Genomic DNA, 57,671 nt, shown 5'->3' with positions numbered 1-57,671 from the left:
CATACCAACTAATTCCTCTATCACCAACCCTGCAAGCGCGTTACCATAGTTGGAATAAGCAATCAAAGCGCCTGGTTGATAAACTTGCCTTGGCAAATAGTTCTCTAAATGAGTCGCCAAGCTTTGCCTTTGATCAGGCGCTAACGTCGAATCAGCATAAAACTTATCTTCGAACCCCGCCGTATGAGTTAACAACTGGCGCATGGTTACTGGCCAGCGAAGCTGTTCAAGTATTTTAGTATTTCCAAAATACTCATCAATCGGCTGGTCTAATTTAAGCTTTCCATTAACTGCAAGCTGACTAGCGGCAATCCCTGCAAAAATCTTAGACACAGAAGCAATGCGAAAACGTGTTTGTTCAGCGCTTACCATCATATTATCTTTGACGTTACTGATGCCAAACCCAGCCAAGTAACTCGGTTGCCCTTCTTGATACCAAGTAACCACACCGCCTGGCACTTCATGTTGATTTTCTTCAATATACGTATCGAGAAATTTAGATACTTGCTCTGGTTCAACGGCCTGTTCAATTTGTTGTGCATTTAACGAAGTGATCGTTAAAGTGCATGCCGCCAACGTACAAGCGGAAAAAAAATGACGAAGGAAATTTTTCATCGCATTCACCCTCTCTGAGATTACAAGTTGTTTACTTTATGGCGCCAGTGTATCTTGGGTCTTAACAGGTGGGTTTGAAATTTGGGTCAAGTGCTCAAATTAGCGCTGAACTGCGCTTTTAAGCCCAAAAAACTGATAAAATTACCCGATGAAAAATATTCCCTTATTTATTGTCCTGCTTGTTGGTTTACTAAAAATAAGTATCGCCCAAGCAATTGAACCACCCAAATCTTCTGGGGTTCGAATCATTTCTGCAAGTTATACCCTAGACACGGGTCAAACACTTTCGCAGCTTGAAACAGCTCATTGGCAAGCGCGAAAAAGTTGGTTACTCCCTGAAGAACAAAAAAACGTTTGGCTCAAAATGACATTTGTTCTAGAGCAGCCTCAAAGTAACGGGTTATTTATCAGTACGTTGTCTAGTCAAGAAGTCTATTGGGATAGTGTTTTTATTGGCCGCTCGGGTAAAATTGGTTTTAGCGCACAAGAAGAAATTCCGGGTTTAATAGATACAGCCTACCGCATACCAGATCAACTGCTCACCCTAGGCCAGCATCAACTCATCATTCGCCTGAGCCGTCATCATTTACCAAGCTTAGGTAGTCATAACGTCATTGATGTCGCTATAGCACCTCACGATATTATCCAACAGCAACAAATGCTCAAAGCCTATTTGCCCTTTTTCGCATTAGGCGCGCTTATCGTGGTTGCTATTTTCTTTTTTAGCTTAAGTATCTCTATAACAAATAATCACAGTTACCTTGCCTTTGCTGTGCTTTGTTTGTTGGTAGCCGCGCTATTATTGGTAGAGTCGTGGCGGCCATTGTGGAGTTACCCATACGATTGGCATTTAACCAGACTGCTCATCGTCGCTTTACTGACAATTGCCATCAGTACGGTACTTCCTTTTGTGATGTTAAAAGAGTTTGAGGTAGACAATATAGGTAGAAAAATCACCGTGTGCTTAGTGTTTTATTTTACGATTGTTTTCACCATTCCAAGTTTTGACTTAAGTGCATTTATCATTGTTACCACAGCACTTTGCTTTTCCTTATTTATTATCATCACTGCCTGCCATAAGCAAAAAACTAAAGCGACATTTTTAATATCGAGCATCTCGCTGTGTTTACTGTGCGCATTCCTCTTACCTGATTTTTTAGAATCCTGGTTCTTCCTATTATTTGGCGTGGTGATGGTGGCAACGTTACACCGTTTAGCCAATACCATGCGAGCTATCAAACAAAGTGCGCACCAAAAAGAACTGGTTAATGAACAGCTAAAACTAGAGTTAGTAAAAGCGCATATTCAGCCTCACTTTTTAATGAATACCTTAACCTCATTAGCTGAGTGGATAGAAGAAGCTCCTCAAGTTGCCCAAGAGTTAATAGAAGCGTTAGCGGATGAATTTAGACTATTAATCACTATCGTTGATAAAGACGCTATTTCCCTTGAAGAAGAGCTAAAGCTTTGCAAACTGCACGCTAAAGTAATGTCACTACGTCAAGATAAAAGCATTAACCTTGTTATTAAAAATACGCAATCGCAATTAACCATCCCCCCTGGGATCATTCACACACTAATCGAAAATGCTATTAGTCACACCCAAATGCTTGAGGCTGAGACGTTAAGCATCACCATCGATATTTCAGAGAAACATAACCAGATTGCGATTAATGTTATCGCGCCATTAGCAAGCAATAAAAATCAAAACGTCATCGGACTAGGGACGGGTAAACGCTACATTGAAGCGCGCTTACAACAGGCTTACAAAAACAATTATTCCCTTGAGGAATGGTCTGAAAACCACCTTTGGCATAGTAAAATTGAGATCAAGGGAGTTGCATAAATGAATGTGCTCATTGTTGAAGACGAAGTAATGGTGGCCAAACGCCTGCAACGATTAACTAAAGCAATACTTGGTGAAAAGCTTCACCATATCAAGCATATCAATAACCTTGATGATGCTGAATCCTATATCGATGAGCACCCTATCGATGTACTGCTTCTCGATCTAAATTTAAACGCGCAAGATGGCTTTACCCTATTACAACAAGCGGTCGCTGAAAGCTTTCAAACGATTATTGTCTCAGCCAATATTGATAAGGCGATTACTGCGTTTGAATATGGCGTTATTGATTTTGTTGCCAAACCCTTTAATCAATCACGTTTATCGAAAGCGTTTGCACGATTAGCCGAGCATACCAGCGCTTCAACGACTAAATTCCTATCAATAAAAAAACAACAGCGTGTAGAAGTCATTTCATTGCAAGATATTGAATATATTCAGGGTGCGGGTAATTACAGTGAACTCGTTATGCTTGACGGTTCAATCCACCTACATGAGAAAAACCTCGACAAATTATCACAACTATTACCAAGTAATTTTGTCCGTATTCATAAATCCTATATTGCTAACTTAAGCCATTACCGCCATTTACAAAACTATCCAGGTTCTAAATACGAGCTAGCACTCCTTTCTATGACACCACTCCCCGTCAGTCGAACCAAAGTAAAGGCGCTGAGAGCTAAGATAGACCAGTTATAATGCTCAGTTTTTAAACAACATTTGACCCCAATCAAGATAATCTCAAATATCTCAGATTGTGTAACATCATTTTAACCTTTTGCTGTTAGAGTTACGCTTGTGACTTACCCAACAACATAAAAAAGGATATTGATGTTACTTTTTTAAACCAAAGCAGTGTTTTAATAACGCTCTCTCTCGCTGATAATTAGCTAAAACTTAACCACATTACTTGAACAGTCTACTGCTCGGGTCAGCTTAGTTTTGGTCAAATTTTAGTGACACGCGTGAACTAGCAAAAATTTGGCTTTATCGAGTTTCAAAAACCGCCTTTATGTTGAATAGGGAAGCATCACTATCAATACCCATATTTTGATGAAACGTTATCTGACTGAGCTCGCTCGCAAGCCTTAGCAGATAACCATAAAACACAGTTCAAATGGAGATAGACATGGTTTTAAAATTCAACTCAACACTGAGCGCTGCATGCCTCACATTGACCGCTTTTTTACCGTTAACCGTTAATGCATTTATACAAGACGATGATTTTGGTAGTCAGGTTATTAAATCGCAAGCGGCGTATATGGCGAAAAATAATCAGTTTTTACAACTAAACCCGAATATCAGTGAAATTGAATATCGCACTTTTGACATCAAAAAGATTAAGCTCAATAAAGCGAAAATCAAATTTAAGCTACCCACTGGCGAACAACTTGAATTTACTAAAACCCAATTAGCGTCAACCAAGAACAGCGGGGTATTGTGGCAGGGGGTTAGTCAATCTGGAAGCGAATTAACCTTTACCTTGAACAATGAAAGCCTTCATGGGGTTATTTTGCATCAAGGTGATATTTACAACATTACGAAGATTAGTGACAAACACTACGCCGTTTATAAAACCAATCAAGAGGCATTGCCAGCTCAAGAAGAGCCTGACTATATTGGTGAGCCTGACCCATCTGTTGAATCTTTAGATTTCTCAGGCGCTCAAACAACAACTGAAACCACACCAAGCAGCGCAAACTCAGGTCATGCCCAAATCAAGATGCTTGCGGTCTATGGCCCTGAAGTAAGGGATATGATGGGCGGTGACAGCAATTTAAAATCTCGCCTTGATATCATGGTAAATCAAATCACCACAGCATTTAAAAATAATGGTGTCGATAGCCAAGTGTCGGTAGAACTTGTTTCCGCAAGCTTTATTGATTACCAAGAGGGCTCTGGCCACAGCAGTATTATTAGCGATATCAAAGGAATGACAGAAGTTGACAACCTTCGCGATTATTATCAAGCGGATGTTGTTGCCATTATGGTTGCGAATAGCCAATATTGTGGCATGGCAAACAGAATTGCCGCTGAAAAAGACTCTTCTTATTTCACCATCTACGCCAGCTGTTTAAAGTACACCTTTCCACATGAATTAGGGCACTTACTTGGCATGCGTCACAACCCTGAGCAAGATAGTCGTGGAACTTTTAGCCACGGTTACTTAGACAAGGTAAATAAGTTTAGAACCATCATGTCATACAACGACAATGGTTGTTGTGATCGTATTCCTTATTTTTCGACACCAGAGCAGTACCACGAAGGTAATGTCATAGGCTCTGCTGATAAGCACGACAACAAGCGTCAGCTACTTAGTTATGCCCCAAAAATGGCCGACTTTTATGTTGATGCAGGCGGTGGCAATTTAGAAGCGCCAGTGGCTAACGCTTATACCTTAGGTTGCTACGGGCTAAACGGCATCAGTTGGACGCAAGTTTTTGGTGATACTAACGAAATGACAACATATAACCTCTACCGTGGAACCAGTATGTCAATGGACAATAAATGGTTAGTAACTTCAACATACTACACCACTGAATATGTCAATATAAATGACGAAAATGACGCCCCTTACTTTGCTGTAGAAGCTTGTAATAGCAATGGTTGTTCAGCGCTTTCTCGTTACGTTAAAGCAGAATATTTATATAACTGTCAGTAACGTTACCATCAATAATGAGCCCACATTACTGATGGTGACCAATAAAGGCGGTTAAACCGCCTTTATTGATTAAAATCTCATCCGCACTTTCGCAAACAGCTGATGGTCATCTGGATGGTTAAACTGCTGGTTAAAGATATCATGATTTGACCATTGCTGATCTTCAGTCTGCGTTTGATAGAATCCACCGTTACGCACATAAACCAAGTAAACATCGGATAAGGGAGCAAAACGGTAGCGATAACGTAACTGCATTGCCAATTGGCTTTGTTTAAAGCCTAATTGGTCAGCAGCAGTTCTCTCAAAATTGTCTCCTTGTTGATACACTTTGCCATTAAAAGCATTCACACCAAACCATTGGCTTTTTAGACTTAATTCTTGGTTATCAGCCAGCAACCACAAGACATTGATACTGTATTGCGCAAATTCTCGTTGATAACGCGTTAATTGTCCATCGCTATTACCTATTAACCAATCATCACTGCGTAGTTGATAATAACTCGTTGCTAACTGCAATTGATCTGAGATTGAATAATCTAACGCAAGTTGATAACTATTCCCCCAACCAGAAACGCCTTCTTCAAGTCGATGAAACTCTAGCTGGTAATGCAGCTTACCTGCATAAGGACTATTATAAATCAAACCAAAGTCATATTGAGAGGGCATCATCAAGCTACCATGACCACGAGTGATCAGATCATCAATGCCTGAAGTTTTCACAGCAACGCGGCCTGTCCACGAGGAACTGGCTTGCGTCGTTGCCACCAGCTCAAGTGCATACTGATCCACTAAGTTTTCACCGGCACCATTTTGCGCCAGTTTACCATCGACTATTACTTCGTAATCTCGAATTGCACTGCCTTCGTCATCAGGTAGGATTAACATTTGACTATTAATCGAGAGCTGCTTTAAATCATTTCGCGCCAGATAGCCCATATCATTTAAATTCAGCGAGTCATCAAGCCAGGTTAAACTGAACTTACTGTCCCAAAAACGTGAGTGGATAATACGGGTATTTACAACGCCGCCATAGCCTTTTTCAGTTGTTAATTCTTTGCTATTTGATGACAGCAACTTACCATCTAAGGTGATGTTGTCGAACCAATAACCAAAGTCAACCGCCGAGGTTAGTGCCTGCCTATCAAGCACTGGCCGTTCAACCCAGTTAATGATCTGACCCAAGTAACCGCTATCGCCTTTAACCAACCAACGGCCGCTGACAAAGTGTTTACCTTGGTCGAGTCCTTGATCTTCTTCTTTTACCGCCATAACACCAAAGTCAGCTAACTGATTAGTGCTTAAATACTTAGCAGCCAGTAAAATATCGCTCGGTTGTCGATTGAGCTGATCAGCACCATCTGGGCTAGCACCAATACGACGAGTATTGAGTAACTCAATTCCTTCATCTTTCACATCAAACAAGCTTTGGTTTTCAGTGAAAAATGCTCGACGATCACTATAGAGTGTTTCAACCGCTGAAAAGTTAGCGACAAGCTCATCGCTTTCTGCTTGGCCAAAATCAGGATTAATCGCTACAGTTAACTGTTGATCTTGAGTGGGCTTCCAGATCACATCAACTCCCACTCGATGCGTGTTCTCTCCTTGGTTTATATCTCGCGCAAACGAAGCATAAGGAAACCAATCAAAGGTGCCTCCCGTTGGCTTATCAGTTAACACAGGTCGCAATGCTTGCATAAAATTTGCTTTGCTAGGCGATGTATCTGGAAAAGCGTATTGCTCGCCATTGGCAATATGGTAGCGACTAAAAAACAATTTAACCTGATCAGCATCGTTACCTTCAGCGCTTGAGTAAGGGGCTATTGCCCATGGAATGAATACTTCGGCATACCAGTTTTCTTCATCTTCACTGACACTGAAATCCCAAGCACCTTCCCAGTCATCATCATATTGATTGCCACGCGTATAAACACCGTCCATGCTGCCACCGCCTAAGGTGACAACAAAATCATAAATGGTATCGCCTTGCCCGGAAAAATCGATAGCAATAGAATTAAAGTCTGCTGAAGTGTGTTGATCCTTGCCACTATACTTACGCGATCTATTTTGTTTATCTTGCTGATTTACAAAAGCAAAATACAAGCCGTTGTCATCCGTGATAAATTTAACCTGAGTCGCCACGCTAGGTTTTGCGCCTGTATCAGGGGAGGTTTGCACGAACTGGTCAAATACTTGTGCCGTTTGCCATTCTTGCTCATTCAGTTGACCGTCTAAAACGATATCCGCAACAGCGGTATTGGCTGTCAACGCCATCAAAAAGGCTAAATTATGAATATTTTTCATTACATCTTCTATTCAAATAAAAAGAAGTACGATTATATTTGATTGCTTTATCGCTAAACTAATGAAAAAATCACACCAAACATGAATTAAATTCATATTTAATATGTATAAAAATTTACCTTCGTTAAAATCGCTATTAGCGTTTTCAGTGGCCACTAAAAGTGAAAATTTCAGTCAAGCGGCTGACAATTTATTTATTACCCAAAGTGCCGTCAGTCATCAAATAAAAAACTTAGAAAAAGCGCTTGGTTTTGAGCTTTTTTACCGAGAGGGCAAACAATTAAAACTCACTGCTAATGGCAATAAGTTGGCACAAGTGGTCAATCAATCGCTCTCAAACATTGAAACAACGATAGAAGAAATTACCGGCCAAACTAACCATATTGTGCATTTTGGCGTGAGCAGTAGCTTTGCTATCCACCGATTAGTACCACGACTAGGTGAACTGCTTGAGCAATTACCCATGCTGGATATTCGCCTTAAAATGATCAGCTGTCATGATCCGCTCACAGAGCTGGATCTTGATATTATTTTACATGACAACCCCATTAGCCATGTTGCCTATCAATGTCAGCAAATCAAGCAAGAGCGCTACTTTCCTGTGGCAAATGCAACACTAGCCCAACAACTAGGCACAACGCCAATTGAACACTGGCCGGATCACACCAAATTAATTGATATTCAAGGCTTTAATACATGGCAGGAATGGTATCAGTTAGCCAACGTGGTAACTGAACCGCTCAACGTTCAGTACTTTAGTCACAATATTTTAGTGATGAAGTCTATTTTAGCCGGTCATGGTATTGCGTTAATGGGAGAAGCATTAATTAAAGATGAGCTTGAACGAGGCGAACTAATAAAGTTAAGCGCTCAAGCGATGACATTTGATGATGAAGGTTTTTATTTTAGTTGCCATAAACGCCGTGAAAAAGATGCCAATATTCGTAAGATCCATCAATGGCTTATTGGCTTAATCAACTAGCCGATCTTTAGGCGCTCCAAGATCGCACTTTTTGCACTTAAGCAACATACCGAGCTTTTCTGAGCGCCCTTTTTCGGTAATCACCCATGGACGATTAATAAAAGGCGGCTGATGACGAACATGTTGGTTATGACCACACGCTAGCTCGGCGACCCAATGTTGCTCTTCATCTAAATGATAACCGGTAATGGCTTGCTGCATAGCAGTGTCTTTTACTCCAAATCGGAACTGAGGCGCAAATATCGATTCAATATCAGGCAGCATTATAGCCCTCAATATTCGTTATACCAATTCCATCCATGCCAATAATTAGCATAAACAAGCTTGAAAACACCAAAACTGAAGGGGTAGCGTAACCTACCGAACAAAAGCAGCGCTTTAACTGCTAAATGATTGATTTAGTTATTTTTGATGATAAGCTACGCCGCCAATTATTAAACCAATAATAACCACAATGCCTCTCATCAATAAAGGATTTACGTTTAGATGTTACCAATGAAAACAACGCAACTTATTAAAATAATGACCCTGGCCTGCACGACATTTTTAGGGACAATATCAACGACGTTTGCCGATGAAATCGATGATTACCTCGTCGATATCATGAAAAAGAAAAATATCCCTGGCCTGCAACTCGCCATTGTTAAAGATAATAAAATTATCAAAACCGGTGCGTATGGCTTATCCAATATTCAAGATCAAGTCGCGGTAAAAGAGCATACCCCTTTCCCTATTTTTTCAATGACTAAAGCCTTTACTGGCGTTGCGATTATGCAACTTGCCGAACAAGGCAAACTAAGCCCTTCGGATAAAATATCAACACATTTAGACGGCTTGCCAGAAGCGTGGCAAGAAGTAACGATTCGACAACTGCTTAGCCATACTTCAGGCATACCTAAAATATTAAACGGCAATGGCGTTGACCTAATTGCCAATGGCCAACCAGACCCTGCATGGCAAGAAGTACAAACACTGCCAATGCGCTTTGAAACTAACACCCGTTTTGAGTACAACCAAACCGGATATATTCTATTGGGTAAAATTATTGATAAACTCTCGGGGCAACCGTTTGTTGACTATATCCAGCAAAACCAGTTAGCCAAAGTTGACATGCCAATAACCTTGGCTGCGGGTTTTGGTCACACTTCAGGGATAGTGCCCAATCAGGCTCGTCCATACGTTTGCTGTATTCAAGGGCAATTACAGACCTTACAAATTATCTTTGACCCTTTCTTTAGAACCGCTGCAGGCATGAGTGCCACGGCAACAGAGCTAGCTAAATACACCATTGCCCTTCAACAAGAAAAACTGCTTGATAGCAAACACCTAAAAGAGCTTTGGACGCCGACTCGATTAAAAAATGGTGAAACCGCTGGCTTTAGTCAATTAGAAAATGGCTATGCCCTTGGCTGGCAAACCATTTTACGAGAACAACACCCTGCCGTAAGTGCCAGTGGTGGCGATTCAAATTCTACGGTGATCTATCCTGAAGATAATTTAGCCATCGTTGTATTAACCAATAAACTAGGTAGCTTACCGATTTTCTTTATTGATGAAATTGCTGGTTTTTACTTTCCTGAAATGAAAGCTGAAAATGGTTGGGGGTTATCGAAAGACTTATTCAAACTTTTCAAAGACATGGAAGCTCATGGCTTTGACCAAGCAATTACCTTGGCTGAGAAAATGAAATCAACGGCGAAGTTTGATGTCCAAGAAATTAACCTTTGGGGTTATCAGTACCTCAATAAAAAAGCATTCGCCAAAGCTATCGAGATCTTTAAGTTAAATGTGCATTTATTTCCTGACAATGCCAATGCCTACGATAGTTTGGGCGAGGCCTATGCCATGTTTGGCGATCGCGAAAAAGCTATCGCAAACTATCAAAAAGTGCTCGAACTTTTACCGAACAACAAAAATGCCCTCAAGCAGATTGCCTTGTTGAAACAACAAAAGTAACCTTGTAGGTAAAGCTGCATCGCTAAGATAATAAAAACGCCACTTGATTTGATCATGTGGCGTTTTTTCTTTTTCTATCTTGGCGACAATATTATTGTCATGAGTGGCAATTACCTCATCAAGTAAGCTATCTCAAAAGGTGCTAACTGCACACAATGTTGCTGCCCTTCTACACTAAGCTGGCAGTTATCAAAACCATGGCTAGATAACAACGTTAGTTGACTCTCGTCTATCAAGTGTTCAATGGATTGTGCTGAAAAATTGGCAACAACCCACAGCATTTGCCCTTGATATTCACGCTTGAACACCAATTTCGTGTCAGTGCTTTCAATAAAGTCGATATCGCCATAACGTAAACACGGTTGGTCTTTGCGCCAATGCATAAAGGTGCGATAAGCCTGCAATACGGAGTTAGTATCGTCTTCTTGTGCTTCAACACTGTTGGCAAGATGCTGTTCACTCACCGGCAACCAGGTATTTTCAGCCTGAGAAAAACCGCCATGGTTAGATAATGATGACCACGGCATCGGAGTGCGACAACCATCACGGCCTTTAAACGTTGGCCAAAACGTGATGCCGTATGGGTCTTGTAAATCTTCAAACGCGATATCGGCTTCAGTTAAACCAAGCTCTTCCCCCTGGTAACTACAAATACTGCCGCGCAGTGACGCGAGTAGCGCATTAAACAACTTACTTTGCGCCTGACGATGTTCTTCACTTGCCCAACGTGAGGCAACACGGGTGACATCATGATTACCAATCGCCCAACATGGCCAGCCATCGGCCAACTTGCCTTCTAACGCTTCAACCGTTTCGCGAATATAGTGTGGGCTACCGTCTGGGGTTAGCAGCTCAAAGCTATAAGCCATGTGCAACCGCTTGTTACCTTGCGTGTACTCTGCCATGGTTTGCAGTGAATCTTCCGACGATATTTCCCCTAAGGTGACAACATTAGGATATTTATCCATCAATTGACGGATATCTTCCATAAATGCAATATTTTCAGGCTGGGTATTATTGTAATAGTGGTACTGAAACGCATACGGGTTATCTTCACTAAAGCCACGGCCTTTGCGGTCTTGTGGTGCTTTGGCTGGGTTATCGCGAAGCTGCTTATCGTGAAAACAAAAGTTAATCGCATCTAACCTAAAACCATCAACGCCAAGTTTTAACCAAAACTCGACATTATCAAGCACAGCCGCTCTTACTTCAGGATTATGAAAATTTAAATCTGGTTGCGAAGTCAGAAAGTTATGCAAATAATACTGCTGACGACGAGGCTCCCATTGCCATGCACAACCACCAAAAATTGATAACCAGTTGTTCGGTGGCGTGCCGTCTTCGTTGGCATCAGCCCACACATACCAATCTGCTTTCGCGTTGGTTCTATTTTCTCGACTTTCGATAAACCAAGGGTGTTGATCAGAAGTATGGCTCAGCACTTGGTCAATAATCACTTTAATATCAAGCGCTTTGGCTTGACTCATTAACGCTGAAAAATCAGCCATATCTCCAAACATCGGATCGACTTGACGATAATCACTGATATCGTAGCCAAAATCTTTCATTGGTGACTTAAAGAAAGGAGAAATCCAAACCGCGTCAGCGCCTAAGCCTTTAACATAAGGAAGTTTAGTGATAATCCCGTTAAGATCACCAATGCCATCATTATTGGCATCCATAAAGCTTCGAGGATATATTTGATAGATGACGGCGCCGCGCCACCAAGGTTGATTTTCCATACACGTCCAATCTATTTTATCATTATCGCACTCTTGAGAGCTCAAGCCGCGACGCGACCATAACAAAGAATACTTTTTAAGACTGGCTTAAGCATAAGTAGCGCCTAGTATTAGTGCAATGATCCTGCATACGTATGCATGAAATATGGCGGCTAATAACGTTATGCATACGTATGTAAGTTTTATACTTGTGATGATGTTCTTTGTACTATCAATCATCATAACGACGTTAAACACTAAGGTAAGGTATACACGTGATAATTAAAAACCTCATCAGCGTAGGCATAATCACCTTTAGCGCATTGAGCATGCTCGGTTGCCAAGTTCAAGAATCAAAACAAACTAACACAAGCGACTTAACGGTTAAAAAGGTAATCGCCACTGACTTAATGCCTTATCATCAGCGCCCTATTGAAGATGAAGTGTTTTATTTTGTCTTACCTGATCGCTTCTCCAACGGCGACACCGCGAATGATATGGGTGATAAAAACATCCCAATCTCCTATGGAGGTTTTGATCCTACTAATGAAATGGCTTTTCATGGTGGCGATTTGCTCGGCTTAAAAGATAAACTGCCTTACTTATCACAATTGGGTATCACCAGTATTTGGCTAACCCCAATTTTAAGAAACCAAGCTGTGCAAGGCGATATCTCAGGTTACCACGGTTACTGGGTGCTAGATTTCACCGAAATCGACCCACACATTGGCAGCAACGCAGATCTAAAAGTCCTTATCGACCAAGCTCATCAACACAATATTAAAATATTTTTTGACATTATCACCAACCACACTGCCGATGTGATCAAATACAAGGAGTGCCATGGTGAAGATGGCAGTGGTTGGTCAGAAAGTGGCGAAGCGTGCCCATATATTTCACTGAGTGAGATGGCGCGAGGTAAAAAATATTCGACGGTCATTCAAGCGGGTAATGAAGCACTGAAAACCCCCGCTTGGTTAAATGACCCAGTACATTATCATAACCAAGGTGATTCTACTTTTAGTGGCGAAAACTCACTTAATGGCGATTTTTTTGGCTTAGATGACCTCAACACCGAATCACAAGACGTTGTCGACGGTATGATTGCTATCTACAAAAACATCATCACTGAGTTTAAGCCTGATGGCTTTCGGATCGATACGGTAAAACACGTCAATATTGAATTTTGGCAGCAGTTCATTCCTGCACTTGATGCGCATGCTAAAGCGCAAGGGATTAAAAACTTCTTTATGTTTGGTGAAGTCTATAGTGGTGATCCGGTTGAACTGAGCCGCTTTACTAGCGAAGGCACACTGCCTTCGGTACTCGATTTTGGCCTGCAATCAGCACTCTATCAAACCTTAATTGAGCAAAAACCGACACACGTATTTGACCAACTGTTTGCTCAAGATGCCCTTTATAAAAACGCTAATCAACTGCTTAACTTTACTGGCAATCACGATATGGGACGCTTTGCTTACCTGTTAAGTATACAACAGCGTTTCAGTGATCAAGAGATTGCCAAGCGCTTTAAGCTTGCTACTGCAATCAGTTACTTTGTTCGTGGCGTACCCGTTATCTATTACGGTGATGAACAAGGGTTTATCGGCACGGGCGATAATCATAATGCCCGTCAGGACATGATGCCGTCAAAGGTTAAGCACCACAACCAACAAAAATTATTGTTGTCGACCGCTAGTACCAGCGAGGATAACTTCGATACAACACACCCGTTATTTCACTATATATCAACGCTTTCATCGCTCTACCATCAACACAGCACCTTAAGACATGGTGCGCAAAAACTGATACACAGCAATGACCAAGAGGGCTTAATGGTAATCGAGCGTCAAGATACTAAAGGTCGTTATTTAATCGCCTTTAATACGTCAACAAAACCGCAATCAACACCATTGCAACTTACTGGCAATTATCAACTGCTTTATCAGAGCGCAAATCACGCCTTACCAACGCTTGCCCCCGAAGCCACATTAGCGTTATCTGGGTTATCGTTTGCCATCTACCAACAAAATAACTAAATACGCTTTTATCGCGCAAAAATGCTTTCAAAAAACCAGCAGCTATGCTGGTTTTTTAGTTTATCGTGCTCATGATTTTCTACGCCACTGCGCTCTTTTCTCTAAGTAAAAAAAAACTTTAAAGACACTGTTTATCCATACAGAAACCGACTAATTCTCGTTTTTGACAAAAAATAGAGAAAAAATCTCGCTTTCTCCGTGAAAAGCGAGATTTGTAAATACTATGTTATTGATTTCATGTAAAAGAGCTGGTAGCGTTCGGATTAATCAAAACAAGGAAGAGAAGAATTCTCACCGTTATTAACGAGAATAATTCCTCCTAATAAGCTGTTAGCTTCCAATTTTGCTGTATGGGAGACCTTAAACCATAGGAGAGTAAAATGAGTAAAGAAGTTATTGAGCAACCCGATTTTTCCACTTTTCATGACCCAGAGACAATTACAACCATTGTAAGTAGTCATGATCAGGGTTGGGATTCTGTATTTGGTGTACAGCAATTCCCAAACCGTATGGAAAGGAAAGTTATTCCTGTAAATAAAGGTTTTTACAAGCAAAGTGTGCTTGTGTCAGTTGAGCCAAATACAAAGGTTGCTAAGCATAGTCACCATGAGCCAACCTTCAGACTAATTCTGGAGGGGGCCGCCATAATCAATGGTGTTGAGTATAAGGTAGGTGATTGGATGGTCGTGCCTAAAGATTTTCCATATGACATGGAGACAATTTCTGGGTATCGCGCTCTTGTCGAATATGGTGCTAAGTGCGGTTCCCCGCAAATTTCTGCGGTAACAGAGCTGTAAGCTAACAAGGCTATCAATCGGACAGCTTGGGCTCCGCTTTTTTGCAACTGGCTTCGCCATTTTAGTTGCAAAACGCTCCACCCAAGCTGCCGATTATAGCGGCGTTATATTTTTAATGAGGTTATATGAAACATTACATATTATTGATTGCGTTTGCTACTTCTGGTTGCGCAGTTCCGTATAAGCAACCATTGCAAACAGAGCCTCACGCAACAATAGAAGTTGTTCATAAAACCACTTCATTTCCTTCATCAACAACTGTAAACGTTTTTAGCGATAGTTTGTGTAGGAAAGAAGGGCATTTAGGGAGATTAGCTTCATTAGGAAAAGCTTATGATTTAGATGAAAAACCTGTAACCTCTTTGATAAAGCCAGAGAGTAAAGTTTATTTGGCGTTTGATGGTTGGACCCAAGAAAGTGCTGGGTATTTTGAAGATGGAAGGTTTGTAAGTCATATAAACAAAACCTGTGTAAACTTAATCAGTTTTACGCCACAAAAAGGTGATAAGTATACAGCATACCAACTTGTTACAAATAGAAATCAATGTGAGGTGGTACTCATAAAAGAAAGCAGTGGGAAAAGCCCAGAAAATCTTGAATATTTACAAGCTGTTAAGTCTTGCTCAGCCTATTGTGCTTTAAATGACGACAACAAAAAATGTCCGCCAGAATAACGCCGAATTATCCATTAAAAATAATTCAAATAAAAACATTCAAGTTTAAAAAATATAACAAGCGCATTAAGTAGCGGGACACGTAAAGCTTACTCGGTTCCGCTTCGCTACACATTTTAGTAAGCATTACTTAGCCCCTTATGCGGGCGTTATTTTAGCTAATAGTTTTATGCTCAGAAATGAGACGTTGGAAGTTTTAATTACCGCGATGGAGGCCGCATGTATAAATTTATTTTCGTTGTATGCTTAGTAGTAACATCATTTACTGTTCAAGCAACCAAATTGATTAATGATGAACGAATCATGGATCAAGAAGACTGCTTTTCTTGGGTTTTTTCTGACTATAGTTCATGGCGTAATGCTGGTAATAAAAGTGATGAGCAGAAACTTCAGTTCGATAAATTGTTTGGAAAAGATAAATTTACCCTTTATAAAAAAAACCTATCGTGTCGAACGTTTAAATACGAAGTCGACGGCAACGTTGTACATGGTTATGTAATTAAACCCACAAGCTCAAAAACGAGACTTCCTGTGCTTGTCTATAATCGTGGAGGAAATGGCAATTTTGGCAAAGTTTATTTTCCTAATATGTTTCTTAATCTATTTCCAATAGCTAATGAAGGGTTCGTTATTATTGGGAGTAACTACAGAGGAACGTTCACAAAAAATACTCTTCTCGATGAGTTTGGTGGTAAAGATGTAAACGACGTCACCGCGTTATTAGATTTTATTCCAAACATTCACGCTGCAGATGCGCAACGAATTGGTATGTTTGGCTCAAGCAGAGGTGGTATGCAAACTCATCTCGCTTTAAAGAAAACGAGTAAAGTGAAGGCAATAGCAACAATTGCAGGAGCCAGTGATTTGTTAAAAGAGCTAGAGTTTCGCCCGTTTATGGAAAAAGTTTATAAGAGACAAATTCCTAATTATGAGAAAAATAAACGAGCAGAGTTAGCAAAGCGTTCAGTTTTAATGTGGGTTGATGAATTATCACCAAAGGTTCCTATTTTACTTTTGCATGGGACAGATGATAAACAGGTATCCGTTAATAATTCTATTGAATTAGCTGATGCGCTTTCAAAAAATAATATCCCGCACAAGCTTGTTCTTTACCCTGAAGATGGACATGCTTTACACTTAAATAAAGATAAAGCAAATAAAGAGCTCGTTAATTGGTTTAGAAAGTATTTATAAAAAACTTTTTATCCGTTGTTAATGAGCAAAACTCGAAATGATTGGCTTGGATTATTGCTTTATCAAATTTTGCCAGCCAATACTCTCCCACAAAACAAGAGAGTTTAAAGTTTGGCTCTATCAATACCCTATAAAGGAAAAGGAATGATTATGAAAAAACTAATGATAGTGTTATCACTGTGTATTTCTACTTTTGTCTGGGCTAATGAATCTATGGGATCAATTGCCGCACAAGAGTGGCTTAAAATTGTTGATGCTGGCAGGTACGCGGAAAGTTGGGAAAAGTCTGATTCATTCTTAAAATCACAACTTACACAAACTAAATGGGATGTAGCGCTTAAAGGTGTTCGTACTCCATTGGGTCAGGTTAAGTCGCGCTCTAAACTGGGGGCAAAAGAGTATACATCACTTCCAGGTGTTCCTGATGGTGAATATTTAGTGATTCAATATCAAACTGAATTTCAAAATGGAAAGTCAGCAACTGAAACATTAACCCTGAGTAAAAATAGTGGGAATTGGCTTGCAGTGGGTTATTTTATTAAATAAGTTTTAGCATTTACAGTAAATAAATAATATCAAACATAAAAAGGGATATTTTATGAAAGAGATAATTATTACACGAACGTTGACCATTCCCATTAACCAAGCCTTTGATTTATTCTCGCGTCAACTTAATAGCTGGTGGCCTAAAGAGTACACTTGGTCTAAAGATAAGCTAGATCGGATAACGATCGAGTCTTTTGTAGGCGGTCGGTGCACTGAATATGGTCCTCATGGTTTTCAAGTAGATTGGGGGCGAGTTCTAGCATGGTATCCTCCAAAGCATTTGTCGTTTAGCTGGCAAATAAGCCCAAGGCGTGAGCCTATTCCTGATCCTGATAAGGCTAGTGTTGTTGACATCAAGTTTTCTAAGATAACTGAATCGTTAACTCAAATAGAACTAATCCACCGCAACTTCCTTAACCATGGCAAGGGGGCAGAAGACTATCTTGAAGCATTAGGTTCAAAGTATGGTTGGCCACTAATATTAAATGCCTACGAAAATGCTGTTGATTTATAACAGAAAAGCTACATAGCCCTCTGTTATTTTGATTTGAACAATAAGCGTAGATAAAACCCTGCTATCCTGCTAATTATATCGCCCTACTCTCTTGAAGGTATTTGTGAAACAAAGGTCTATCGTTCACTTATTTGACATATCACCTGCCATTCATCTGCCGTTACTGGCTGAACGGAAAGCCTTCCTTGTTTGACTAAAACCATATCTGATAACGCTGGATGATTTTTGATGTCAGCAAGACTCACCACTTTTTTAAACTTTTCGACAAAGCTAACCCCAAGACAAAACCAACGCGGATTATCCATCGATGACTTTGAATCAAAGTATTTACTCTCAGGGTTAAACTGGCTTGGATCTGGGTAAGCCGATTTAACCACTTTACCAATACCGGCAACGCCAACTAATTTGCAGCTGCTATGGTAAATAAATACCTGATCCCCCGCTTTAATTTGATCTCGAATAATATTTCTCGCTTGATAATTACGAATACCATCCCATGGTTCATATTCAGTTTGAATGTTCTGTAAATCATCAATACTAAATTCATCTGGTTCGGTTTTTAACAGCCAATAAGCCAAAATTATTCTCCAAGCTACAATACAATATATAAGGTAGTTATATTTATAAAAAAACAAAGACCGCTAACCTAGACTTCCTCAATACGATGGTTAAAAAGCAAATTAGTTTAGCGACAGTAGACAGTAGTTTACTGAACATAATAAATGATTTTTTGTTCACTCAGCCACCTCTCTTTAGCATATTCTTTACAAAGCTAACTTTGTTAATATTATGTTATTGAGATAGAATGAAAGAGCTGATAATGTACAGGCTAATAAAATAAGGAAGTAAGTATTTAAGCTATTAGTAAGAACAACTAAAACTCTGTACTTATTAATACCAATCAGGAGAGTAAAATTGACAAGGATCTGTTTAGTACTTTTTTATGTCAACATGGTTTCAAGTATAGCCTTAGCTGAAGTAAGCCTTGATGATTTACGCAGTATAGGTGACTTAGTTAAAAATGAGCAATATGAATTAGCGCTCCAAAAACATCTGTGGTTTCATGAAGAATCTAAATCATCTTCTGGTATGGGTGGTGTTAGGTTATCTTATGCTATTAATGACTGGACGGCACTAGGCGAAAAATATCCACCGGCAGTGATTGAGCTAAAAAAAATTAGAGATAATCACAAGTACAAATTATCCTCTGGTAAAGGAACCTTCAATGATTTTCACGAATTATCATCAATTAATCGAGAGTTAGGCGAAGAAATTCAAACGATAACGCTTTTTGCTAAATTAAGTGAAGATCACCCTCAACAAGCAAGCGATTTTTATCACGTTGTTGATGATTTATTGATTAACTATCAAGAATTCGAACTTGTTGATAGGTATATGGAAGATCCTATTTTTAAATATGAAACGTTACGGCATTCGCGAGAGCAATCATTAAGTTACGCGAGAAAACATCCAAACAAAAACACCCCCTTAGCGCTGGAATATCATGACACTCGCTTTGTCAATGAAACCATAAAGTTAATCAATGTGCTTATTGTACTTAACAAAGCGTCTGAGGCGAGAGAAATTCATCAAAGAGCCACCTCTTACTTTAAAAGCAAAAAGTTAGAGAACCTCGTCATTCCAAAGTCTTGACTACACCCTTAAATGAGCAAATATATTTATCCAAAAAAATAATATCTGGTTATTGCTGCTAGCTGTCGTTTTTAAGCTTCTAGCAAAAAATGAAACGTTGTCACGCAATGCAGCACAACCAACTAAGGCATAAAATATAAACTAAAAATCACATCGCTAAGCGTTAATAATCTATTAAGGCATTTTTCAAAGAGGTCTCGTATGAAAGAAGTAAATCAAGCAGATATTTTGCTAAAAATAGCACAAAATGAAAGATTAGATGAAATCAAAAAACAACTGACAAGCCTTAAAACTCGACCTTTCAACTTGATAATTCATCACCTTTCATTGCTTGCTCTAGCATTTTTCTTTATGTTTTATATTTCGCCTTCTAATGACGATTTAAGCTTTTTTTGCATGGTTTTATTCGTCTTTGCTGCAACAAGTGCAGTATATTATGAAAGTAATCGCGCCAACAAACGTATCGATTTACTCATTAAGTTACTAAAGGTAGAAGGATCAGAAACGAAATAGAGGCAAGAATTGGCTAACAAACATAATTAGTAAGGTGCTGCAATTAGGAATCAAAGGGTCAGAGTAAAGAAATCCGAGCAAATAGAAGAATTGATTTAATTGTTAAGTTACTAAAGGTAAAATAAAACAAGTAGGTTTAAGCAACACAAATTGCATCTTGCATGCACATCACGCTTTTATGTAACTATGACTCCCTTCAAAGGGGCGTTGAGCGATAAGGAGTATCCTATTGGAGTTCGCTAGTTTTTCTATCGAGTTATTATCGATTTTATTTTTTGTTGCCGTATTTGCTGGCCTACTCGATACCTTAGCTGGTGGTGGTGGATTAATTTCAATACCTGCGCTAATGCTAAGTGGCGTGCCTCCCTTAGCCGCTCTTGGCACAAACAAGTTACAAGGCAGTGTCGGCACAGCAACAGCAAGCTACATGATGTTTAGACGTCAAAGAGTCAGTTGGTCGGGTGTTAAATACCTGATGCTATCGGCGTTTATAGGTGCAGTGGTAGGCACCATATGCTTGCAGTTTATCAACACTGACGTTTTATCATTTGTTATTCCTGTGGTGTTGTTATTCATCGCTGTTTATTTTCTTTTATCACCAATGCCCGCTTTAACAGAACAGACTCCTAAACTTTCCAATAAAAAATACCAGAATATCGTCGTCCCATGCATCGGATTTTATGACGGAATGTTTGGCCCAGGAACGGGGTCTTTTTTTGCCTTATCTGGTGTTTCATGTCGTGGACAAGATTTGATAACGTCAACCGCAACCGCGAAGCCGTTAAACTTTTCTACTAATATCGCGTCTTTAATCGTGTTTTTAATGGCTGGGCATATTGTTTGGGTGATCGGCTTATTAATGATGCTTGGCCAAATGTTAGGGGCATGGTTAGGTGCTCATTGTTTGTTTAAAATAAACCCTGTGTATCTAAGAGGGATTGTTGTTTTTACCTGTTGTAGCATGCTAATAAAATACGCCAATTCAATGGGCTGGGTAAGCTTATTCTAACAGCGCTTGGGGCAGGTTGAGGGTCAAATTGAGGGTCAGGCAAGTACTCATTGGCTGTATTATTAAACCGTTATCTAGGATAAATACTGTCACCTTTGTTCTGCTTGCTAAATTGCTCGAAGCACTTTAGCAAAGCGCTATAATCGAACTTTTTCAGTTAAGTGCATGGTAATTCTTTTTCACTCACTTTAATTCGTGTTAGGTTAGACTTACTCAGTCGATTTACTTACTAATCTCATCAAAGCTAAAATGAAACCAAATAAAAAGCTCGCAATGGCGCGCTCAGCCTTTACCGAAATCATGTCCATCGTTATCGGTGTTTTAATTGCCTTAGCGGTCAATGAATGGAATGAAAATAGAGTTCATAGTAACCGAGCGAATGAAGCGATTAAAAATATCATCAAAGAAATAGAATCAAATCATAAGTTACTCAGCCTAATTAATACCAATAACCAAGCGACAATCGAATTGCTTAAAGATGAAAAAAAAGCTGGTAAGAGTTTAGGCGATAGACAATTTGTGCCAGGATTACAAATTCAAGATACGGCATGGAAAACCACACAATCAACCGGTGTTTCTGAACATATTAATTATTCTACCCTTTATCAGATATCCAATATTTATTCGCTGCAAGAAATATATAAAAAGCTCGGCTATCAGCTGGTTCAAAATATTTCAACGAATCGAGTGTTAGTAGCAGCGCTCAGTCAAGATAACGCGGCTTCCTTTAACAATAAGTTGCTGTTAACGGATATGGAGTTGATTTTTCAAGTAGAACAAGCCCTTTTAGAAAGCTATAACAAGTTAATAAAGCAGCATAAATCAAAAGCATCTGCTTAATTAAACACCTCCTTAGCCACTTTCATTTACGGAGTATTGATGAAAGAACTTTTACAACAATTAGATTTCATTCGTGAATTAGATAAATTAAAAGCAGTTTATCGTCGCGCCTTGATAAAAACCGATAAAAACCGATTTGAAAATAGCGCTGAACATAGCTGGCATATCGCACTTACAGCACATGTTTTAGCACCTTATGCTGAAGAGTGTATCGATATTTCTAGGGTGACAGTGATGTTGTTAATTCATGATATCGTTGAAATTGATGCCGGTGATACCTTTGCTTTTGAACAACAAGCAATACTTTCAAAACAATCCGATGCTGAACGGCTAGCAGCAAAGCGCATTTTTGGGTTACTACCAGACTCTCAGCGTCAACAGTTTATGAGTTTATGGCTAGAATTCGAACAAGCAGAAACAGCAGATGCTCGATTCGCTAAAGCCATGGATCGTGTTTTACCATTGATTCAAAACATTCAAAACAACGGTGGCAGCTGGTCTCAGCACAAAGTCTATAAACAACAAGTCATTAATCGTAATCAGTATCTTGAAAAGTCAGCGCCTAAGCTCTGGGAGTTTGCTTTGACGCAAATTGAATATGCCACTGAACAAGGATGGTTACTCACTGACTAATATCCTCGGCATGATTGTGCACAAAAAGTGCGACTAAAAGGCAATAGGCGTTATCTCACTGTATCATCAACGGACATTATGCTATTGTCATTTTATCATTGTTTAAAACTTAGCCAGCCGGTTAAATGACTTAACATTTAAAACCTTAAAACTTAACCTTTGCATCGCCGCAAAAGGAAGTTATCAACACTCGGGTTATGGTTGGGCCATCAGCACATAAGGAATATGATGACAGTTGAACAAACGGCTCATAAAAACGCTTATTGGATTATTAAAGTTTACCCTTTTGCGGTATTAGCAATTGCTATAGCGCTAAACTTCTTGTTCGGTATCGCGCCGATTGAAGTATCTATCCCAACCAAAGAGCTACTCGCCCTGATAGCATTTTCAGCAATAATTTTGGTAGTCAATCACTCATGGATAATGACAGTTACGGAGTTAGTTCGTAATCGCTACAAAATATTTGCCTCACCCGAAGAGTGGATTTCAAATAACTGTAAAAAAGCAGATGTCACTGAAAAAGGTAGTTTTGAAGTGGAAAGGTGCCTTAATACTCACAGAAATACCACTGAGAATACGCTCTATTACATTGTGCTTTTACTTGTTTTTGCTTTAGTCACACCTAGTGCATTAGCCGCCTGGGCATGGATCACAGTTTTCCCGCTATCACGCTTAGGTTACACTTATTGTTATTTTAACGGTAAGGATACGGCTCGCGGTATATTCATGTCGTTAACGTTGTTATCGGTTTATGGCATGGCAAGTTATTTAGCGATGAGCTTTATGCTGGCATGAAAACTTGGGCGTGTTATCGAATTAGACAATCACTATGACATTATCTTTCAACACCGCAAGGTTAACAGTAACCGAGATTACCAGCGATATAACGTTTTCAAAACGAGCGATATTACTGACCCAAGTACCCAATATTTTAACACCTGCCGTTGTCGAAAACTTACCCCCTTATTTTCACGATATTCACTCAAGTGAAATGGCGAGTCGTTGGCTTGAACGCATGTTGTCTGAAAGCCGGTTGCTCATAGTGCAGTTAACAAACGACGAAATTATTGGCTTTATCTTCGCTTATGTTGAAAACAATAACGAGGTACATATCGGTTACTTGTTGGCACAACCTCATTGGGGTAAAGGCTTAGCCAGTGAAATGCTGCAAGGGTTTATCGCGCAGGTTAAGCAATCCACGCCTTGGCAGAAACTAATTGGCGGTGTTGACCGCAGCAATAAAACATCTGCTCACTTATTAAAAAAACTCGGTTTTGTCGAACGCGCAAGCGATGAAAACGCGGTTGTCTTTTTTGAGTTACCTTTGATCACTCACTTAACTTCTGAGTAATCAAACTAAGCACCATGATAGAAACTTTAGTCTGTGAGGGAATAAACGCAAACAAAGCAATACAACGGGTTAATTAAATAACGCTAATCGCTGATAGCACCCTGTTTGCATTTACAGTTATGTGCAGATGCACTTTTATCGCAAACATGCATTGATAAAGGCTTGATGACTAGGCACCTTATCTGCGGTTTTGGTCATGATTTGTTTGATGCTGTTAAGCATATCATCGAGCTCCGCTTTAGTTAATTGATCGGCTGTTCGATGATAATCTTCAGGAATAAGTCCTTGACCAATAAACACTTGTTGCCAAGCAATCTTGGTAAATAGTTCATCATTTTCTCTAAACACTAACCCCGATGACTTAAACAACGCCATCTTATGGCTCAGCGAATCAGGCACTTCGAGACGCTGACAGTCGCGCCAAAATTTACTGTCATCTCGCTGATTGAGCTTATAGTGCAAGATAATAAAATCTCGAATACGTTCATACTCAAGCTTGGACTGACGATTAAACTCATTAATCATTGCCGCATCAATACCTTGGTGTGGAAACATCTTGACCAAGCGCACAATACCACTTTGGATCATATGAATACTGGTGGACTCAAGCGGCTCTAAAAAGCCACTCGCAAGCCCTATTGAAACAACATTTTTATGCCACTGCTTAATGCGTCGTCCGGTTTTAAATTTGATCACGCGCGGCTCATCTAGCGCGTTGCCATCAATACTGTTTAACAGCAACTGTTTTGCTTGGTCATCACTCATGTACTTTGACGAATAAACCATACCGTTGCCTGTGCGATGTTGCAAAGGTATGCGCCATTGCCAACCAGATTGATGAGCGATTGATTTAGTGTAAGGCATGAGTGGCTCGGTAGCCGAACTTGGCACCGCTACAGCGCTATCTGCGGGTAACCAATGAGACCAATCTTCATAACCTGTGTTTAACGACTGCTCAATCAATAAACCTTTCATGCCCGAGCAATCGATAAATAGCTGTCCGTCAACCGTGGTACCATCTTCCAAAATTAACGACTTGATATCGCCTGTTTGCTGACACTGGATTACCTCAGCAACCTTACCTTCAGTGCGTTTGACACCGCGATCAATGCAATAATCAGCGAGAAACTTGGCGTAAAGCCCCGCATCAAAGTGATAAGCATGGGCCAAACCATTTAAATTCAAGCCAGGAATTTTATCGATTAAAGCAAAGGCATTGCGTTTTGCGGTTTGATAGTTGAGTGAAAAGTCCCAAAAATCGTAATCTAGGCCAGCTTGCTGTGCTTTGACCCAAAAGTGACTAAAATCACACAACGGAAAGCTCTTACCGATATCACCAAAGGCATGCATATAGCTATGATTATTCTTACCCCAATTTTCAAATTCTATACCCAATTTGATGGTCGCTTTAGTGGCTTGAATAAAGGCTTTAGTGTCAACCCCCAACTCTTGATTAAAATGGATTATTGGTGGAATTGTCGCTTCACCGACACCAATGGTGCCTATTTGATCCGATTCAACCAGCTCAATATCAAGTTTACTTCCAAAGGTTTTGACTAATAGTGCTGCTGACATCCAACCTGCAGTGCCACCACCGAGTATTACCACTTTGTTCACTTTATTTTTCATCATGCCCTTTCACAACGTAAAATGCCTCAATAACCGAAATTATTGAGGCATGATTTAACTTCTACGATACGCTAACGTCATTAAAACTTGTAGGTAAAGCCTGCTTGATAGCTACGACCATAATCAAAATGTTGGTCTGTCGCATATTCAGCATCGTCAAACTTAGTTTGGAATGCTTCGTTCGTTAAGTTTTGCCCCTGTACATATAGGTATAGGTTATCATTGACGTCATAACCAACTTGCGCATCCACTAAGGTTTCACCAACACCGAAACGTTGCTCTGTGGTTAAACCAATCGTTGAGTAGATTGACGCCGTGAAGTCAGAGCGCTTACGCATTGATGTACGGAATTGAAAACCATCTTTTTCATAGTAAGCGGTCACTGTAGAAACACGCTCAGACAACCCCGGTAAAGTATAGTCATCACCGTTGAAGTCTTTCATGTCTTGCTTAACCATAGTGTGGCTAGCAAAGATACCAAAGCCTTCTAGGCTCTCATCAATCATCTTGAATGGGAACGATAACGATAATTCAACCCCTTTCAAGTTACCTTGGCCGCCATTTTCTTTTGCAGACACCGTGGCAGTTTTTTCATTAAAACCGTCGATATTGTCCGCTACAGGGTGAGTGGCTATCGATGCATCATCAAGTGGTAGCTCGGCTTCATAAACACTATCAAAATTCCAGTTTTTAATTTTTTTGTAGAAAAGAGCAACTGAGAAATAGCCTTCATCAGAGAAGTAATTCTCATAGCTTAAATCGAAGCCATCTGCTTCACGTGCTTCAAGTTGATAGTTACCACCTTTTGCTGTCCAATAATTCCCATTTGCATCAGTATCGTTAGGATTACCACTCCAACTTGTTGGCCCTACTTCGAGACCACCTTTCATATCATCCATCGTTGGACGAGCAATGGTTTTTGCAAAACCAAAGCGCAGAATTTCATCGTCACTTAAATCAACAATTAAGTTCAAACTTGGTAAAACATCTGAATAAGAGTGAGAGAAGTCTAACTGGGTGTTGATGCCACCCCAGCCAAACGTATCACCGATAGAGCTTTGCTCAGTTTTGATATAACGCAGACCGACGTTACCACGAACAGGGAAACCGCCAACTTCAGTTAAGATATTACCTTGAATAAAGGCAGCTGAAACTTGCTCACTCACCTGGAAAGCATCATTGATCTTACCCCAAGAGTAAGTCACATCCGTTTCACTGTAGATTTGACCGCTCGACAATAATGCTTCTTGGTCAAAAATAAGTGTATTACCTAAGTTTGCGTGCGATAAATCAACTGAGCCTAAAATATACTCAGGTGCAAGCGCTGCAACATTCGTTCCTGGGATCATCGCTTCAGGTAAAATGTCAGTTTTTGAATAGCTGATGGTTTTTTGCTTATCACGCTCACGATAGGCAATACCAAATTCAACTGAATCAAAAATATCGTTCTCTAATGCTTGTTTAGCTGCCAATTTAAACGATTTAATTTCATCTTCTACTTTTGGATTTGAGCGTTCACCTGCTAAGCCCCATCCCATAATGTCACCAAGGCCAACAACGCTGGCATCACCATAATCAAGTGATGTATCAAAGGTGCCACCTGAGCCATCTTTATTAACATTGTAAGTAACTTCACTGCCTGCGAATGACGAAGCGCCAGCAAAGGTTGCGTGTTGGTATAAGTCGCGCTCAACTTCAGAAGAGCTAGCATCAAACTCAATGGTTAAATCATTATTCACACGGTATTCAAGGTTAAGACCTAAGTTAAGTAAGTCGGCTGTCCGGTGTTCTTGGTTGTTTTTAATGTAAAAAGGGAAGTTATGATAGGTCGCGCTCGTTACAAAACCATTTTCAACACTGTTGATGCTGTATTCACAATCTGGGAATTTACCTTCATCGTCACATTGATTAAAACCAAATTCAATTGCGCCAATGTAACGTTTGTCACTAAAATCAACATACAATGAATCAACCGTTACGGTTAAATCATCGTTTGGCGCGTATTCAACCACTGCCATGACAGAATCTCGTTCTAATACAGAAGAGCGGCCTTTAATATTGACACCTTTCATACCATTATAGGTATTGCCTTCACCGTCACTTAATTCATAAAGAAACGGGTCTTGATGACGACCAAATTGCTTTTCTTGACCAGGAGATTCCATTGAGTTAACCGCAAGTGCAAAACCTAGCGTATCATTGGCAAATTGATCAATATAAGAAAAATTTAAACGGTGACCTTTATTGTCATAACCGTCAACAACGGCGTCATGACCATTAAGCTCAAGTTGACCATTAGCAACAAAAACTCGCTCACCTTTTGACAATGGGCTGATGGTTTCCATGTCAATCACACCCGCGATACCTTCACCAGACATTGACGCATTAGGCGTTTTATAAACACTGACACCACTCATGATTTCGGACGGGTAGATATCAAACTCAACGCCTCGACCATCACCGATAGAAACTTGCTCACGACCATTTAATGTTGTCGTTGATTCATTTTCACCAAAACCACGAATACTAATAATACTTGCGCGACCTTCTAGGCGCTGGGCAGCAAGTCCTGAAATACGTGAAAGAGAGTCTGCAATTGATGAATCAGGTAACTTACCAATATCTTCTGCGCTGATGGCATCAACAACATTTGAAGAGAAACGTTTAGTGTTAATTGATTTGATCAGGCTACCACGCAGGCCTTTTACTTCTATTACTTCAACTTCTTCTTTAGCTTTATTCACAGCCTCTTTTTCAATCTCTGTTTGCTCTTGATAAGCTAGAGATGAGGCGCTTACAGCCATTAGACCTGACGATAATAATGCCAGTGTTACCTTACTCGGTTTAAAATTAACCATTTGTGCATTCTCCCCTACAGTCCTTGTATTCATTTTAGTTTTGCAGCTGTTCCAGTCGCTGTTGTAATCGCTTGTTTTCGTAATGTGTGTAATATTTGTATCCACAACGAGGTGGACTGCATTAAATATAGAGAGGTCGGTCACTGAAAAATACTTTATGCATACGTATTCAATCTATGCATTGCCATGCATACGTATTCAAAAAACGGACAATTGCCGCTCTCTTTCTCTACAACATTTTCTGAAAAGCCCTATACTCTACGAGTTTACTCTATATTTAACGGGTCGGTGAAAACGCGGGCGCATTAAAAGTTGTCGTAGTGGCTATATTCTTGAATACGTATGCAAAATTTCCATTGACCTTCTTATTCACGCCCTTGCCACGTAAATTAAATACAAATCAAATCGTTTAGGACATTTCGATGCGTACCCTACTCGCTTATTTATTATTGACATTAACCACCCTGACCGCTTTTGCGACTCATGTCGCCGTCAGTGATAAACCAAGCAGCAATTCACTGTCGATAAACCAAGCCGGTGCTCATTGGGTAACCCCCAGTGCGCTTCTGGTTGCAGCTAATGTGGTTGACCACCCTCAAAGCCTTATTTCGCAATCATTAAATCTTCAGGGTACATGGCAAATTGACCAGCGTTTTCCATTAAGGCAATGTCAAACACCAACGACAATAACTGAGCGTTTTCCACATCTTGCTGGCTTTAGTTGTTTTGCTATTGAAAGTGATTTAGCGACAATCAAAGCCCTTATCAAGCAGCCGCTAGCGGTTATCAATCAACACGGTCAGGGGACCACTGTTCAAAAGGCTGCGCTTATCGATGATATTTATACCTCGGGTAACAACGATGCCAATGAAGCGAAGAACCTTGGTGCTCAACTCACCACACAAGGCGTGAATTTTAAGCTTTGGGCGCCGACGGCTTTATCGGTAAAAGTACTGTTGTTTGACAACAACAAACAACCAATCACACCACATCAACTCGCGTTAGTTCTTGACGATAAAACAGGTATTTGGTCAAGAGCGACCAAACGGGATTTTAGTGGATATTATTACCAGTATCAGTTAACCCTTTACCACCCAAGCACTCACAAAATTGAAACCACCACCACCACCGACCCTTACTCTTTAAGTTTATCAACTAACAGTGAGTACTCACAAATTGTTGATTTAACGTCGAGCAACACCATGCCAAAAGGTTGGCTAACACAACGTGACAATCCAGTTTCAGCGCCAGAAGACAACATATTTTATGAAACCCACATTCGTGATTTTAGTGCGCTTGATAGCAGTATTAAAGATACCAGCGTTCGCGGTAAATATCTGGCATTTAGCCAAACGGACAGTGATGGGGTTAAGCATTTGCAATCCCTCAAGCAAGCGGGGATCAATAGCATTCATTTACTCCCTGCCTTTGATATCGGCACGATTAATGAAGACAGTAACACTGTTGTCGATCTCTTTGATAACCTAAAAACGATATGCGACAAAACACAGCTCGAACAAGTCTGTGCCATCAACAGTGAACAAAGCCTATATGACTACATTAAGTCACTACCTCCAACCAGTACTGATCAGCAAGCACTTATTTCAGCGCTGCGAGGTTTAGATAACTATAACTGGGGTTATGACCCGTTTCACTATACCGTGCCAGAAGGTAGTTACGCCAAAGACCCTGAGGGTATAGCGCGTATTATCGAGTTTCGCACCATGGTGCAAACGCTTCACAATATGGGCTTTCGAGTGATCATGGATGTGGTTTATAACCATACCCATCAAGCAGGCCTGATGCCAACCGCGGTACTCGATAAAATTGTCCCTAATTACTATCATCGTTTAGACCCAATCACCGGCAAAATTGCCCAATCTACCTGTTGTGATAATACCGCGACAGAGCGAGCCATGATGGAAAAGCTGATGATAGATTCTCTCGTGGTTTGGGCCAAACATTATCGCATTGATGGTTTTCGCTTTGATTTAATGGGCCACCAACCCAAAGCCGCTATGCTCAACGCTCGTCAGGCGGTGTGGGAAGTAGACCCGGATAATTACTTTTACGGTGAAGGTTGGAACTTTGGCGAAGTAGCCAACAACCATCGTTTTATTCAGGCAAGTCAACTAGAGCTCGCTGGCACAGAAATAGGCACCTTTACTGACAGATTGCGTGATGCGGTAAGAGGTGGTGCTTTTAATGCTCAAGGTGATGACATTCGTAAAAGCCAAGGCATTGCCAATGGTCTTGCGACATTCCCTAATGAGTTGAGTGATAATAATGATAAAGCCCGCTATCTTGAGTTAGCCGACCTACTCCGTATTGGTTTAACAGGTAACTTAGCTAATTACCCACTGTTAACCGCACAAGGTGAGGTTAAACAAGGTAAAGCGCTGAGCTATGGAGGACAGCCGAGTGGCTACGCATTAGATCCAGCAGATACCATCAACTATGTATCAAAGCATGATAACCAAACGCTTTGGGATAACAATCAGTATCGTATCGCTTATCAGTTAACCACCGAACAACGCGTTCGTATGCAATTGCTTGCATTAGCTTACCCACTATTTTCACAAGGGATCCCTTTTATCCATATGGGCAGCGAACTGCTGCGCTCGAAAGGTTTTTTACGTGATTCTTACGATTACGGTGATTGGTTTAACGGTGTTGATTTTAGTTTGCAATCAAACAACTACACCACTGGATTACCACCAGCAGAAAAAGATCAACAAAATTGGTCAACCATCAAAAACATACTAATGAACAATAATGGCAGAGATATCCCAAAACCCAATGATATTGCTTTTAGTCGAGATGTTTTTCTTGATTTTGTTACGCTTCGGATGAGCGAACCTTTATTTAGGCTTAACCACGGCGATGACATTATCAAGCAAGTGAAGTTTCACAATACCGGTCAAGAGCAAACGTTGGGTTTAATCGCGATGAGTATCTCCCCAAAAGATAACGAAATCCCATCATTACTGGTGCTATTTAATCATAGCGGCGAAGCAAAGACCCTATCATTTAAGCATGCCGCTCAGTATCAGTTACATCCGATTTTACAACGAGGTGCTGATGACATCGTTAAAACGACCCAAATACAGGCTGAAGATATCACGGTGCCAGCGCTAACCGTTGCGGTGCTCAATCGTAAGCAGATGAATTAGCTTGTCTCTCATCGTGGCGAGTTAATGATAAAAGTTGGCTCGCTTTAGTTAAAGCATATGCTGAATACGTATGCAGCTAGCTGTAATTTACCTTAACTACTTTTATGCTGTGTTCATCAATAAACCCTCAGGAATGATAATGAATAAAAAACTGCTGGTTATTACAACACTATTATTTGCAACTCACTTGTCTGTGGTGCAAGCCAAAACCGTCCAAGTCAGCTCTCCTGATAAACGCATTACCGTGATTATCAGTGATGATAATGCCCCAAGCTATCAAATCCGTTTCAATGAGCAAGCGGCACTTGAATCTTCTCGCTTAGGACTGCGTTTTCAAAAGTCAGCCGAGTTAGGAGATGGCTTTACCATCGACACCACCAAAGCTAACAATCACGACAGTACTTGGCAATTACCTTGGGGCGAACGCAAGAATGTGCGCGATCACCACAATGAATTATTGGTTAACTTTACTGCTGAACGCGAATTATCAAACCAATTTAGTGTCCGTTTTCGTGTATTTAATGATGGTGTTGGTTTTCGCTACGAAGTGCCAAGCCAACCTGGACTCGATGGTGATATTGCCATCACCGATGAATTAACTGAATTCAACCCACCTAAAGCCGAGCAAGCAACAGCTTGGTGGATACCAGCGCGCGGTTGGAATCGTTATGAGTATATTTACGAAACCACAAAACTCTCAGACATTAGTCATGTTCATACCCCGCTAACCTTTAAACTCGACACGGGTACACATTTAAGTATTCACGAAGCGGCGCTGGTTGATTATGCAGGAATGACCTTATTAAAAGGTCGCCATAACAAACTAAAAGCTGATTTAACGCCTTGGTACGACGGTATTTTAGTGAGAAAAAAGGCTGACTTCACCACCCCATGGCGCACCATTCAAGTCAGTAAAGATGCGGCTGGCTTACTCAACTCAAACCTCATTTTAAACTTAAATGAACCAAGCAAAATAGAAGACACCTCTTGGATAGAGCCTGGTAAATATGTCGGAATTTGGTGGGGTATGCATATCGGTGAAAATACTTGGGGTAGCGGTGAAACCCACGGCGCAACGACAGCAGAAACTAAACGCTATATGGACTTTGCCGCAAAATATGGTTTTGATGGCGTACTCGTTGAAGGTTGGAATATTGGCTGGGATGGTGAATGGTACGATAATGGCGATGTCTTTAACTTTACTAAAGCCTACGATGATTTTGATATAAAAGCTGTCACTGAGCATGGGCTCGCCAAAGGCGTTCGTTTAATTGGTCATCATGAAACCTCAGGCAACGTCACCAATTATCGTAATCAAATGGAAGATGCGTTTGCCCTGTACCAACAACATGGTGTCCGTCAGGTAAAAACCGGTTATGTCGCCGACGGTGGAAAAATTAAACGCATTGATGAGCATGGCATCGCTCGCTATGAATGGCACGACGGTCAATTTATGTCGAATGAATATCTCGATAACGTCAAACTAGCCGCCAAATATCAAATCAGTATCAACACGCACGAGCCAATTAAAGATACGGGGTTAAGAAGAACTTACCCTAACTGGATCACCCGCGAAGGGGCGCGTGGCCAAGAATATAATGCCTGGGGCTCTCCACCAAACCCACCTTCACACGCTGCGATTTTACCTTACACGCGGATGTTATCAGGCCCAATGGATTTTACCCCGGGTACCTTTGATATGGCCTTCAAAGGTTTAGGCGCCGACAGTGACCGCCCACAAACGACGTTAGCAAAACAGTTAGCGCTTTATGTGGTAATTTACAGTCCAATTCAAATGGCTTCTGATTTGCCACGAAACTATGAAGCTAATTTACCGGCGTTTCAGTTTATTCGTGATGTACCAACCGACTGGCAAGAAAGCCTAGCCCTGGCTGGTGAAGTAGGTGAATACGTGGTATTTGCTCGTCAAGAAAGAGATGGCAGCGACTGGTATTTAGGGGCATTAACCAATGAAGACGCTCGCACACAAACCGTGAAACTGGACTTTCTTGATAAAAACAAACGTTACCAAGCACAAATTTATCGTGATGGCGACAGCGCTAACTGGGTTGATAACCCTTATGAACTGGTGATTGAAACCAAAGCGGTAACGGCAAAAGATACCCTAACCTTCAAGATGGCCACCAGTGGTGGTACCGCTATCCGTTTTAAAGCGCTAGACTAAGATCAGGGTTACTTTATGACAACATCAACGATGACAGCTCGACAAAGCAAACCGAATCTAAGTTTTTGGCAAATTTGGAATATGTGTTTTGGCTTTATTGGTATCCAGTTTGGTTTTGCTTTGCAAAATGCCAATGTCAGCCGAATCTTTCAAACCTTAGGCGCTGACTACGGTAATATGGCGATCTTATGGGTTGCGGCACCTATCACTGGGCTGATTGTGCAACCGATTATCGGTTACATGAGCGATAAGACATGGGGACGTTTGGGTCGTCGTCGCCCTTATTTTTTAATTGGCGCCGTCATCGCCAGTCTATCCTTATTCATCATGCCAAACTCACCTACCCTTTGGTTCGCGGCAGGCATGTTATGGATAATGGATGCGTCAATCAATGTCTCGATGGAGCCGTTTCGTGCTTTTGTCGGTGATATGTTACCGAAAAAGCAACGAGCTACCGGCTATGCAATGCAAAGCTTTTTTATCGGTGTGGCATCGGTCGTCGCCTCGTCACTCCCTTGGATCATGACCAACTGGCTCGATATTAGTAACACTGCCGAAGCTGGCCAACTTCCGAATTCAGTCAAATTTGCTTTTTACGCTGGTGGCGCGGTCTTTTTGTTGGCGGTATTGTGGACGATACTGTCTACAAAGGAATACTCGCCTGAGCAACTTGCCGCCTTTGAGCTCGCCGAGCAAGATGAAGAAAGCACAGAAGAATTAACCGCTTCTATGCCAAACTATTTACGCTACGGTATTGTCGCTTTGGTGACTGGCTTAGTGAGTACCGCAGTGGTTTATCAGTTTATTGATAGCCTTGATAAAAGCTTATTTATCTTAACGGTTGGCATTACCGCATTTGGCGTATGTATGTTTATTGCCCATTGGTTAGCAGCCAATAATCGCATTGATAACGGTTTTTCTCACATCTTTGCCGATTTATTTGCCATGCCACAAACGATGAAACAACTCTCGTTAGTGCAGTTCTTCTCATGGTTTCCATTTTTTGCCATGTGGACTTATACCACAGCCGCGATAACCGAATACCACTATCAAACGTCGGACGTAACCTCTGCCGCCTATAACCAAGGCGCTGATTGGGTTGGCGTGTTGTTTTCCACTTACAACCTAACTGCGGTATTTGCGGCTATTTGCATTCCTTTAGTGGTTAAATATTTTAATTTGCGCATCGCTCATATGCTCAACTTGCTTCTCGGTGGCTTGGGATTTGTTTCCTTTTTTGTGATCAGCGATCCCACTTTTTTGATCATCTCGATGATAGGAATTGGCTTTGCTTGGGCTTCGATTTTATCGGTACCTTATGCGATTTTAGCAAATGCATTGCCAGCAAAGAAAATGGGCCTATATATGGGCATTTTCAACTTTTTCATTGTATTACCGCAGATACTGGCGGCGAGTATTTTAGGGGTGTTAATTACCAAAGTGTTTGGTAATCAACCCATTTATGCCCTGGTCCTCGGCGGTATTAGTATGATTTTTGCGGGCATTTTAACCCTGCGGGTTAAAGACGGTTACTAAATTTTTATCCATAAATTTGCTTAAGGTTTCTTGCCTTGTTGTCAGAAACCTTAAAGCGTTATATTTACCGCTTACCATTTAATCTATTGAATCGCTTGCTCACTTCATGCATAGTCAGTGTTCATCACCGCATCAGTTTTGGATAAACACCTTTAAGGATGATTATGAAATTTTCAGCCCTTTTGATCACCATCGTGATCAGTTTGCACGCTATGGCATTCTCAGCTCATGCAACTACAGAAAATCATTACCAAGTTAAATCGCTGCAAATAACCACGTTATCAACCATGGTCGCCAATAGAGGCATTGGCGAATGGGGTTATTCAGCGTTGGTGGAAGTTGATGGTCGTAAAATTCTATTCGATACCGGTCGAATTGACGATACCGTGTTGAAAAACGCCGAAACCTTAGACATTGATTTATCACAAGTTGATGATGTGATTTTAAGCCACAATCACAGCGACCATACGGGTGGCTTAATTACACTGCGAGCGGCGGTAAAAGACAAGCGACAACAAGCGCTCAGTAATGTGCATGTCGGTGAAGGCATATTTTTACCTCGTGTCGGTCGAGATAACCGCATGTTGGCGATGAAAAATCAGCTTAGCAAAGATGGCGTAACCTTCAAAAGTTATCAAGAGATGACCGAAATCTATCCTGGCGTTTGGCTAACTGGCAATGTACCGCGTGTTCATCCTGAAAAGAACTGGAGTGGCAATGGTAAAATCGCCGCTGAATCGGGTCACATTGAAGATAATATTCCTGAAGACATGTCACTGGTAATTAATACGGAACAAGGCTTGGTGTTAATTTCAGGTTGTGGCCATGCCGGTATTATCAATACTATCGAACATATCACCAACCACTTTGAATCAAGTCAGGTCACTACCGCCATCGGTGGTTTTCACTTAATGTTTGCCGATGATAAGCATCTTCAATGGACGGCAAATAAACTCAAACTGTTTGGTTTAAATCAAATGATGGGCGCCCATTGCACCGGTATCGACGCCCTTTATACCCTTAGACACTTATTAAACTCAGATCGAAAACATATGGTAGTTGGCACCATTGGCGATAGCTTTAGTTTAAGCGAGGGGGTTAAACCCGGTGCTATCGCGCGCTAAGCTTAATCCTTATTTTTAGTGGCTCATATCTGACCTTACTTACAGTTTTGCTGATTAGATATAGATATCATCTGACAGGCTGAGAAGAATAACGGTCGTTCGATTCCTATTTTTTATAGAAATAGTTCAAAGAGTTTCTTTTAATGCTATGTATATAAAAACAATTATAAGTGATTTTTCTAATTAATTGAGAAAATAGCTCGCTATGTAAATTTATAAAATTCTTGTTTTCCACAAATCATAGAAATAATTGGCATAAATATTAAATAGTTAGATAATAGCTTTTTTACATAGCGAGCCATATAAATTCTCGTTTTCTACAAATAAAAGAAGCATTGTCATTTAAGTTTTATATTGCTAACGTACTGTAATTAAATAATAAAAGTTGGTGTTGTTTTTCAGATTTACTCATTTTTAAATTTGGACTTATCGGGAATTCACACTAATAAGCTGTTAGTTGTTTCGATAGTTTGGAGTAAACAAAAAGTATGGATGTTAATCAGATAGAGGTTTTAATTGACTCAATAAATGCTGACTTGCCTTTTACACCTCCATTTCAATATAAAAAATTTGATGAAGCACCTTTTCCTTTAACATTCTCTGAAAATGTAGATTATTTGGGTGATTGGTCTGCTCATTGTTTGCAGCCTTATTCAAAAATTGAGTGGTTTTGTGTTCGTCCACAATACCAAAAAAGTGTTGGTCGGTTAGTCCCTGCAAAAGTGATTTCTTGTGAAGTTGAATTTATTAAACTCTTACAAAGCTTAAAGGTTCCATTTCAATCCCAAGGTGATACTATTTTCATTTATTGCAATAAAAACAACTAACAAGGCAATTATAAATGGGACGTCTAAAGCTTGGCTGGCGCTCATTCTTCGCTTATTTTAGCCAAGCTTAATACGCCCCATATTGCGGCGTTATATTTCACGGAGAAGACCAGTATGAGTGAACAACAAATCGTTTATTCTTTCGCTTGGTTTCAGCCTGAAGAATGGCAAAAGTTAAAAGAAACCGTAGAAGATCCCGAAACGCTGGATGATACTTACCAAGAATGGCGGCACAATGCTGAAACTGTTATCAAAGAGCTTCGAACTGACGGGCATCAAGTGAAGAAAATATCAATTAAAATTAGTAAATTGCTAGATTGGTGCGATTCAAAAGGTTTAAAGCCAAACAGTAAAGCTAGGTCTGAATACGCTGCTTTTCTAGCGGAACAGAGAAGTAAGTGAAATATAACAAGTTAATTAAACAGTGGACGCAAAACAGCAGGCTTGCGCTCATTCTTCGCTAATTTTAGCCAAGTTTAATACGCCTCATATTGGGGCGTTAAATACATCGAAGAAGCAATGCATAAATTAATAATAATAATCACAATATATACTATCACAGGGTGTGATGTAAACGTAACTAGCCGTGCTATAGGAGGCGATTGCTCCAAAATAGTTGCCAAACAAGATTGGGAAAAGGCAATCACCACTTGTGAAGAAGAAGCAAATCAAGGAAGTCACCAAGCAATGTATGAACTTGGTTTAATCTGGCGATTTGGGCGAGGTGTCGATCAAAACTTTAAAAAAGCTAAGTCATGGTATGAAAAAGCCGTGGCGCTTAATAATACTGACGCTATGGTAAATTTAGGTGCTATGTATTTAAAAGGCTTAGGTGTTGAAAAAGATATTGAATACTTTAAAGAGTTAACATTAAAAGCTGCTGAAATGGATAATGCTAATGCTTTGTATTCACTTGCAACTATGCACTATAAGGGTGAATTTCTTGAGCAGGATGAACAAAAAGCTATGGAGCTTTACAGAGAGTCAGGGTTGTATGGTAACGCTAATGCTATGTACATCTATGGAAACTTTTTATTTAAAAGTGAAGATACAAAAGAAAATAGTAAGGGGTTGATTTGGATATTAACTTCAATTGGCTTTGGCTATCCAATTGAGCAATCTGTAATTACAGAATTGCTAGAAGATTTTAACGAAAGAGAAATTGAACTTATAAAAGAATCAACTCGCAATTTCACAAAAGACATTAAAAACAACATACGAATTATACAGCATAAGAGTATTTGACAAGTCAATTATGTGTGGGACGTCTAAAGCTTGGCTGACGCTCATTCTTAGCTAATTTTAGCCAAGCTTAATACGCCCCATATTGCGGCGTTATGTGTAAAGGCCAGTTATGAGTATATGTTCAGAGTTTGCAGTCTTTAAAGTTTCAAAAGAAAATAAATCTAGAATTATTGAATTGAGTTTATCTATTTTTAAGGAAATGAATGCCAACGGGACGGTGATAACTGCTCATGAAATACTACAAAAAACAGATAATGAAAATGAATTGTGTTGGCATCTAACGTGGATTAGCCAAGAAGCAGCAAAAGAAACAACGGCACAATGGCCTTCGTTCCCTAGTACAAAAGAATTTCAATCTCTGGTAGGTGATAATGTTTATTACGGTCATTTTATTGAAGCAGTTTCCACATAACAAGAGACTATGGTGCTCAATGTCCGATTCTGGCAAGGAAGGGACTAGAAGGTTTAATTGAGTCCTTTTAGTCGACTCTGACAGCTCTAGTTAAAACTTTTTCATCTTAGTTAACTCCCACACGACTTACGGACAATGAGAGTGGTAGGCATTAGTGTATCTTGTGGGCTTTCGCCGTTAATAAGCGCGATTAAATTATCCACTAATAATTCGCCGGCAAGCTTAGTATCTTGTTTCGCCGTGGTCAGTGAGGGGATGGTAAAACTGGCAATGGCGATATCATCAAAACCGACAACCGCCACTTGCTCAGGTATTTTGATGCCATGCTCTTGCAAAGCACGCATCGCGCCAATGGCAATCAAATCACTGGCGCCAAATATGGCATCAAACTCAACGCCTTTTTCAAGCAGTTCTGTCGCCGCTTGGTAACCGGATTCTTCTACCGAATAGGCATCGATTTGCTTTTCTGAATCCACGGTAAGCTTGTGATCAGTTAATGCCTGACAATAACCGTGATATCGCGCCAGAAACTCTGGCGAATGGGTCGAGGCATCACCTAAAAACGCAAACTTAGTTCGACCTTTTTTGATTAAATGTTCGGTGACTTGATAGCCGCCGTGAAAATTATCGCAGCCCACTGACAACACTTTGTCGTTATCAACTTTCGCTCCCCAGCGGACAAAATGGGTGTTTTGTTCACTAAGCTTTATTAATTTATCTTCATAGTCAACAAAATCGCCATAGCCGAGCAAAATCAAACCATCAGCCTTTTTACTGTCTTCATAATCGGCATGCCAGTCATCACTTAATTGTTGAAAAGATACCAGCAAGTCAAACCCTTTTTGTGCACACGCTCGGGTAATGCTACCCAGCATTGACAGGAAAAAAGGATTAATTAAAGAATCATCGTTGGTTGGGTCTTCGAACAATAATAAAGCAATGGTATTACTTTGTTGCGTACGCAAGCTACTGGCATGCTTGTCGACTTTATAATTGAGCTCTCTAGCAATCGCTTGAACTTTAAGGCGCGTTTCTTCATTAACCAAAGGGCTGTTACGTAGTGCCCTTGACACGGTTGATTGAGATACCCCTGCACGGTAGGCAATATCAAATGAAGTTGCTTTGGCCAATGATCTGCTCCTAAAAACATGATTGACTCAATAGTAGCGCCCGAATCACGCTAAGTACATATTTGTTATCAAATTATTGTAACCTGAGCGTGTTATTCTTTCGCGGATAAATTTGCTTCCAGCGATCAACATGGCTTAGCCCGATTGGCTTTAGCGACAATAGCTATCTGTAATAAACCTCTGATAAAGTGTTTAGAAAATGTAAACTCGCTTCATTTCCTTGAACTAACGTTCTACTATTGTGCTCAAACCGCTATCAATATTATTAGGGTAACTCTGATGAAAAAAATATTACTGAGTCTTATTATGCTTACTGGCTGTTCATCAAATGGTGTTGATAGAGAGTTACAAAACCAAATGCTTCATGAATTTTACGCCAATGCGAGTTCCGTTAAGCAAGTCACACTATCTTCTGATGTCACCACTGGTATGGTCGGCGGCGCTTTTGCTGGTGCTGTTGACGAGCTTGATGGTGATAGTGAAGATATCATCGCTGGTGGTATCGCTGGCGCATTGGTGGGTGGATTTTTTACCGCTTTATTTGAAGGCCCACGTGACGCCTATGAGTACCAATTATCCTCCGTAGAGGAAGGTGAGTTTGCCATTATTCAGCGCGAGAGAATTGATATTAGTTCAGGTTGTGTCAAAGTAAGAGTGGCAGACAAAGCGGTTGTGCTACCAGCTAAAAAAGCAATGTGTGCAACTAAACAGCGATCAACATACCCCGTTAATTAATCAATTTAGTAAGAAACTTTTTAGTATTCAAATAAGCTTGCTAAATATATCAGGCAACAAGTAAAATTTTTCGTATACTTAACACTGCTCATTAAATTGCTTGATAAGTTTGGCCAAGCATACGAAGTTTTGAGGATTGCCTTGTACACTGCCATTAAACGGTTAAAAACTTATTGTATTTTCTTGGGGTTCTTATTTACTTCAACGCTTTGCTATGCCGAAAATATTGTCATTGGTGTACCTGATGCTGGGTATCCGCCGTTTATCATTATTAAGGATAAACACGTTTCAGGTATATTAATTGAGCCTCTGGAGTTAGCAGCAAAGAACATCGGCGTCACGATTTCCTATACCTTTTTACCGGAAAACCGTTCAAAAGTTATGCTGGATCATCATAGTATCGACGCCAGGATGGAGTCAGTCGAATGGGTTAGTAATCCAGAAGATTATCTATGGAGCGAGCCTATCACCCAGTTAGATGATATCTTGGTTTATCATAAAAGTGCCCAAACAGATTATGAAACTGAACAGGCATTATACGGGAGTGAGTTAATAGCCCATTTAGGCTACACTTATCCAACCCTTGAACCCTTGATTAAAGACAAGCGCCTTAAACGCCTCGACTTTACTTCAGAGCGTAAAATGCTGCAGGGGCTTTACTTAACAAAAGCAGGCAGTAAACGCGTTGCAATAATGAATAAGTACGTTGCTCAATGGCTCATCAAAGAGACTCCGCAATTTCACAACACCTTTAAATTTAGTGAGCGAGTTATCGCGACAGCGCCATTACAATTTCAATTTGATAAACGAGACGAACTGGCTCCCATCGTAGCTAAGCTTAATCATGAGCTACGCAAAATCAAAAAGAATAAAGTCGTCGAGCAAATTGCTCAAAACATTCTTGCTTCTGCGCAGTAAGTTATCTCTTTTTACTCATGAATTACGTTCTGTAATTCAGCAACCTTGCTTTGATAATAAGCTTTATCTGCGCTTGAATCATTTATCCTTTTCGCCGATTTCAATGCTTGCTGATACGCTGTTAGCGCCTCGGGTAACATTTTTTTCTGTTCATAAAGAAATGCAATCGCTCCATAAATACGCGTTGGTTGTTGATAACTATCAACGCGTTGTTCTAGTAACTCAATCCCTTCATCGACTTTCCCTTCTGCCATAAAATTAAACGCTAAGCCCGTTAATATATGATAAGGAATTTGACTACTATCACCGTACGCTTTACCACGCTGCGTGAAAAAATCGGTTAAGCCCTTTAAGCCGCCAAAATCGATAAAACCTTGATAGCTTGTCAGTGCTGGCGCTTCATAATCGCTAAATACCGCACTTAACCCTTTAAAAAGCGCGGGATAAGCAACCGATGTATGGTTTTGCTGTCCTAAATGCTCTCGTTGCCAATCAAAGCCTTGCAGAGGATGTTGGCTAAAATACTGCGCTAAATTAATAGAAGCATCAACAAACCCTTGCCCTTCCCTTAATTTATCGCCAACCGAAAAATATAATGATTTGTCGACCAAAGTTCGCTGCGCTAACGCTTTATCTAACTGACTATACAAGTCTTGCTCACTGCTATCCATCGCACTGCTTGACGCGATGTAATAATCAAACAGCATAGCTTTAGTTGCTAAGGCCGTCATTGTCACCATTCCCATGGCTGAATGACCAAACAGGATGTTTTTTTGTGAGGTGACATATTGACTATCGATGTATGGGATAACCTCTTTTTCGATAAACCTGATAAATGTTGACCGATCGTCATAGGCATCTCGCATTCTCTGGCCGGTATTATTAGCAATAGCGACCACGATAACTTGTGGCATTTTACCACTTTCATGCAAAAGCTCGCTTGAGAGCACCGCATTTTTAAAATGAGAATTGCCGTCAAGTACATATAAAACCGGATATTGAATGCCTTTTTGGGGGTAATCACTTGGCAAATTTATCAACAACTCACGCTGTTCATTTAACACTTCAGATTCAAGCCAAACTTTTTTACCAAAGTCTTTGGTAATACGCAGTTCTTTATCATCTGCTGTATTTTCAGATACTGAACTTGTCTTTTCAAATGGTATGGCAAACGCTTGGGTAGCGGTTAGTAGTAAGATAGATAAGGTGCTCAGTGAGATAAAACGCATGACTGTTCCATTTATTATTATTATTTCGAAAACGAGCTTAAGCTATTACTCAAAAAAAAACGAGCAATGTCCCAATATAAATAACCCAGCTTAGTGCAATTCAACTATTGCAGGGTACACTGAAAGCTTCAGAAAAAGTAATACTTAACCTTATTTAACCTAAAAAGGTCAGGAGGTTAACCTACACTACCTTAAACCGTGCTGTCATCAACAAAAACGTAAGCAAATATAAAACTTAACTGACAACAGCTAGCATTAATAGCACTCCCCAGGATAAGGTTAATACACTAGAAAAAATAGTCGACCAATTAGGTAATTTTTGCTTTAACGCACAGATAAATAAATCGGTGCAGCTAAATAAACCGATAAATGGAAAAGTTAAAAACGTAAGTATTACTCGTGGCTGTGTATCAGAAAAGTAAACTTGCCAAAAACTTGATTGGTTTTTAGCTTTAGTGTCAACATAGCAAAGATAAGCTGGCGAACTTATTAACATGATTAATAAGGCCACGATCAACAAATATTGTTCCATTCCACTCTTCCTTGAGGTTTAACGTTAAGAAAAGCTCCTCCATACCTTAGGAGAGCCCTTTCTAATCAATCTTTTTACAAGCGCATTAGTTCATTGCGAGCAAGTCTTGAAATTTCGGTTCAAGCTTTTGTTCTAATTTGGCCATACGCTGTTTAATCTGTGTTGCCGAAGAATCTATTTGCTCAAGCTTTGCAGTTAATGTTGCAACCTCTGAGGCAAGCTTCGAGCTTTGTACACTCATTTGGTAATTCATATACCCCAAAAAAGTTATCGCTCCCAAAAGCGCGACAATCGTCACGGTTTGAACGGTTAAAATTTTCTTCATTTGACCTCCCTATTAACAACAACTGCTTATATAGACGTAGTTTTTATCAAAAAGTTTGATTAAAAACCAAATTTCTTTACTGTTTAGTTAGCGTCAACTTATTAGGGTGCCTGTTATGCTTGCAAAGAAAGCCTGGTGAGTATATTTAAAAACGCCTCCACTGAAGCCAAAGAACCCGACTCCTCCATGGTATGATAACCCGTGGTGGGTACTTGGATTGTTGTTCCGTCAACTAAGCCGTTTGAGCTAGCAATAATCCGCCCAAGCTCTGTACTGCCAATAGAATGGGGAGCTATTCCTTTTGTGATCAGTTCTTGGTTAACTTTTTCAACATATTCATCTTTATAAATAAAACTAACATTTTGCTGCTGGCATATTTGCTCAACCAGTCGAGTGGCCTGAGGATTAAACTGGGCATTGGCGTCTTTTTTTCTCAACACGAGTAGCTGTTCATTGGCTGAGGCCACATCTGGGAACGGGCTGGTATCTACCACAAATAAACGGTTAGTTGAGCCGCCAAAACGACGGAACCACTCCAATAAGTAACGCCAGCTTTTCCCAGCTTCTTCCTGAGCGGTAAAAAATACCGTTCCTTCAAAGCCTAAGCTAAATAAATGTACTAACGCAGCGGCAGATAAGACATTATCAAGCTGACCAATTAAACGATCATCAGCAATTCTTAATTTATCTTTAAAAGCGACAGGCGTACCGGCAACGGCGCTTTCTAGGCCATCAATTTCAAAAATCAAGTTATTGCGATATTCACACACATAGGAGCTTTTTATCATCCCTTGGCCACGATAAGCGCCAGACCACGGTTCATAAGCATATACTGGGGTTGATTTAAAGCGCTCCGTAATTTTTGTCATTAACTCTTCAGAGACAGAGTTATTAAGTAAATCGGTACGGTTAGCTGAAATAAAAGCCGCATACTGAAATTCATTGGGTCCAGTGCAAATTAAGCCATGGCGATCGATATGGGCGGAAAACATCGTACTAAATGGATTTTTGCCTTGTGCAACAAGTAGCCCCTCATACCATGTCACCGTAGCGCCGCGCTCTTCTAATTCACGTTGTAAAACGCGAAAAAAAGAATGTTCAGCACCAACCACACTTGGGTGTCGGATGATTTCTTTTAGTAAGTCGATAAACTCATGGGTTGATGTGGTCATTACAATTTTCTCTGCTCAAGGCCTTTCCTAGAGCGTGTTGATCTTTGATGTACATTTTTGCAGCAGTTCATTTGAAGTTTATACAAGACAGAGTCTATGTAATGTGGTTATTCCCCATAAATAGGCAATAACGAAGTAAAAATTTCAAATGGGCGCTGTCCTTCGGATTCGTTTAAACGTGATTTACGCTTTGTTGTAACTCATTTGTATAGAATAACTATACTGTATTCGCCACGCCTCGATTAAATCACGTTTAATTCGAACAAAATTTGTACCGCAAAGATCAACACGCTCTAGACTTAACGGTAAATTTACAAAACAACTAAAGATTTCAGCTAAGTTGCTGGCTTAAATCAATTAATTATCACTGCACCTTGCACTAAACAAGTTTAGCGCAAGTATCTGCTCAGCGTGTAACTCTGGCAAGAAATATTCATCAATTATCACGACTATTTTTTCTTATTAATGAACCACTTTTGTTAAGTATTCACTTTAGCTGTTGATTAAAAAAGCGAACCATCATCTGGTTGGATTTTTTACGCGCTCTTACATTAGCTTTCATCGTAACCTCTCCACCTTGCCCCAGGTGACTATATGGGTCTTGAACAACGATGTCTTCTTCAAAAGTATTAAAAGCATGATAAGCATTTTTAAAGACATGCACTTGCGCCAAACTCTGCTCTTGCTCAGATAAGCTTGCGACCCAATTATGACAACTTTCGGGGGTGTCATAATCATCTAATTCGCCAGTTAATATCTGTATTGGCTTGCCGGTCGAACTATTCACGGCATAAGGTGGTATCGCAGTATATACCCAGCACACCGGATAAAAAGCGACATGCGCAGCAAACCGATAGTTAGGTGATAATTGCGAGGCCAGGTTTTGCTCTCTTGTTAGCATAGTGATCACGCCGCCCCAAGAAAATCCCAAAATGCCAATCTTATCAGCATCAACCTGTGGTAAGTCAGCTAAAAATTTCAACGCAGCAAAGGCATCTGGTAAAGTTTCATGCACTGCGGCTGGACGTTGAAAACTTCCATCCAAAGCGCCACGAGCAGACCACAGGTCAATCTCTAAGGTCGCAAAACCGGCCGCATTCAATGCTTTTTTATGATACTCGCCACGTGAATCTAACCCATTGCTACCATGAGCAATAACCACGGCGGCTTTACTGGTATAAGTTTTAGGAAAGGTTAATTCTGCGCCAATGGTATAATTGTTATGTAACCCGTTAACATCGATACTGACATAAGAGGTTTTGGTATCACTACCAAAGCTATCGTTACCAATAGCTTGTGCCATTACTTGCGCTTTTAGAGGATGGTTAACCAAGGTCAAAATAACCACCAAAAAAGCAAACACTAGATGTTTCATGAACTCTCCTTGTAAATTGTAAAAAATGTTCCGAATAGATTAATACGATAACATAACATGCTCTGAACGCTACCATATCAATCATTTATGTATGTTAACATACCTACATGCTCGTCTGTCACTCCCTCGTTAATCACAAGATAAATCATATTCACAAAGCTAAAATCAACGCCAAAATACCACTGGAATTTGCTGCCATAACAACAAAACAATGCAAAACTGTAATGATAATAGCAAAGCAATCACATCCATCTTGAAAACCGTTTTACTAATAGATGACTTTTTCACACAGACATACAAAGAGGCAATGATCGATAAAAGTAAGCCTCCCGATAAAACGGCCAAGGATAAACTCGCCGCCGTAACATCACCAAAACGTAAAAATGACTGATTAATAAACAACACGATTGGCACTATAAACAGTATTAAATTAATAAATGTTAAACCTACTCGGTTAAAACGCTCAATATCTCTCTTTATTAGTCGAATCATGCCAACGAATAACACGTAAGCAAAGCCGAACAAACCACTTGCGATACTTAGCCAATATAAAAGAACAGGCACAAACGCACCTTTTTTATAGGTTTTTAAGCCAGTGGTAAGCATTAACTCACCGTCTGCATTTTGAAAGAAAACGTGTGATACCTGATGACGGTTTTGCTCTCGAAAACGATTATGACCTATTGGTTCGAGTATTTTATCTTTTCCCTCTAGTGACTTAATAATTAATTGATTTTCTTCAACGCTAATAAAACGATACTGAAAGACGCGGTCAACAAATTCAAATTCGGCGACATTATTCGGTGATAAAAAGAACATCCCCTCTAGCGTCGATAAATCTTCATTGGCTGTGCTCGCACTAACTTTTGCGCTAGGCTCTAATGCTAAATGCTGAATAAATATCTGATTAAAGCGTTCTGTATTAGCACTTTCACTATCGGTGTTTATCGAAAAGAAGTAACCTTTTTGTTGCTCTGGATAAATGCAGGTATAGGCATAGTAGCCAAAAGTGCTGCCAGGATGACACATTCCGATAACATGATGTCGATCACGAGTAACAAACGCCAAACCATGGCCTATTTCAAGCCCAGCATTAACAGCATCGGTAGCATGAGGCACTGCAAGCGCCTCAATTAATTCTCTTTTTATGAAAACACGTTCATTTAATACGCCTTGCCCATTAATCAAATTGATAAATTTTGCCATGTCAGCGGCAGTGGTGGTAAATTGTCCTGCTGGCCTTAAATAGGTTGCAACCGCAGGTTGTGCTACTCCCCCTTCAAAGTATCCCATCGCAAGTGATGCGTCAGCATTTTCACCTTCTTGGCTAAGAAAGACAAAGGTGCTATCGCTCATCGACAATGGCTTGAGCAGATGATTATCTAAATATTGCTCATAAGCCTGATTGGTGACTTTCTCGATTACCATCCCTAAAATAGCGTATCCCATATTAGAATAAGAATACTGAGTACCCGGTTTCGTTCTCACCTTAAGTAACTCACTATCGCGAGCGGCAAAAGCTTCTTTTAATGGTGTTGTTGGTGTTACGCGAGTGTTTAGCAACTGCCACATTCTGATATTATCAAGCCCTGCACTGTGCTCGAGTAAATGCCTAACCGTAATCGGATCGCCTTCCGACCAAGGATTTTTAAACGCTAATTCAGGCAATAATTGCTCTACGTTGGTATCTAAACTGAGTTTATTCTCCGTTATCAGCCTTAACACACCCAACGCTAGTACTGATTTAGCAACAGAGCCAACATGCACTTTATGATCAGCTGTCATTGCTTGATTTAACGCCAGGTTAGCGCTGCCTGCACTTCCGACTTCAACCACACCATTAGATACAGTCGCCCATGAGATACCAACGAGCTTCTCTTCAACAAGCGCAGTGTTTATCTGTTCTTTCAGCGACTGATTGGTCTTGGCTTTTGCTAAAGGGGTTGTTGTAATGATAAAAATGAGAAGCGAAATAACAAAAGTGAAATATTTTTTTAGTAACACCAGAAAACTATCCTTCAAGATGGTATCGATAACGTAAACATTGTATAAACGAGAGCGATATAATTTATGTAATAGATTGTTATAATTAAAATTTTTATATTTAAGTGACTGTGGTATTCTATCGATTTTCGACCACTAAATCGATGAATAATAAGGAGATGGATAATAAAGCATACAGACCATCTAAAATGATTAACCACCACATAGTTTGAGACGCACTTATCACTTCAACTTAAAAGCATCGTCTATCGTGCTGCTGACCACTATGACTTACCATTGTTCGTGCTCGAGCATTGTTTGCGTTATCAATTTTGCAATTTCCCATCGAGGGGTATTACTGGCATTACTCAGTAAAACCATCGCATTTTGACCTTCTGGATATGCCAAAATCAGTGACTTATACCCCCTGATACTGCCGGGATGGCGAATAACGTTACCAAGGTCACTTTGATACACTTGCCAGCCCAGCGCCATGTGGATTTCTCCCCATGAGGTCTTTAATTGAGGAGCTAGCATCGCGCTATACGATTTTTCATTCAAAAGCGTGGCATCTTTAGCCAGTGTCAATTTAAGCCACTGACTCAAATCAACCACCGAAGACACTAACCCTTCGCTCGGATTAAATGATAAATCATAGGGCCGCTGCTCTGCCGAGTTGATAAGCCTTCCTTTGTGCGTAGGTTGCGCATCACTAAGGCTGGTATTTTTTCCTTCAAAATAACGGCTTTTGCTCATCCGGCTAGGCATTAAAATATGCTCATGAATATAGGCCTCAAAAGCTTGACCAGAAATTGCGCTGATCACTGCCCCTAAGATATTAAAGTTAGTATCGCTATACTCAAATTGCTTGTTTGGCTTGGTATTTCTTGGCGTAGTATTTATTGAATTGGTATTTAACGACTCAGCAACGTTTAATAAGTAAGCCCCTACCGACCGGCCATCTATATAATTTAAAGGCCTAATTTGGTCACTTATACCGGAAGAATGTGTTAACAACTGCAATATTGTGACATCACTATCTTTAAAGGCTGGTAGATATTGGCCAATGTTATCATTAAGCGCTAACTTGTTGTCCTCCACTAACTGCATCACCGCTTGCGCCGTAAACAGCTTAGATATGGAGGCGACGCGAAACACAGCGTCCTTCGTTGTTGGTCTTGCTTGAGCTTTATCTAAAAATCCAAAACCTTTTGTATAGGTGATCTCACCCGCACTAATGATAGCAACCGCCATCGATGGAATATTGTGTTCGACGCGAATACCTTCTAAGGCAGACGTAAGTGCTTTATCAACTGCCTGACTATTGGCATTAACATTAAAAGATAAAATAATAAAAACGAAGAGGGTTAATTTATACAAAAAAAAACCTTTTGGTTGAGACAACAAAACAAATAGTAACGTGAAGTAATGTAATTTGATAATAGCGTACTAAAATCATCGTCAATGTAAAACTGAGCGATTTAACCGTGGCATTTAGTAACTAACCTTTAGTAACTAATCAATATTCAACAGATTATAAATAACTAAACAAACATTCCATTAACCAAAATGGCAGGCAAAAAGAAGCTCACCGCAAAAATATAGGAGCTTGTCAATGTCAGCGCGATAACACAAAAAGCAGCATGTGTTGTAAAAACTCTTGGTTTTAACAGTGAACTGCTAAGCACACTACTTTTTAATATCTGAAGCTCTAAACGCGCGCGCCTATAGAGTTGCTGACACCTCAAAATGAGAGGATTAAAATAAACAACCAAAGCACCAAACGCTAACTCAATTCCTCCCATATCAAGTAAAAACAACATTTCAGGGCCAGCAAGCGCCGCGGCAAAGATAAATAAGCCCACTAATGCTTTTTGAAATGTCGTTAACTCTTTCCATTGATTCATATCTAAACCTTTATCATGGTTGATGTTAGATTTATTCGAGGTTTAATCTAACATCAACCAAACAATGATCTTTAATGATGATAATTAAACACGCACCTATATGTTATTTCTTACTCAAATCGAAGCGTTAAACTGCTATTTTCGCCCTTCTATAAAAGCAGGTATTGCACCATCAAGCTGGCACCAGTTGGCTTTTTATACGTGGTATAGATTTGTACAGCCAAAGTTACCAGAATATCATCATCAAATGTTGCAACAATATCTATACCACTTAACTATTAGTGGTATAGAAACATATTTTATTGCTATCTAAATCTCTTACATAGGCGGAATGCATATTAGAGCGTATTCTCGGCTCGCCCTCACTGACGCCGCCTAATTCTAACGCTTTATTATGCAAGCGATCGACTTCTTCAATTGAGTCCACATGAATACCAACCATAGTGCCATTACCATTAGTCGCAGGGTTTTCATCAAACGGCTGTGCTATAGCAAACATAAAATCGGCATTTCCCCACAAGGTCATGCGTCCTTCACCGTGAATTTTATTTAAACCACAGCCATCAAATAATTGATCATAGAAGGCGACCGCCTTTTCTTTGTCATTGGTGCCAAAGACAAAATAATTCATTTTCATTTTATATACTCTTATTAACTTATTGTTATGTTTACCCTTTAAATAGCAAAGTTAACTGATATCTTTGATATAGCTAATTTTGCCTTCAAGAAACTCAAAATAGGTTTTGCCCTTTAACTCAATTACTTGGCCTGCTTTGAGGCCATTATCGAGATCTTTCGCTATCATAGCAGTGTAATCAATGCTAACCATCGCAGACCTCTCATCCGTTGAAATATCAGTGATGGTTTGCTGACGAGAGCTAAATAATTTGGCAGAGTCTGTTGCAAGCTGCTCAAATTCTAGCTTACCTTCTGTGCGCGCATTGACCTCACCATTTGATTCATTTTCAAAAACAATGTTCTCAGTAAGTAGTGTTAGCATTCCTTTAACATTGAAAGCATTGTAATAACTCACATAGGACTCGATCAGCTCATTATTGTCACTTTCTATCATAATAATACTCCTTACTTAAGTTGCCTTATTCATGTTTACGCCGATAACCTAATACTTTAAACCATCTAGCACATTTGCTCTTGGAATAAACACTTTGAAAAGGTTTAACGATAAACAATCCTATCATCTATTTTGTTAGGAATAATCTTGCCAAATAATCGAAGCTATTTTCCAACCCTGAGACGTTAAAATTAATTGAATATGCTTTTCTCCTTGCCCAGTATAGGGTTGCCCATTTAGTAAGCCACTTTTACCATATGTCGATATACGTGTGGCAAGCCCCATAGAAGTGATGGTTTGATGTTCTATTTCCCACTCATAAAATTCAATCAGTGAGCCATCAGTTAATAATCGTTTTCTGGGTAATATAAATGCATCAACTGACATTACTTCTAGATGTTGTTCGTGTCGCTTGACAATATTAGCGCCATCGATAAACATCCCTTTTAGTTCATCGAAATTAGGTGTTTTTCCGTCGCGGTTGTCAAATATTGAAAAAAACAACCTGATTACACTATCTACATTGTTAAAAATGATAACTGATACCTGCTTTAAGTCCTTTAATGTCTAAATGCGGACCTAAGTTCAAAACTTCATAGCCAGCATTAATCTCAAGCCCATTATCAAATTGATAACCCCAACCAATTGAAAAGCCGAAATCATGGTCATCTTCGCTATAAACCACTTCATTATCGTCAACGACATCAAAATCATATTGGAGCGCATCAACCTTAAAATACACGAAATTTCTTTTTGATAATGGGTAGTCTACTAACACTGAAAGCAATATGGCGCTGTAATCAATTTTAGAGTCAGTAAAGATATCGATAAGCACACCACTAGCCTTACTGCTGTCACCTTTTAAATAACCTAAACCAAATGAAAAGCTCTCAGCCACCTGATATTGATAAGAGTATATATAATGAGTTGTTACTAAATCATTTAGGTCAGATGTTTTTTCATCTGAGCCATTATCGATATCTGAGTAACTATAATTTAGTCCGATTGAATGAAGCTTTTGATTAGCAAAAGCTGAAAAGCAGATAAAACAACTTATAGCAATTATTACTATGCGTGGCATTTCTTTTCCTTTCCGTGTGAAAGTATACTGACTTGGGTAACGACTTACCTTGCCTAAAACAAAGCGCCATTTACCCGATCGTTATGTAATTTGAATAACACCTAAATCTTCAGGCATTACACCATATTAATATACAACGTATTCAACACACTATTCACTGTGATAAATGAAACATTTTATTTCATCTCTAAATTGATGAGCTCGTTCATGACACTCAGCTAACGCTCTTTTTTCCGCTTGTTCAATGGTTGGATAAGCGTAGCCAAAACCAAAAAAATCACGCTGCTTAAATTTGGCGACAGCAAAAGCCTTATGTGTTTTAGCGGCATTTTGGTAGCTAACAAAGCCTGCTTTAGTATTGGTACTAAACTTATCTAAATTTTCCGGCACTTTTTGCGTTGACGCACAGCCCGCTAAAATGAATATTAAAGATATGATCATTTTTTTCATGATACTGTCCTTGTGAATTAATACTGAATATTTAAGCTTTCAAGCTACTTATTTAACCTATGATTGAAAGGGTTGCAGATCGATACCTTCAATTTCACAAACTGCCTTTATGGTTGGGTTTGCGCAAAGACGCTTCAAATAAGCGGCTAGGTGTTCAAAAGTTAATGGCGATCTTGCTATCGGCAGTGACCATTCCGCCAGCATAAATAGGAAGTAGTCGCATGCGGTGAGTGTGTCACCAAGTAAATAATCATTGTGCATTAACTGGTCATTAATAATTGATAACGCATCGGCAATTCTTTCATCTTGTGCGCCAACAACATTTGGAATGGTAGCCTCATCATTAGTATGGCGATGTGGATAATAACGCACCATCAGCTCGGCTTGCAGTGTGTTATTCAAAAAAGCTAACCATTGAAAAAATAATGGCCGCGCAGGATCGCCTATCGATGGCATTAAATCTGATTCTGGGTGCAATTCACAAATGTGTATGCAGATTGCAGAGCTTTCGAATATTGGCTGCTCCCCAATCACTAAAGTAGGGATCCGCCCTGCTGGGTTTAGTCTGAGATAATCCGCTGATTTCTGTGAATTGGATTTTTTATCAACTAACAATAGCTCGTAGTCTGCATTCAAATGATGCAACAAAAAGTGTGGCGCTAAACTCGCGTTATTAGGATAATAGTATAGTTTGAACAACATTGCTTCCTTGTAAAAATTAATAAAGGGAGGGGTTATACAATGGGAATAAGGACAGAGCAAGTATTTCTCACTTGCGCCGCCCTCGTTGGTTTTTGATTACTTTAAGCTTTTTATAAAACCGATAGTACCAAGACCTATTGCACAGCTAAGCACAATAACATCCAGACTATACGATGGCTCTTGAATAACTAAAACTGTACCTAAGATTGTCGTCAAAATACTTGCATTAGTGTATTGATTTTGCTGACTATGTTTTTCTATTTTGTTGATGACTTCATCCATAATTTTTACTCCATCTTGTTGTTGCTTGACGTTGTGTTCACTGACAACGTTTAATATAACTGCAAGCCATCGTAGGGATTTATTTTTAAAGATTCAAGCCTATCGTTTAAGTTGCCCACATGTATCTCCAACTTATGACCATTAGGATCAAGCAGATAAAGTGATTCACCCTCACATTTATTCTGTTTCCATTGCAGGACTGGACTTCCCAAATTTGCGCCTAGTATGTAGCATAACGGAAAACTAGTTCAACAACATGCGTTTGTTAGGCTCTTTTAAAGGCTCTCGATGTTGTGGTCAACCAATATTGACCACTTAACTTAAGTTCCCGCTTTGAAGATCAGTGAATAAGCGCAACACCTTTTTCAAAAAGGTGAGCTGTTTTTTTAAATTTCAATGTTTTCCTTGGTCTTTCAGTTAATGAAGTGGCGATAGTATTTAATTTTTCTGTTAATAAGGCGACAAATCTGTCTTTCGTGGCAAATATTGACGGATTAAACTGTTGGTATTTCATTCGTACCTCGCTGCCAAGGACATTGGAAAGCATTAAAGTAAACAGGAGTACCAATTTCTTTAGTTAACCCGAGAGCGGTTTACTTAGGTTTTGGCAGTTCGCTCGCGTGCTTTGCTCCCTTACTTATCAAGTATCGGTACAACTCTGGAGCCTTTTCACTATCACAAAAATCTAGAGGCGTTTCAAACCAAGGGTTATTCTCATGGAGATTATAGGAGATTGAGTTAATATCAGCCCCCGATTCTACAAGTACCTTCACCGATCCCAATTTATTTGCTCGAACAGCATAATGAAGCGCTGTTTCACCTTGAAACGTAAGCGTTCTCGATTTAACTAGATTTACATCTAGCCCCCTGTTTATTAAGTATTTCAATAACTTCGTATTTCCACTTTCAGCTGTTCTAAAGATAAGACTCTCGCCATTTAAGTCCCGTTCCTTGATACTTGCACCGTAGCCTTCCAATAACTCTATTGTTTGAGCGCTTCCCCGTCGAGCCACCGAAAGCATCGCAACGCATTTGGATTGATGGGACACAATGCTACCATGTTCATCATACTCTGGATAATCAACTAATAAATCCGCCCCACTTTTAAGTAACAAATCTACGGTAGAGGTATGATCATAGGTAGCAGCCAAGTGTAACGATTTATGGCCATACCTAGAGTACAAATTAGGGTCAGCGCCATTTCCAATTAAATGTTCTATAACTTCATTTATTCCTAATTTAGCGGCAATATTGATTGGTAAATCATAATCACTTTGTTTATCTTGAGAGTTTGGATCTTTAATCGCTGTTAACTTTTCAATTATCTTTAATTTCGCTTTTTGATCGTTAGTTTCAAGGTAGTAATCTACTAAATTGCCCAGATTTCGTGGCATAACTTTTTTCTTAACTTTGCGATTTGGACCACTAGATTCGATATCTTTCAAAAGTTCTTCTTTTAGCTTCAATAACTGGTTTTCCCAACCGGTTACCCCATCAGACTCTTCCCATAGCTCCCGTAATTCTGAGCCATTTAATACAAGCTCTAATACTTCTAAACTTAATATTTTAAGTTTAGAAGTAGGCGAAAACCCAGTTACGCTTATCCATGATTTAACTTCAGCATTACATCCCACAATTGGTTCTTTAGAAGCTGATGTTACAATAGCGATGGCTGCAATCGCTTCTTCTTCTTTCGTGCTATCACTCTCGTTCTTTTTAAGAGTTTTACTGAGAGTACTTGAAGTAAACTCAATGGGATTATTAGATTTCTCAAGATCACAAAACCAATCCAACGCACTATCATTCCCAAATGGTTTATTGCTCCAAGACCCCATAAATACTCCTCAATAATTGGTAAATTTCCACATGTAGACATAATAACGCCCTACGAGGTGCTAGCCTCCAAGTTCGTGGGTTAGCAAAGCCAGAACCATAAATTAGTGGCTAAAATAACTAATAACGGAAGCCAACATGAATAAACATAACATAATTTTTGTTGGCTTAGATACCTATCAGGTATTTGATTAAACCGCTCAAGTAGAAGACCAACGTAATCCAAAACCAGTTCAAAATTGAATATAAAAGTAACCAAAGCAGCATTAACCAAGCTCACTCAATATTCCCTCAAAAAAAGCGACGTTTTATTTCGTCTTTGAAGCATGTCCTTGTGGCTATTGAACTTTTCGATTATTGACAGCCATGTTAGGTAACAACTTTTTGAGAATAATAGTAAAAAACATTACATATCCACGCTTCTTTTTCTCAGTAACATGACTCAAGAGAAAGATTAGTAAAGGAACAATGAACCAACAAAAAGCTAGATTTAACAGAGGTAATGTGTCGTAAGGAAAGATAGCAGAGATAAAGTACAGCATTGGCATATGATATAAATATAAGGAAAATGTATGTGAAGACATTTCTTTAACCAATAATTCAAGCTTTTTACCAATAGAGAAAAAATTAGAATTATTAATTAAATGATAGCTACTAAATATATGTAAAGTGACAAATAGCGCTAAAACATAATCAGAAGCAAATTTTTCGGCTGGCTCTAAAAGAATACTATAAAAATCACTTCCTATAACCTTAAGCATAAACGTGTTAATTTCAGACTGTATAGAATTAATAGAAAGTAAGGCGATACCCACAATAGAAATGCTATACAAAAGTAAAGCAACACTAAATGAAAGATAATAGACCTTTAATTTCTTAAAACAGAAAACACCTGCAAGCCAAATAGGTAAATAAAGTAAAATGCTAGGTCCCATGAGTAAACATACAAGACCTAACAACATTAAGCGTTTATTACCTCGCACATATACCAGCACCCCAAAGAATAAATAAAAAAGAACCTCATACCCAAGGGACCAATAAGGTAAGTTGGAAAAAACAGGACTCGCGAGCCAACTTTGATTTGTAAATGTAAAAGCCGAAATAAGTGTCAATATTGGATCGTTTAGTCGCTCATTTAACGAGACAAATGCCGCTTGATTAACTTCTTGTCCTAGATAGTATAGCGAAAGTGTTAACAATAACGCTGGGATAGCAACTGAATAAATTCGAGCAAGCCTACTAACAGTGTATTTGATACCACTTTCTTGTTTTTCAAAAACGACATAAGAAATAACAAAACCTGACAAAACAAAAAAGACCACTACAGCTTCATGACCAAACCCAGCTAATTGCCACAGCCATCCACCAGCAAACCCTGGTACATGCGAAACAAAGACAGCTAAAGCGGCCGAAAACCTTATAAAGTCTAGATAAACTGAGAACTTTCTATTCATTAGATAATTTGTGCCTCCGTATTACCTAGACATAATGACTCCCCACGAGTGCTAGCCTCCAAGTTCGTGGGTTAGCAAAGCCAGAGCCATAATGAGTTTTTCCGTTACGAATTGCGATAGGTAATTAACTAAATATGGTAGGCAGTATGAATAACGATAGCATAATTTTCATTGGCTTAGATACCCATAAATCATTGACACAAATTGCCGTTTTAAAAAGTAATCGAGGTGAAAAGCCTATGAACTACGGGCGTATTAACACCACTAAATCAGCTTTGGTAAAGCTTGCAAGGCAACTTCAATCAACATACCCAAAAGCAACATTGCATTTCATTTATGAAGCTGGTCCTTGCGGCTATTGGATTTATCGGTTGCTCACCAGCTTAAATCATTGTTGTTATATCGTAGCTCCATCACTCATTCCTAAAAAGGCTGGTGAACGAGTAAAAACCGATAAGTGTGATGCTCAGCTTATTGCGCACTACGCCGATGTGATAAAGCCCAGACTCTCTCAGTTAAAGCCAGAAATCATGCAATTGATGAGCGATTTAGTTGCTAGAAGAAATCAACTTCTTGTCATGCAAACCATGGAGAAAAACCGACTGCAAATACTGCCCAAAGAGTTAGCCATGACCATTAAACCAATACTGACGGCA

Annotated in this window: 54 protein-coding genes and 2 pseudogenes (1 of these 56 running past the window's edge); 29 read left to right on the top strand and 27 right to left on the bottom strand. The window is 39.8% G+C overall.

Translation table 11 applies throughout. The annotated features are described in order from the left end of the window. Window positions 1-615, bottom strand: the start of a protein-coding gene (locus ACSLUH_RS00280; protein WP_448563387.1) for a serine hydrolase domain-containing protein. It extends 1,203 nt beyond the left edge of the window; 615 of the gene's 1,818 nt are visible here — the first part of the coding sequence; the start codon lies at window positions 613-615; its stop codon lies off the left edge, out of view. 148 nt (window positions 616-763) lie between these two features. Between ACSLUH_RS00280 and ACSLUH_RS00275 the strand changes: the two genes are divergently transcribed. The 3 genes from ACSLUH_RS00275 to ACSLUH_RS00265 all read left to right on the top strand — a co-directional run bounded on the left by ACSLUH_RS00275 (window position 764) and on the right by ACSLUH_RS00265 (window position 5,123). Further along, on the top strand, window positions 764-2,461 hold the full coding sequence (locus tag ACSLUH_RS00275; protein ID WP_448563385.1) for a sensor histidine kinase: 1,698 nt from the start codon (window positions 764-766) through the stop codon (window positions 2,459-2,461). Continuing rightward, the gene (locus ACSLUH_RS00270; RefSeq protein ID WP_448563383.1) at window positions 2,462-3,160 is read left to right on the top strand and encodes a LytR/AlgR family response regulator transcription factor; all 699 of its coding nucleotides are present in this window, start codon (window positions 2,462-2,464) and stop codon (window positions 3,158-3,160) included. It begins immediately after the preceding gene. A gap of 430 nt (window positions 3,161-3,590) precedes the next feature. Then, window positions 3,591-5,123 carry a M12 family metallo-peptidase gene (locus ACSLUH_RS00265; protein ID WP_448563381.1) on the top strand — a complete coding sequence of 511 codons (1,533 nt, stop codon included), beginning with the start codon at window positions 3,591-3,593 and terminating at the stop codon, window positions 5,121-5,123. A gap of 69 nt (window positions 5,124-5,192) precedes the next feature. Here the strand turns inward: ACSLUH_RS00265 and ACSLUH_RS00260 are convergent, their stop codons facing one another. Continuing rightward, window positions 5,193-7,424, bottom strand: coding sequence for a DUF5916 domain-containing protein (locus tag ACSLUH_RS00260; RefSeq protein WP_448563379.1), 2,232 nt, complete (start codon window positions 7,422-7,424; stop codon window positions 5,193-5,195). A gap of 103 nt (window positions 7,425-7,527) precedes the next feature. Between ACSLUH_RS00260 and ACSLUH_RS00255 the strand changes: the two genes are divergently transcribed. Continuing rightward, complete coding sequence (locus ACSLUH_RS00255; protein WP_448563377.1) at window positions 7,528-8,406, top strand: LysR substrate-binding domain-containing protein; 879 nt, start codon at window positions 7,528-7,530, stop codon at window positions 8,404-8,406. Here the strand turns inward: ACSLUH_RS00255 and ACSLUH_RS00250 are convergent. Further along, window positions 8,395-8,670 carry a DUF3565 domain-containing protein gene (locus tag ACSLUH_RS00250; protein WP_448563375.1) on the bottom strand — a complete coding sequence of 92 codons (276 nt, stop codon included), beginning with the start codon at window positions 8,668-8,670 and terminating at the stop codon, window positions 8,395-8,397. The genes ACSLUH_RS00255 and ACSLUH_RS00250 overlap by 12 nt on opposite strands. 231 nt (window positions 8,671-8,901) lie before the next feature. Here ACSLUH_RS00250 and ACSLUH_RS00245 point away from each other — a divergent pair, with 231 nt between their 5' ends. Continuing rightward, complete coding sequence (locus tag ACSLUH_RS00245) at window positions 8,902-10,362, top strand: serine hydrolase domain-containing protein (protein WP_448563373.1); 1,461 nt, start codon at window positions 8,902-8,904, stop codon at window positions 10,360-10,362. 110 nt (window positions 10,363-10,472) lie between these two features. Here ACSLUH_RS00245 and ACSLUH_RS00240 read toward each other — a convergent pair whose 3' ends face one another. Next, window positions 10,473-12,104, bottom strand: coding sequence for an alpha-glucosidase (locus ACSLUH_RS00240; RefSeq protein WP_448563371.1), 1,632 nt, complete (start codon window positions 12,102-12,104; stop codon window positions 10,473-10,475). Window positions 12,105-12,358: 254 nt separating this feature from the next. Here ACSLUH_RS00240 and ACSLUH_RS00235 point away from each other — a divergent pair, with 254 nt between their 5' ends. The 6 genes from ACSLUH_RS00235 (at window position 12,359) to ACSLUH_RS00210 (ending at window position 17,847) form a co-directional block, all read left to right on the top strand. Then, entirely contained in the window at window positions 12,359-14,122 is a 1,764-nt protein-coding gene (locus ACSLUH_RS00235) for an alpha-amylase family glycosyl hydrolase (protein WP_448563369.1), read from the top strand. A gap of 380 nt (window positions 14,123-14,502) precedes the next feature. Beyond that, window positions 14,503-14,919, top strand: coding sequence for a cupin domain-containing protein (locus ACSLUH_RS00230; RefSeq protein WP_448563367.1), 417 nt, complete (start codon window positions 14,503-14,505; stop codon window positions 14,917-14,919). A 125-nt stretch (window positions 14,920-15,044) separates the two neighbouring features. After that, the gene (locus ACSLUH_RS00225) at window positions 15,045-15,593 is read left to right on the top strand and encodes a hypothetical protein (protein ID WP_448563365.1); all 549 of its coding nucleotides are present in this window, start codon (window positions 15,045-15,047) and stop codon (window positions 15,591-15,593) included. 219 nt (window positions 15,594-15,812) lie between these two features. Continuing rightward, complete coding sequence (locus ACSLUH_RS00220) at window positions 15,813-16,787, top strand: alpha/beta hydrolase family protein (protein ID WP_448563363.1); 975 nt, start codon at window positions 15,813-15,815, stop codon at window positions 16,785-16,787. A gap of 150 nt (window positions 16,788-16,937) precedes the next feature. After that, on the top strand, window positions 16,938-17,333 hold the full coding sequence (locus ACSLUH_RS00215; RefSeq protein WP_448563361.1) for a DUF4019 domain-containing protein: 396 nt from the start codon (window positions 16,938-16,940) through the stop codon (window positions 17,331-17,333). A 52-nt stretch (window positions 17,334-17,385) separates the two neighbouring features. Next, a complete protein-coding gene (locus ACSLUH_RS00210) occupies window positions 17,386-17,847 on the top strand; it encodes an SRPBCC family protein (RefSeq protein ID WP_448563359.1) in 462 nt (153 codons plus the stop codon). Between the two features lie 116 nt (window positions 17,848-17,963). Here ACSLUH_RS00210 and ACSLUH_RS00205 read toward each other — a convergent pair whose 3' ends face one another. Further along, window positions 17,964-18,425 (bottom strand): EVE domain-containing protein, encoded by a 462-nt coding sequence (locus tag ACSLUH_RS00205; protein WP_448563357.1) that lies wholly within the window; start codon window positions 18,423-18,425, stop codon window positions 17,964-17,966. A 337-nt stretch (window positions 18,426-18,762) separates the two neighbouring features. On the opposite strand from ACSLUH_RS00205, the gene ACSLUH_RS00200 reads away from it, so the two are divergent. The 7 genes from ACSLUH_RS00200 to ACSLUH_RS00170 all read left to right on the top strand — a co-directional run bounded on the left by ACSLUH_RS00200 (window position 18,763) and on the right by ACSLUH_RS00170 (window position 23,846). Beyond that, complete coding sequence (locus tag ACSLUH_RS00200; protein ID WP_448563355.1) at window positions 18,763-19,500, top strand: hypothetical protein; 738 nt, start codon at window positions 18,763-18,765, stop codon at window positions 19,498-19,500. A gap of 201 nt (window positions 19,501-19,701) precedes the next feature. Next, window positions 19,702-20,013, top strand: coding sequence for a hypothetical protein (locus ACSLUH_RS00195; protein ID WP_448563353.1), 312 nt, complete (start codon window positions 19,702-19,704; stop codon window positions 20,011-20,013). Between the two features lie 229 nt (window positions 20,014-20,242). Next, on the top strand, window positions 20,243-21,022 hold the full coding sequence (locus ACSLUH_RS00190) for a TSUP family transporter (RefSeq protein ID WP_448563351.1): 780 nt from the start codon (window positions 20,243-20,245) through the stop codon (window positions 21,020-21,022). Between the two features lie 249 nt (window positions 21,023-21,271). After that, window positions 21,272-21,862, top strand: coding sequence for a hypothetical protein (locus ACSLUH_RS00185; protein WP_448563349.1), 591 nt, complete (start codon window positions 21,272-21,274; stop codon window positions 21,860-21,862). Between the two features lie 39 nt (window positions 21,863-21,901). Then, window positions 21,902-22,495: an HD domain-containing protein gene (locus ACSLUH_RS00180; protein ID WP_448563347.1), complete on the top strand. Its 594-nt coding sequence runs from the start codon at window positions 21,902-21,904 to the stop codon at window positions 22,493-22,495. Between the two features lie 225 nt (window positions 22,496-22,720). Further along, window positions 22,721-23,290: an MAPEG family protein gene (locus tag ACSLUH_RS00175; RefSeq protein ID WP_448563345.1), complete on the top strand. Its 570-nt coding sequence runs from the start codon at window positions 22,721-22,723 to the stop codon at window positions 23,288-23,290. A 34-nt stretch (window positions 23,291-23,324) separates the two neighbouring features. Continuing rightward, the gene (locus ACSLUH_RS00170; protein ID WP_448563343.1) at window positions 23,325-23,846 is read left to right on the top strand and encodes a GNAT family N-acetyltransferase; all 522 of its coding nucleotides are present in this window, start codon (window positions 23,325-23,327) and stop codon (window positions 23,844-23,846) included. A gap of 135 nt (window positions 23,847-23,981) precedes the next feature. Here the strand turns inward: ACSLUH_RS00170 and ACSLUH_RS00165 are convergent, their stop codons facing one another. Both ACSLUH_RS00165 and ACSLUH_RS00160 read right to left on the bottom strand, forming a co-directional pair. After that, complete coding sequence (locus ACSLUH_RS00165) at window positions 23,982-25,478, bottom strand: tryptophan halogenase family protein (RefSeq protein WP_448563341.1); 1,497 nt, start codon at window positions 25,476-25,478, stop codon at window positions 23,982-23,984. A 77-nt stretch (window positions 25,479-25,555) separates the two neighbouring features. Next, window positions 25,556-28,333, bottom strand: coding sequence for a TonB-dependent receptor (locus ACSLUH_RS00160; protein WP_448563339.1), 2,778 nt, complete (start codon window positions 28,331-28,333; stop codon window positions 25,556-25,558). 422 nt (window positions 28,334-28,755) lie between these two features. Between ACSLUH_RS00160 and pulA the strand changes: the two genes are divergently transcribed. From pulA to ACSLUH_RS00120, 8 genes are all read left to right on the top strand, one after another. Further along, window positions 28,756-31,506 carry a pullulanase-type alpha-1,6-glucosidase gene (gene pulA / locus ACSLUH_RS00155; RefSeq protein WP_448563337.1) on the top strand — a complete coding sequence of 917 codons (2,751 nt, stop codon included), beginning with the start codon at window positions 28,756-28,758 and terminating at the stop codon, window positions 31,504-31,506. A gap of 139 nt (window positions 31,507-31,645) precedes the next feature. Next, complete coding sequence (locus ACSLUH_RS00150; RefSeq protein WP_448563335.1) at window positions 31,646-33,691, top strand: glycoside hydrolase family 97 protein; 2,046 nt, start codon at window positions 31,646-31,648, stop codon at window positions 33,689-33,691. Window positions 33,692-33,706: 15 nt separating this feature from the next. Then, window positions 33,707-35,227, top strand: a complete 1,521-nt coding sequence (locus tag ACSLUH_RS00145) for an MFS transporter (RefSeq protein ID WP_448563333.1) — start codon at window positions 33,707-33,709, stop codon at window positions 35,225-35,227. 164 nt (window positions 35,228-35,391) lie between these two features. Continuing rightward, window positions 35,392-36,351 (top strand): MBL fold metallo-hydrolase, encoded by a 960-nt coding sequence (locus tag ACSLUH_RS00140; RefSeq protein WP_448563331.1) that lies wholly within the window; start codon window positions 35,392-35,394, stop codon window positions 36,349-36,351. 488 nt (window positions 36,352-36,839) lie between these two features. Then, complete coding sequence (locus tag ACSLUH_RS00135) at window positions 36,840-37,178, top strand: DUF6678 family protein (RefSeq protein WP_448563329.1); 339 nt, start codon at window positions 36,840-36,842, stop codon at window positions 37,176-37,178. A gap of 114 nt (window positions 37,179-37,292) precedes the next feature. Then, the gene (locus ACSLUH_RS00130; protein ID WP_448563327.1) at window positions 37,293-37,580 is read left to right on the top strand and encodes a hypothetical protein; all 288 of its coding nucleotides are present in this window, start codon (window positions 37,293-37,295) and stop codon (window positions 37,578-37,580) included. 117 nt (window positions 37,581-37,697) lie between these two features. After that, complete coding sequence (locus ACSLUH_RS00125; RefSeq protein WP_448563325.1) at window positions 37,698-38,423, top strand: tetratricopeptide repeat protein; 726 nt, start codon at window positions 37,698-37,700, stop codon at window positions 38,421-38,423. Between the two features lie 109 nt (window positions 38,424-38,532). Continuing rightward, a complete protein-coding gene (locus tag ACSLUH_RS00120) occupies window positions 38,533-38,835 on the top strand; it encodes a hypothetical protein (RefSeq protein WP_448563323.1) in 303 nt (100 codons plus the stop codon). Window positions 38,836-38,945: 110 nt separating this feature from the next. Here the strand turns inward: ACSLUH_RS00120 and ACSLUH_RS00115 are convergent, their stop codons facing one another. Then, entirely contained in the window at window positions 38,946-39,965 is a 1,020-nt protein-coding gene (locus ACSLUH_RS00115) for a LacI family DNA-binding transcriptional regulator (protein WP_448563321.1), read from the bottom strand. A gap of 279 nt (window positions 39,966-40,244) precedes the next feature. Here ACSLUH_RS00115 and ACSLUH_RS00110 point away from each other — a divergent pair, with 279 nt between their 5' ends. Both ACSLUH_RS00110 and ACSLUH_RS00105 read left to right on the top strand, forming a co-directional pair. Further along, window positions 40,245-40,700, top strand: coding sequence for a hypothetical protein (locus tag ACSLUH_RS00110; protein ID WP_448563319.1), 456 nt, complete (start codon window positions 40,245-40,247; stop codon window positions 40,698-40,700). A gap of 141 nt (window positions 40,701-40,841) precedes the next feature. Continuing rightward, the gene (locus ACSLUH_RS00105) at window positions 40,842-41,618 is read left to right on the top strand and encodes a substrate-binding periplasmic protein (RefSeq protein ID WP_448563317.1); all 777 of its coding nucleotides are present in this window, start codon (window positions 40,842-40,844) and stop codon (window positions 41,616-41,618) included. An 11-nt stretch (window positions 41,619-41,629) separates the two neighbouring features. Here ACSLUH_RS00105 and ACSLUH_RS00100 read toward each other — a convergent pair whose 3' ends face one another. From ACSLUH_RS00100 to ACSLUH_RS00010, 19 genes and pseudogenes are all read right to left on the bottom strand, one after another. Further along, window positions 41,630-42,847: an alpha/beta hydrolase-fold protein gene (locus tag ACSLUH_RS00100; protein WP_448563315.1), complete on the bottom strand. Its 1,218-nt coding sequence runs from the start codon at window positions 42,845-42,847 to the stop codon at window positions 41,630-41,632. 235 nt (window positions 42,848-43,082) lie between these two features. Then, window positions 43,083-43,379 (bottom strand): hypothetical protein, encoded by a 297-nt coding sequence (locus ACSLUH_RS00095; protein WP_448563313.1) that lies wholly within the window; start codon window positions 43,377-43,379, stop codon window positions 43,083-43,085. Window positions 43,380-43,464: 85 nt separating this feature from the next. Next, window positions 43,465-43,704, bottom strand: coding sequence for a hypothetical protein (locus ACSLUH_RS00090; RefSeq protein WP_448563311.1), 240 nt, complete (start codon window positions 43,702-43,704; stop codon window positions 43,465-43,467). A gap of 113 nt (window positions 43,705-43,817) precedes the next feature. Then, entirely contained in the window at window positions 43,818-44,876 is a 1,059-nt protein-coding gene (locus ACSLUH_RS00085) for a zinc-binding metallopeptidase family protein (RefSeq protein ID WP_448563309.1), read from the bottom strand. A 487-nt stretch (window positions 44,877-45,363) separates the two neighbouring features. Then, the gene (locus tag ACSLUH_RS00080; protein WP_448563307.1) at window positions 45,364-46,251 is read right to left on the bottom strand and encodes a dienelactone hydrolase family protein; all 888 of its coding nucleotides are present in this window, start codon (window positions 46,249-46,251) and stop codon (window positions 45,364-45,366) included. A gap of 165 nt (window positions 46,252-46,416) precedes the next feature. After that, a complete protein-coding gene (locus ACSLUH_RS00075) occupies window positions 46,417-48,255 on the bottom strand; it encodes a serine hydrolase domain-containing protein (protein WP_448563305.1) in 1,839 nt (612 codons plus the stop codon). A gap of 270 nt (window positions 48,256-48,525) precedes the next feature. Beyond that, entirely contained in the window at window positions 48,526-49,614 is a 1,089-nt protein-coding gene (locus ACSLUH_RS00070) for a serine hydrolase domain-containing protein (RefSeq protein ID WP_448563303.1), read from the bottom strand. A gap of 164 nt (window positions 49,615-49,778) precedes the next feature. Further along, a complete protein-coding gene (locus tag ACSLUH_RS00065; protein ID WP_448563301.1) occupies window positions 49,779-50,141 on the bottom strand; it encodes a hypothetical protein in 363 nt (120 codons plus the stop codon). A gap of 271 nt (window positions 50,142-50,412) precedes the next feature. Then, window positions 50,413-50,778, bottom strand: a complete 366-nt coding sequence (locus ACSLUH_RS00060; protein ID WP_448563299.1) for a VOC family protein — start codon at window positions 50,776-50,778, stop codon at window positions 50,413-50,415. Between the two features lie 51 nt (window positions 50,779-50,829). Further along, entirely contained in the window at window positions 50,830-51,213 is a 384-nt protein-coding gene (locus ACSLUH_RS00055; protein ID WP_448563297.1) for a nuclear transport factor 2 family protein, read from the bottom strand. Window positions 51,214-51,348: 135 nt separating this feature from the next. Then, window positions 51,349-51,717 carry a hypothetical protein gene (locus ACSLUH_RS00050; protein ID WP_448563295.1) on the bottom strand — a complete coding sequence of 123 codons (369 nt, stop codon included), beginning with the start codon at window positions 51,715-51,717 and terminating at the stop codon, window positions 51,349-51,351. Between the two features lie 22 nt (window positions 51,718-51,739). After that, window positions 51,740-52,294, bottom strand: coding sequence for a porin family protein (locus ACSLUH_RS00045; RefSeq protein ID WP_448563293.1), 555 nt, complete (start codon window positions 52,292-52,294; stop codon window positions 51,740-51,742). A 150-nt stretch (window positions 52,295-52,444) separates the two neighbouring features. Continuing rightward, entirely contained in the window at window positions 52,445-52,744 is a 300-nt protein-coding gene (locus ACSLUH_RS00040) for a hypothetical protein (protein WP_448563291.1), read from the bottom strand. A gap of 57 nt (window positions 52,745-52,801) precedes the next feature. Further along, window positions 52,802-53,446 (bottom strand): glutathione S-transferase family protein, encoded by a 645-nt coding sequence (locus tag ACSLUH_RS00035; protein ID WP_448563289.1) that lies wholly within the window; start codon window positions 53,444-53,446, stop codon window positions 52,802-52,804. 96 nt (window positions 53,447-53,542) lie between these two features. Next, a complete protein-coding gene (locus ACSLUH_RS00030) occupies window positions 53,543-53,728 on the bottom strand; it encodes a hypothetical protein (protein ID WP_448563287.1) in 186 nt (61 codons plus the stop codon). A 50-nt stretch (window positions 53,729-53,778) separates the two neighbouring features. After that, window positions 53,779-53,928, bottom strand: a pseudogene (locus tag ACSLUH_RS00025) (glutathione transferase); the annotation flags it as partial. 140 nt (window positions 53,929-54,068) lie between these two features. Continuing rightward, a pseudogene (locus ACSLUH_RS00020) lies at window positions 54,069-54,306 on the bottom strand (transposase); the annotation flags it as partial. Window positions 54,307-54,321: 15 nt separating this feature from the next. Beyond that, window positions 54,322-55,563 (bottom strand): ankyrin repeat domain-containing protein, encoded by a 1,242-nt coding sequence (locus tag ACSLUH_RS00015; RefSeq protein ID WP_448563285.1) that lies wholly within the window; start codon window positions 55,561-55,563, stop codon window positions 54,322-54,324. A gap of 336 nt (window positions 55,564-55,899) precedes the next feature. Beyond that, window positions 55,900-57,015, bottom strand: a complete 1,116-nt coding sequence (locus ACSLUH_RS00010) for an acyltransferase family protein (protein ID WP_448563283.1) — start codon at window positions 57,013-57,015, stop codon at window positions 55,900-55,902. Between the two features lie 146 nt (window positions 57,016-57,161). Between ACSLUH_RS00010 and ACSLUH_RS00005 the strand changes: the two genes are divergently transcribed. Then, the coding region (locus ACSLUH_RS00005) for an IS110 family transposase (RefSeq protein ID WP_448563281.1) at window positions 57,162-57,671 on the top strand (510 nt) is incomplete at its 3' end.

It is taken from the genome of Thalassotalea ganghwensis (genome assembly GCF_053485795.1).
Note: the sequence above shows the minus strand (reverse complement) of the source record. Positions and strands in the feature narration are given on the sequence as shown.

Coding starts and splice junctions, on each gene's coding strand:
- ACSLUH_RS00275 (WP_448563385.1), top strand. CDS start 764: ATGAAAAATATTCCCTTATTTATTGTCCTGCTTGTTGGTTTACTAAAA.
- ACSLUH_RS00270 (WP_448563383.1), top strand. CDS start 2,462: ATGAATGTGCTCATTGTTGAAGACGAAGTAATGGTGGCCAAACGCCTG.
- ACSLUH_RS00265 (WP_448563381.1), top strand. CDS start 3,591: ATGGTTTTAAAATTCAACTCAACACTGAGCGCTGCATGCCTCACATTG.
- ACSLUH_RS00260 (WP_448563379.1), bottom strand. CDS start 7,424: ATGAAAAATATTCATAATTTAGCCTTTTTGATGGCGTTGACAGCCAAT.
- ACSLUH_RS00255 (WP_448563377.1), top strand. CDS start 7,528: ATGTATAAAAATTTACCTTCGTTAAAATCGCTATTAGCGTTTTCAGTG.
- ACSLUH_RS00250 (WP_448563375.1), bottom strand. CDS start 8,670: ATGCTGCCTGATATTGAATCGATATTTGCGCCTCAGTTCCGATTTGGA.
- ACSLUH_RS00245 (WP_448563373.1), top strand. CDS start 8,902: ATGAAAACAACGCAACTTATTAAAATAATGACCCTGGCCTGCACGACA.
- ACSLUH_RS00240 (WP_448563371.1), bottom strand. CDS start 12,104: ATGGAAAATCAACCTTGGTGGCGCGGCGCCGTCATCTATCAAATATAT.
- ACSLUH_RS00230 (WP_448563367.1), top strand. CDS start 14,503: ATGAGTAAAGAAGTTATTGAGCAACCCGATTTTTCCACTTTTCATGAC.
- ACSLUH_RS00225 (WP_448563365.1), top strand. CDS start 15,045: ATGAAACATTACATATTATTGATTGCGTTTGCTACTTCTGGTTGCGCA.
- ACSLUH_RS00220 (WP_448563363.1), top strand. CDS start 15,813: ATGTATAAATTTATTTTCGTTGTATGCTTAGTAGTAACATCATTTACT.
- ACSLUH_RS00215 (WP_448563361.1), top strand. CDS start 16,938: ATGAAAAAACTAATGATAGTGTTATCACTGTGTATTTCTACTTTTGTC.
- ACSLUH_RS00210 (WP_448563359.1), top strand. CDS start 17,386: ATGAAAGAGATAATTATTACACGAACGTTGACCATTCCCATTAACCAA.
- ACSLUH_RS00195 (WP_448563353.1), top strand. CDS start 19,702: ATGAAAGAAGTAAATCAAGCAGATATTTTGCTAAAAATAGCACAAAAT.
- ACSLUH_RS00185 (WP_448563349.1), top strand. CDS start 21,272: ATGAAACCAAATAAAAAGCTCGCAATGGCGCGCTCAGCCTTTACCGAA.
- ACSLUH_RS00180 (WP_448563347.1), top strand. CDS start 21,902: ATGAAAGAACTTTTACAACAATTAGATTTCATTCGTGAATTAGATAAA.
- ACSLUH_RS00175 (WP_448563345.1), top strand. CDS start 22,721: ATGATGACAGTTGAACAAACGGCTCATAAAAACGCTTATTGGATTATT.
- ACSLUH_RS00170 (WP_448563343.1), top strand. CDS start 23,325: ATGACATTATCTTTCAACACCGCAAGGTTAACAGTAACCGAGATTACC.
- ACSLUH_RS00165 (WP_448563341.1), bottom strand. CDS start 25,478: ATGATGAAAAATAAAGTGAACAAAGTGGTAATACTCGGTGGTGGCACT.
- ACSLUH_RS00160 (WP_448563339.1), bottom strand. CDS start 28,333: ATGGTTAATTTTAAACCGAGTAAGGTAACACTGGCATTATTATCGTCA.
- pulA (WP_448563337.1), top strand. CDS start 28,756: ATGCGTACCCTACTCGCTTATTTATTATTGACATTAACCACCCTGACC.
- ACSLUH_RS00150 (WP_448563335.1), top strand. CDS start 31,646: ATGAATAAAAAACTGCTGGTTATTACAACACTATTATTTGCAACTCAC.
- ACSLUH_RS00145 (WP_448563333.1), top strand. CDS start 33,707: ATGACAACATCAACGATGACAGCTCGACAAAGCAAACCGAATCTAAGT.
- ACSLUH_RS00140 (WP_448563331.1), top strand. CDS start 35,392: ATGAAATTTTCAGCCCTTTTGATCACCATCGTGATCAGTTTGCACGCT.
- ACSLUH_RS00135 (WP_448563329.1), top strand. CDS start 36,840: ATGGATGTTAATCAGATAGAGGTTTTAATTGACTCAATAAATGCTGAC.
- ACSLUH_RS00130 (WP_448563327.1), top strand. CDS start 37,293: ATGAGTGAACAACAAATCGTTTATTCTTTCGCTTGGTTTCAGCCTGAA.
- ACSLUH_RS00125 (WP_448563325.1), top strand. CDS start 37,698: ATGCATAAATTAATAATAATAATCACAATATATACTATCACAGGGTGT.
- ACSLUH_RS00120 (WP_448563323.1), top strand. CDS start 38,533: ATGAGTATATGTTCAGAGTTTGCAGTCTTTAAAGTTTCAAAAGAAAAT.
- ACSLUH_RS00110 (WP_448563319.1), top strand. CDS start 40,245: ATGAAAAAAATATTACTGAGTCTTATTATGCTTACTGGCTGTTCATCA.
- ACSLUH_RS00100 (WP_448563315.1), bottom strand. CDS start 42,847: ATGCGTTTTATCTCACTGAGCACCTTATCTATCTTACTACTAACCGCT.
- ACSLUH_RS00095 (WP_448563313.1), bottom strand. CDS start 43,379: ATGGAACAATATTTGTTGATCGTGGCCTTATTAATCATGTTAATAAGT.
- ACSLUH_RS00090 (WP_448563311.1), bottom strand. CDS start 43,704: ATGAAGAAAATTTTAACCGTTCAAACCGTGACGATTGTCGCGCTTTTG.
- ACSLUH_RS00085 (WP_448563309.1), bottom strand. CDS start 44,876: ATGACCACATCAACCCATGAGTTTATCGACTTACTAAAAGAAATCATC.
- ACSLUH_RS00080 (WP_448563307.1), bottom strand. CDS start 46,251: ATGAAACATCTAGTGTTTGCTTTTTTGGTGGTTATTTTGACCTTGGTT.
- ACSLUH_RS00065 (WP_448563301.1), bottom strand. CDS start 50,141: ATGAATCAATGGAAAGAGTTAACGACATTTCAAAAAGCATTAGTGGGC.
- ACSLUH_RS00060 (WP_448563299.1), bottom strand. CDS start 50,778: ATGAAAATGAATTATTTTGTCTTTGGCACCAATGACAAAGAAAAGGCG.
- ACSLUH_RS00055 (WP_448563297.1), bottom strand. CDS start 51,213: ATGATAGAAAGTGACAATAATGAGCTGATCGAGTCCTATGTGAGTTAT.
- ACSLUH_RS00045 (WP_448563293.1), bottom strand. CDS start 52,294: ATGCCACGCATAGTAATAATTGCTATAAGTTGTTTTATCTGCTTTTCA.
- ACSLUH_RS00040 (WP_448563291.1), bottom strand. CDS start 52,744: ATGAAAAAAATGATCATATCTTTAATATTCATTTTAGCGGGCTGTGCG.
- ACSLUH_RS00035 (WP_448563289.1), bottom strand. CDS start 53,446: ATGTTGTTCAAACTATACTATTATCCTAATAACGCGAGTTTAGCGCCA.
- ACSLUH_RS00030 (WP_448563287.1), bottom strand. CDS start 53,728: ATGGATGAAGTCATCAACAAAATAGAAAAACATAGTCAGCAAAATCAA.
- ACSLUH_RS00015 (WP_448563285.1), bottom strand. CDS start 55,563: ATGGGGTCTTGGAGCAATAAACCATTTGGGAATGATAGTGCGTTGGAT.
- ACSLUH_RS00010 (WP_448563283.1), bottom strand. CDS start 57,015: ATGAATAGAAAGTTCTCAGTTTATCTAGACTTTATAAGGTTTTCGGCC.